Raw genomic sequence first — 56,071 nt, 5'->3', positions numbered from 1 at the left:
CTTCGCCGAAGCGACGCAGGTGCCGATCCTCGCCAACATCACCGAATTCGGCGCGACGCCGCTGTTCACCACCGACGAGCTGCGCAGCGCCCGGGTGGATATGGCGCTGTATCCGCTGTCGGCCTTCCGGGCGATGAATCGGGCGGCGGAGCGGGTGTACCGCGCCCTGCGCGAAGAGGGCACGCAGAAAAGCGTCATCGACACCATGCAGACCCGCAACGAGCTGTATGAAAGCATCAACTACTATTTGTTCGAAGAGAAACTCGACGCTCTGTTCGCTCGCCAACGCGACGAATAAGCGCCATTCACGCAGAAGCCAAATGAGGACAGTATGAGCCAAGCGATCCCCCCGCAAAGCCCGACTGGCGTTAAGCCGAAAAAATCCGTGGCGTTATCCGGCGTGCCCGCCGGGAATACCGCGCTGTGTTCCGTAGGACGCAGCGGCAACGATCTGCACTATCGCGGTTACGACATTCTCGATCTCGCGCGCCACTGCGAGTTTGAAGAGGTCGCCCATCTGCTGATCCACGGCAAGTTGCCCAACCGCGACGAGCTGCAGGCCTATAAACACCGTCTCAAAGCGCTGCGCGGCCTGCCCGCCAGCGTGCGCACGGTGCTGGAGGCGCTGCCGGCGGCGTCTCACCCGATGGACGTGATGCGCACCGGCGTTTCGGCCCTCGGCTGCACCCTGCCCGAAAAAGAGCAGCACGGCGCAGCCGGCGCGCGCGACATCGCCGATCGGCTGCTGGCGTCGTTGGGATCGATGCTGCTCTATTGGTATCACTACAGCCACAACGGCGAGCGCATTCAGCCGGAGACCGACGACGATTCCATCGGCGGCCACTTCCTGCACCTGCTGCACGGCGCAGCGCCTTCCGCCAGCTGGGAACAGGCAATGCATGCGTCACTGATCCTGTACGCCGAGCATGAGTTCAACGCCTCGACCTTCGCCGGCCGGGTGATCGCCGGCACCGGATCCGACGTCTATTCGGCGATCGTCGGCGCCATTGGCGCGCTGCGCGGGCCGAAGCACGGCGGCGCCAACGAGGTATCGCTGGAGATCCAACAGCGCTATGAAACGCCGGACGAAGCGGAAGCCGACATTCGCCGCCGCATCGACAACAAAGAGGTGGTGATCGGCTTCGGGCACCCGGTGTACACCGTCTCCGATCCGCGCCATCAGGTGATCAAAGAGATCGCGCTGCGCCTGTCGCAGGAAGCGGGCGCGATGAAGCTGTATGACATCGCCGACCGGCTGGAAAGCGTGATGCGCGACACCAAAAACATGTTCCCCAACCTTGACTGGTTCTCGGCGGTGTCTTACCACCAGCTGGGGGTGCCTACCGAAATGTTCACACCGCTGTTTGTCATGGCGCGGGTGAGCGGCTGGTCGGCGCACATCATCGAGCAACGGCAGGACAACAAAATCATTCGCCCGTCCGCCAACTATACCGGGCCGGAAGCGCGGGCGTTCGTACCGCTGGATCAGCGCTGAGCGCCGATCGTTATCGTGTCGTTTTCACTATGGAGCCTTTGGGGATCATGATGCTTGAGTCTGCCAACACCGGCCGTCCGCCGTTCGATCGCGAAATGGTCGATATCGTCGATTATGTGATGAAAGAGGCCGTCGATACCCCGGCGGCGTACCGCACCGCCCACTATTGCCTGCTCGATACCCTCGGCTGCGGGCTGGAGGCGCTGAGCTACCCGGCCTGCAAGAAACTGATGGGGCCGGTGGTGCCGGGCGCCGAGGTGCTGAACGGCAGCCGGGTGCCGGGCACCCGCTTCCAGCTGGATCCGGTGCAGGCGGCGTTCAATATCGGCGCCATGATCCGCTGGCTCGATTTCAACGACACCTGGCTGGCGGCGGAGTGGGGCCACCCGTCGGACAACCTGGGCGGGATCCTGGCGGTGGCCGATTGGCTCTCGCGTCAGGCGGTGGCGGCGGGCAAAGCGCCGCTGACCATGCGGCAGGTGCTGATCGCCATGATTAAGGCGCACGAGATCCAGGGCTGCCTGGCGCTGGAAAACGCCTTCAACCGGGTGGGGTTGGATCACGTGCTGCTGGTTAAGGTGGCGTCCACCGCGGTGGTGGCGCAGCTGCTCGGCCTGAGCCGCGAGGCGATCCTGAACGCGGTGTCGCTGGCGTGGGTGGACGGGCAGTCGCTGCGCACTTATCGCCATGCGCCGAACGCCGGCACCCGCAAATCCTGGGCGGCGGGGGATGCGACCGCGCGCGCAGTGCGGCTGGCGCTGATGGCCGCCACCGGCGAGATGGGCTATCCCTCGGCGCTCACGGCGCCGACCTGGGGGTTCTACGACGTCTCGTTCAACGGCAAACCTTTCCGCTTCCAGCGGCCGTACGGCGCGTATGTGATGGAGAATGTGCTGTTTAAAATTTCGTTCCCGGCGGAGTTCCATGCCCAGACCGCCGTGGAGGCGGCCATGACGCTGCACCGCCAGATGCAGGCCGCCGGCAAAACCGCCGCCGATATCGCCAGGGTGAGCATCCGCACCCACGAGGCCTGCCTGCGCATTATCGACAAGCAAGGGCCGCTGGATAACCCGGCGGATCGCGATCACTGCATTCAGTATATGGTGGCGATCCCGCTGCTGTTCGGCCGGCTGACGGCGGCCGATTACGAGGATCGGGTGGCCGAGGATCCGCGCATCGACGCATTGCGCGGCAAGATCCACTGCCATGAAGATCCCGCCTTCACGCGCGATTATCACGATCCGGAAAAACGCTCGATCGCCAATGCGCTGACGGTGGAGTTCGCCGACGGCAGCCGTCTGGATGAGGTGGCGGTGGAGTATCCTATCGGCCATGCGCGGCGGCGCGAAGAGGGCATCCCGCTGCTGATCGAGAAGTTCAAAACCAACCTAGCGCGCCAGTTCCCGGCCCTGCAGCAGCAGCGCATTCTCGAGGTGTCGCTGGATCGGCAGCGGCTGGCGCAGATGCCGGTCAACGAGTACCTCGATTTGTGGGTGATCTGACGCGAGCGGCGCTGACAAGCCACGTCGGCGTCGCTATGATGGAGGCTCCATCCCCGTCCGTCTTCTTATCAGGTGATTCATGATTGATGCCGCAACGCTGTTGTTGTTTTCCGGCGCCTGCGTGGCGCTGGCGCTGACCCCCGGCCCGGATATGCTGCTGATCGCTTCGCGCAGCGTCAGCCAGGGGCGGCGCGCCGGTTTCGCTTCGCTGGCGGGCATTCAGCTCGGCACTTACTGCCACGCGCTGGCGGCGGCGCTGGGGTTGTCGCAACTGTTCGTCGCGGTGCCGCTGGCTTACGATGCGGTGAGAATGTTGGGCGCGGCCTATCTGCTCTATCTGGCGTGGAAAACGCTGCGATCCGGCAGCAGTCTGCAGGCTTCCGCCGGGTTGCAGGCGGTGCCGACCGCGCGCATTTTCCGTCAGGGATTGTTCACCAACATCCTCAACCCGAAGATGGCGCTGTTCGTGCTGGCGCTGTTTCCGCAGTTTATCGATCCGCGCGCCGGCTCGGTGGTAGTGCAGATGCTGGCGCTGGCGACGGTGCTGAATCTGGTCGGCTTGCTGATTAACGGCGGGGTGATCCTGGCGGTCAGCGGCATGAAAAGCCGTTTCGCCGGCCGTCGCTTCAGCGCCCGCTGGCCGAACTACCTGCTGAGCGGCGTGTTCGCCGGGCTGGCCTGCAAACTCATTTTCGACAGCCGTCGTTAATCCTCGCGCAGCAGCGCTTCAAACGCCGCGCTGGCCGGTTCGTCCGGCAGCGCGCTGTACATCACCAGCCGCAGATGGTTCTCTTCGTCGACGATGAAAGAGGCGTGGTCAAAGGTGACCGGGCCGATCTCCGGGAGGGTGAAGCTGCGCCGCCCCTGGCAACGTCCGTGAATATCATGCTGCCGCCAGAGCTGGCGGAACTGCGGCGATACCTGCTCCAGCGCCTGTACCCGTTGGCGCATCACCTCATCCTCCGGCGCACGGGCGTAGTCGCGGCGGAAGCTGGCCAGGATTTGCGGCGCCTGCGCCCGCCACTCCAGCAGGCGCGCATTGAGCTGCGGATCGGCAAACAGCATCCACAACATGTTGCGCTCTTGCGCCGGGCGCTCGCCGATGGCGAACAGCCGCTGCGCCGCCGGATTCCAGGCGATGATGTCCCAACTGAGGTTCATGACGTAGGCCGGCCGCAGCGTCAGGTCGTCCAGCAGGCGCCGCACCAACGGCGAAACCTGGCACCACTGATGGCCGACCGGCACCGGCGGGCGCTGATGCGCCAATAAAAACAGGTGGTAGCGGCCGGCGGCATCGAGCTGCAGCACCCGCGCCAGATTTTCCAAAAACGTCACCGACGCATTGATTTCCCTGCCTTGCTCCAGCCAGGTGTACCAGGTGAGGCCGACGCCGGCCAGCGCCGCCACCTCCTCGCGCCGCAAGCCCGGCGTGCGGCGGCGGCTGCCGCTGCCGCTCGGCAAGCCGACTGCCTCCGGCGACAGTTGTTCTCGCTTTTGCCGCAGAAAATCCCCCAGTTCGTGGCGGGTGCGTTCGAGGGTGCGTGGGGGCATGTCGGCCGTCCTGTTGCTGTCAGTAATAGTATAAATGGCTATATAGTAACAGTTTAAACGCTATTCCATACTGCGACCATCATAATCTCTGGAGGTGGTATGGAACATTCATTATCTGTTGAACGGCGGGGATTGCCCGGCCTGCCGGTGCTGCTGTTGGGCGGTTTCGTCACGGTGTTCGATCTGTTTGTGGTCAACGTGGCGGCGCCGGTGATCCAGCAACAGTTCGCCGCCGATTTCGCCGGTATCGGTTTGATCGTCGCCGGTTATGAACTGGCGTTTGGGGTGCTGTTGATCGCCGGTGGGCGTCTGGGCGATCGCTTCGGGCGTCGGCGTCTGTTCAGCCTCGGCATGCTGGGATTCACGCTGAGTTCCCTGTTGTGCGGACTGGCGGGATCGCTCAGCCTGCTGATCGCCGCGCGTATCCTGCAGGGGGCGGCGGCGGCGCTGTTGTTCCCGCAAATTTACGCCTTGATGCGGGTGCTGTACGCGCCGCAACAGCGGCGGCGCGCTTTCGCCTGGCTGGGCATGACACTGGGGTTGGCGGCAATCTTCGGCCAGATCCTCGGCGGATTTATCATTGAGGCCAACCTGTTCGGCAGCGGCTGGCGCATGATCTTTTTGATCAATTTGCCTATCGGCGCGCTGGCGCTGTGGGCGGCGCGGCGCATTCCCGAATCGCGGGTGGCGCAGGCGCAGCGGCTGGACGGCGTCGGCCTGTGGCTGGCGGCGGCCGGCCTGTCGCTGTTGCTGCTGCCGTTGCTGGAAGGCCCGGCGCGCGGTTGGCCGTGGTGGATCGCGCCGATGTTGGCATTGGCGCTGCTGACGCTGTGGGGCTTCCTGCGTTGGGAACGCCGCCTGGCGCAGCGCGGTGATGATGCGGTGCTCGATCCGGCGCTGTTCCGCCAGGCGGGCTTCGCGCCGGGTATGGCGGTGGTGCTGGCGATTTATGCCACCGCTTCCTCGTTTTTCTTGTGCTTCGCGCTGCTGCTGCAGGCGGGGGCGGGGCTGACGCCTTTTCAGGCGGGCAGCCTGTTCGCCCCGGCCAGCGCGGCCTTTATGCTGGCCTCGATGCTGGCGCCCCGGCTGACGTTGCGTTGGGGCAACGGCGTGCTGAGCGTGGGCGTGGCGATTTACGCCGCCGGGTTGGCGCTATTGATGGCGCAGGCGCTGTGGGGCGGGGCGCTGGCGCATCCGCTGCGGCTGCTGCCGGGGTTGGTGGTGTTGGGATTCGGCCAGGCGTTGAGCATGACGCCGCTGCTGAATCTGGTGCTCGGTTTGGCGCCGGAGCGGCAGGCGGGCATGGCGGCGGGTCTGGTGGCCACCGTGCAGCAGGTGGGGGGCGCGCTGGGCATCGTGGTCAGCGGCGTCGGTTTTGTGCCGCTGTTGGCGAGCGGCGGCGCGGCGGAACGCTATGCGCAGGCCTTTGCCGGCGCGATGCTCTGTAATTTGGTGGCGATGGGCGTCGCCCTGATCTTGTTAAACCGGATCACTCGAAATACTCAGAAAGCGGATCTTAAGTAGGCCGCCGGCGGGTGCTTTACTGTCGACATCATGAGAGAGCGATAAGGAGCCACACTGATGTTTCAACCCGCCGCATTTCGCGAAGACGATCTGGATGCCCAACTGGCGTTGGTGCGCGCCCACCCGCTGGGGCTGTTGGTCAGCCACGGCGAGCAGGGATTGACGGCCGATCCGCTGCCGTTTCTGGCCGATGTCGAACAGGGGCAGATCCGGCTGCGGGCGCACCTGTCGCGCGCCAACGAGCACTGGCGACGGTTGCAACAGGCGGCGGAATGTCTGGTGATTTTTCAGGGCCAGGGGGGCTATGTGTCGCCCGGCTGGTACCCGAGCAAGCGCCAGACCGGCAAGGTGGTGCCGACCTGGAATTACAGCGTGGTGCAACTGCATGGCGTGCCGACGGTGACGGACGACCCGGCCTGGCTGCGCCGCCAACTGATCGATCTCACTGCGCAGCAGGAAGGGCGGCGTCCTGAACCCTGGCGGATCGAGGATGCGCCGGCCAACTACATCGCCGCACAGCTTAAAGGCATCGTCGGTATTGAGATCGCCGTCACCCGGCGCGAAGGCAAATGGAAAATGAGCCAAAACCGCAGCGCCGAGGATGCCGGCGGGGTGATCGCCGGGCTGCGCGATGGCGATGAAGCGCAGCAGCGACTGGCGGCGGAGGTTGAGCGGCGGCGCGGATAGGGTATGCTAACCGAAGAGTGGGCTGAGGGAACCTTCGGATGGATTACACCAAAATTATCAAAGAAATAGGCCGCGGCAAAAACCATGCGCGCGATCTGGATCGACAGACCGCCTTTGAGCTGTATCAGGCGATGCTGGCCGGGGAGGTCCCCGAGCTGGAGTTGGGCGGCATTCTGATCGCGCTGCGTATCAAGGGCGAAGCCGAAGAAGAGATGCTGGGTTTTTACCAGGCGATGCAACAGCAGGTCTTGCCGTTGCAGGCGCCGCAGGGGAGGCCATTGCCGGTGGTGCTGCCGAGCTACAACGGCGCGCGCAAGCAGGCCAACCTGACGCCGCTGCTGGCGCTGCTGCTGGCGAAAGTGGGCCTGCCGGTGGTGGTGCATGGCGTACTGGACGACAGCACCCGCGTGACCAGCGCCGAGATTTTCCGCGCGCTTGGGCTGCCATGGTCGGAACAGACCGCTCACGCCCAACAGCGTCTCGATAACGGCGAGGCGGTATTCATGCCGGTTTCCACGCTGTCGGTGCCGCTGGCGCGGCAGCTCGGGCTGCGTTGGCGCATGGGGGTGCGTAACAGCGCCCATACGTTGGCCAAGCTGGCGACGCCGTTCGGCGAACAGGATGCGCTGCGCCTCGCCAGTGTCTCACACCCGGAGTATGTCGGCCGGGTGGCGTCGTTTTTCCGTCAGATCGGCGCCCGCGGGCTGTTGATGCACGGCACGGAAGGCGAAGCTTACGCCAACCCGCTGCGCTGCCCGCAAATTCACCACATCGTCGGCGGCGAACAGCGCATCTTGCTGGAGCGCACCTTGCCGGATGAAACGCCGCTCTTGCCGGCGGCGAAAGACGCGGAAACCACCGCGCGCTGGACCGAGCGCTGCCTGGCGGGCGAGGTGGCGATCCCGCAGGCCATCCAGCGGCAGGTCGCCTGTTGCCTGGTGGCCGCCGGCGAGAGCGAGACGCTGGAGCAGGGGCTGAAACGCCTGCATCAGGCCTAAGCGCGACTATACTGGGATATTTCCTCATCGGCTGAGAAGGACGGTTATGCAACAGGCTCTCGATTACTTCAATCAATTGAACCAGGATTACCTCGACGTACACCGCGCCAAAGAAGAGCTGTTCTGGCAAAACTACATGGGCACCGGCGGTGAAGACGTCTCGGCGCGCTTTTCCGCCGCGGAAAGCGCCTATAAGCGCTTTATCGCCGAACCGCGCCGGCTGGCGGAGATCCGCACTCTGCTGGCCGGATTGGAAGCGTTGCCGCAGGAGGCGCAGCGCGATGCGCTGATCCACGGCCTGCAAGGTTGGCTGCGCTTTTTCGACTGCAACGCCATTGAAGACCCGCAGGCGCAGGCGCTGTTGGATCAGATCATCCACGCCGAATCCGATCTCTACTCGCGCCGCAAGGGCTATCAGGTCACCCATCTGAACGCCGACGGCCAGCGCGTGGCGGCTTCGCTCGGCGAGCTGTTGACCAATCAGGCGACCAACCCGAACGAAGACTATCGCCGTAGCTCGCAGCAGGCGCTGCGCGATCTGGAGCAATGGCTGCTGCATAACGGCCTGCCGGAGCTGATCGGCCTGCGCAACCGCTTTGCGCGCCAGATGGGCTATCGCAACTATTTCGACTACAAGGTGAACAAAACCGAGCGCATGACGCCGGAGCAGCTGTTCGCCATTCTGGATCGTTTCGAGCGGGAAACCCGCGAGGCCAACGCGCGCAGCCTGCAGCAGCTGGCGGCCGAGAAGGGCAGCCAGGCGCTGGAGCCATGGAACGTCCGCTTCGCCAGCGCCGGCGACGTCACCCGCCAACTGGATCCTTACTTCCCGTTTTCCCGTTCGTTGGAACGCTGGGTCGACAGCTTCAAACGCCTGCACATCGGTTTTGGCGGCGCGGAGATGAATCTCGATCTGCTGGTGCGCAAAGGCAAGTATGAGAACGGCTTCATGCACGGCCCGGTGCCGCCGTTTGTACGCCAGGGGGAATGGGTGCCCGCGCGCATCAACTTCACCAGCCTGGCGCAGCCGGGGCAGGTGGGCAGCGGCGCTTACGGGCTCAACACCCTGTTCCACGAGGGCGGCCATGCGGCGCACTTCGCCAACATTCGCCAGAATGCGCCGTGCTTCTCGCAGGAGTTCCCGCCGACTTCGATGGCCTATGCCGAAACCCAGTCGATGTTCTGCGACAGCCTGCTGGACGACGCCGATTGGCTGAAACGCTATGCGAAAAACGCCGCCGGCGAAGCGGTGCCCGATGCGCTGATCGAAGCCGGCATCGCGGCGCGCCAGCCGATGCGCGCGTTCAACGAACGCCATATCCTGCTGGTGCCGTACTTCGAGTGGGCGCTGTATCAGTGGGATGACGAGCAGCGCACGCCGGAAGCCATCACCGCGCTGGCGCGTGAGGTTGAGCAGAAGATCCTCGGCATCAGCGGCAGCCCGCGCCCGACGTTGGCGATCCCGCACCTGCTGTCGCTGGAGTCCGCCTGTTCCTATCAGGGTTATTTGCTGGCGATGATGGCGGTGGAGCAAACCCGTCACTTCTTCCTGCAGCGCGACGGTTATCTGACGGACAACCCGGCCATTGGCCCGGATCTGGCGCAACACTACTGGTTGCCGGGCAACAGCGTCAGCCACGACGACACGCTGCGCAGCCTGACCGGCGAAGGGTTTAATCCGGACTATCTGGCGCAGGCCTGCAACCAGACGGTGGCGCAGGCGTGGCATGAGGCGCAGCAGACGATGGCCGCCGCCGCTGCACGCCCGCAGCCGCCGGCGGATTTCGATTTGCAGGCGCATATTCGGGTGGTGGATGGCGAGACGGTATTGGCAGACAACGCCGACGGTGACGAACGGATGTGCCGCGACTTCGCTGCGGCGATAGAGGCGCGTTTGGTTTAAGGCTGACAGTAAAATCCACGCGGAAGCGTGGATTTTATTTAATGGTTAAAACCAGGCGTGATTTTATTCGAAATACACGTCGGGATTATCGGCCAAAGACACGAAGCTCTTGGTGTTTCTATCCAGCGTGCGAATTTCGCCGCTTTCGATATCGTACACCCAGCCGTGCAGGCGCAGCCCGCTGTTGCGCAGACCCACCGCCACAGAAGGATGGGTTTTGATATTATTTAGCTGAGCAATAACGTTCTCTTCCACCATAGCGTTAACTTTGTCTGTTTCGCTATTCCAGGTTTTCTTCTCGACCACTGCTTTGGCCGCATCCGCATAGTGCAGCCAGTGAGCTACCGCAGGCATGGGGTCGAGGCACTGGCAGGACGCGATAGCCTTCATGGCGCCACAGTTTGAGTGGCCACAAATCACGATATCAGTAACACCCAATGCCACCACCGCGTACTCGATGGTGGCAGAAACCCCGCCCGGCTCCGGGCCAAAGGAAGGAACGATGTTGCCGGCGTTGCGGATAACGAACAGTTGCCCAGGTTCTTGCTGCGTCACCAGCTCGGGCACCAGACGGCTGTCAGAACAGGAGATGAAAAGCGCTTTAGGATTTTGGCTGGAGGCAAGGCTGCGAAACAGTTCCTTACGCTGTGGGAAAATCTCTTTCTGGAAACTGAGGAAACCTTCAATGATATGTTGCATACAACGCTCTCTGCATCTGTAGTCTGCGTAACATGATAATCATCCTCTCCTGTTAGTCCAGCCATGGGCAGGTAAAAAAATGTGTGTGCAAGCCCCCCGCAATCCCCATTGAATACAGGGTTTCTGCCTGTTTGCGACAGAATTTTCCGGTTCGTTTACTCGTGGGGGGATGATAATGCGGGGCGGCAAGAAATTCGCTGTTGTGCCCATTCAGCGCTGACGTACGCGAACATAAAAAAGCCCGCCGGGGTGATATCCGGCGGGCTTTTTGACGTCTGGGGCGGCGATTATTTGTAGATAACCGCGGTGGCGTGCATCAGGTTATTGCCGCTGGTGGAGGTGATGGTGAAAGCCCTGGCGCCTGCGGCATCGGCTTTGGCGGCCAACTGAGACTTCAGGCTGCTCAGGTCGGTTGCGCCGCTGGCGACGATCACGCCGGCTTTTTCGAATTGGGCGGCATCCTGGGCGCTGACGTGTTCAGCGGCGAAAGTGGTGAAAGAAGCGGTGGCCAGGGCGATAGCGGCAGCAAAAGTTTTGATGGTTTTCATGTGGGTCATTCCTGTCAAAGTGAATTAGGGAGAAAGGGGTTTGCCTTTCGATGGGAGGATTATTGCGCAGTGACAGGCAGGATGAAATCGGAGAGTGTTGACAGTTTTATTCAGATTTTTTGATGGTTAATTCCCCCGTTCATCTTCTGCATAAACAGGGGGAGACGATCAGCGCGTCGGGCGCGCCAGATCGAAACGGTGCTGTTCGGAAATGCCATAGTAGGCGGTTGGGCCGCCGGCGCGCAGGATAGGTTCGGCAGCGGCGGTCTGGTAGACGCCGTGTTCGTCCAGCAGCGCCGGATCGAGGTGCACCGCCACCACTTCGCCCAATATCAGCCAGGTCTCCACCTGTTCGCCGGCGGCGGTTTGCAGCTGAATGCACTGGGTCAGGCGGCATTCGAAGTTCACCGGGCTTTCGGCCACGCGCTCGGCTTTGACCCGGCGTCCGGGCAGCGGCGTGACGCCGGCGAAGGCGAATTCATCTTCGCCGCGCGGCAGGTTGATGGCACTGTGGTTCATCGCTTCCGCCAGCGGGCGTGTCGCCAGGTTCCAAACGAACTCGCCGGTTTCCACGATATTCGCCACGCTGTCTTTCCAGCCGGTGCTGGCGAAACCGATGATCGGCGGGCGATAGTTGAAGCAGTTAAAAAAGCTGTAGGGTGCCAGATTACGCAAGCCGGCGGCGCTGCGGGAAGAGATCCAGCCGATGGGGCGCGGGCCGACGATGGCGTTCAGCGGATCGTGCGGCAGGCCGTGGCCGGCGGCGGGTTCATAATAATAACGAGATTCACGGTTCATGGGGGATCCTGCGGCAATCGATGAAGCTTTCATTGTGCCGGGTTTCCCGCCGCTGCGCCATTGCGGGCCGGATGTGTTATCTTACGCGCCGGAAATCCCTTCAAGAGAGCCCGTCACGGTGGAAAAAAAGAAAACCTTCCCGCAGCAGAAAAGCGGCCTGCATCCGCGCAACCGTCATCGTTCGCGCTACGACTTCCCGGCGCTGATCGCCAGCTGCCCGGCGCTGGCGCCGTTCGTAAAACCGAACGCCTGGGGCGATGTCTCGGTGGACTTCGCCGATCCGGCGGCGGTGAAAATGCTCAACCGTGCGTTGCTGCAACACTTTTACGGCATCGAACACTGGGATATTCCGGCTGATTATCTGTGCCCGCCGATCCCCGGCCGCGCCGACTATCTGCATCACCTGGCGGATCTGCTGGCGACCAGCAACGGCGGCGAGATCCCGCGCGGCAAGGGCGTGGCGATCCTCGACGTCGGCGTCGGCGCCAACTGCATTTACCCGATCGTCGGCCTGCGCGAATACGGTTGGCGTTTCACCGGCTCCGAAATCGATCCGGTGTCGCTCAACTCGGCCAAGATGATCGTCGAGATGAACCCGACGCTGCGCAACAGCGTGCGCCTGCGGCTGCAAAAACAGCCTGAGCTGATTTTTAGCGGCATTATCGGCGCGGCCGAGAAATTCGACGCCACCCTGTGCAACCCGCCGTTCCACGCGTCCGAGCAGGAAGCGCGCGCCAGCACCCGCCGCAAGCTGCATAAACTGGGCAAAGGGGAAGTGGCCGACAAGCCGGTGCAAAACTTCGGCGGCAAGAACAACGAGCTGTGGTGCGAAGGCGGTGAAGAAGCCTTTGTGCGCAAGATGGTGGCAGAGAGCGTCGGCAAGGCCAACAACTGCCTGTGGTTCACCTCGCTCATCTCGAAAAACACCACGTTGCCGGCCATCTACCATGCGTTGAAAGTGGCGGGGGCGGCCGAGGTGCGCACCATCGAGATGGCGCAAGGGCAGAAGATCAGCCGCTTCGTCGCCTGGACCTTCCACGACGCCGAGCAACAGGCCGCCTGGGCAGCCGAACGCTGGCGCTAGGTCTTCAGGTGCTTCGGTATGGGAGCAAAGTCCCATACCGAGGATCGGTTTTCCCCGTTTTATTGACTTATCGCATCAGCATTTCTTAACTGTAGTCATACCTATAAAAACCCCTCCAGGCAGTGTGCAATGTCTCTCTTCGCGATGTAGGAGACAGGCCGCGGCGCAGCCATGCCGCGAACTTAGTCCATTACACTGACGGGATTTATTATGATTCCTTTAGCTACGCAACAAGAGGTCGGCGCCTTAATCATCGGCATTTTCGGGCGTTTGCCGACGGCGGCGGAAATCGATTACTACGACAGCGCATTTGATATCGGCAGCCAGCCGCCCGCCTATATGGCCAGCATTTTAATGAGCCAACCCGATGCCGGTTGGATGAGCGGCCAAAGCGAATACGACATTCTCAGCCAGGTTTATTTCTCCGTTTACAATACCGCTCCCGATCCGGATTACATCAATGCCTTACTGCAACAGGGGCATTTCAACAGCGCTGTCGCCAGCGTCGTCATCGACCTCTTCAACTATCTGGGGGACGATCCGGTGATGCTGGCGCAGCGTGATGCGCTCGATCAGCGCATTGCTGAAGGTTTGTACCCCGGCACGGCCGCCGATGCCGCCGGCGGAAGCGGCGACGCGCAGGCGATGTTTTATCTGCTGCGAGCGCCCTGGCAGACCGATGAAATTGCGCATGACGGCAAGCTGCTCAATCAGGGGGGCGATCTGGCTGCGTTGGCGCAGAGCAAGATTGCCACCCTGCCGCTTAACGATCTTTCCGATCATGACTTCATTTTGCATCTGTTCGCACAGGGATTCGAACGGCCGCCGACGGCGCCTGAACTGGCCGCTTACCAGCAACGGCTGGCGGAAGGCGCGACGCGCGGCGATCTGCTGGTGGATATGATCGCGCAGTTGCGCGGGGTGGTGGCGCCGGAAGATGCGGCGGCTCAACAGCATTTCAATGCGGCGGGCCAGGAATATTCACCGGGCGAACTGCCGGCGACCGAGTATCTGGAGCAGATAGCGGCGCTGTTCCGTGCATTGCCCGAGCGGGCGGTGGACAGCGTCTCGCTGGACAATTGGAGCAAAACGCTGGCCTCCGGCACCTTGAGCTATACCGAATTGGTCTCGGCCCTTCTGGCGACGCCGGAATTTCAGGCGCAGATCGGTGGTTTGCAGGGGGACGACTTTATTCAGCACGTCTATCAGGCGGTGCATGGCCGGGCGGCGGATGAACAGCAGTTGGAACACTATCGGGCGTTGGGCGGCGACAAGGCACTGGTCACGCAGGCGGTGATCGCCGATCTGATCAATGCGCCGCCGGCAGGTGACGTTCAGTATGAACAGTGGATGTTCGCGCGTGATGTCGGCGCCAGCCTGGCGTATAAAACGACTGCTTCTCTCGCCACCAGCGAGGGCGGCGGCAACGCGTCGGGTACGGTGAATACGCATGCTCACCATACGCTGAGCAATGCGGAAACCGCCGTGCTGTTCAGGGTGTTCCTGGATGCTGACGCGGACGTTACGGTTGACCTGAGCTATGCCTCGCAGCTTTCTTACCTGATCGTCAATGGCGACGCTGCGGCGGATATCCGGCTGCATAATAACCCTGCGGCTCGGTATGGGGTGGAGATGACGGTAAACAATGCCAATGTGACAGTGCATGGCACCCATGGCGACGATCGGGTGCAGCTCACTTCGCAGGCCGATCTCGCCGCCGCCCAAGGGCACTTTTCTCTGAACAACGGCAATGACAGCCTGCTGTGGGGAGGCAATGCCGATGGCGGCGCCAATCATGTGGGGTGGATATTCAGCGCCGATGGCGGTGACGGGCACGATATTTTGTCCGCCAACCTGATCGTCAAAATGACCTCGACGCTCGATCTTTTTGGCGTGCGCATCAGTACGGTGAGCAGCAATGCCGCCAATTTCAGTCATTTCGAACAGATAGATATGGCGGGTTACATCGGCCAGGCGGAAGCTACGCTGACGCAAATCGGTTGGAACGGTTACAGCACGAAAGCGCTGGCGACGAGCGCTCATGTGTTTGACTACGGGGTGCTGAGCGGCAACGCCACCGTAGAGGGAACGGACGGAGGGACGGTCGTGCAGAGCCGGGCGGCGCAGGCGCTTGGCCGTGAGGGATTGTTGCTGTCCGGGCGGGCGGATAACGTCAAGGTGATCAACGCCAATGCCGATGCGGCGCGCCTTGAAATCAGCGGCATCGGTGATCATGCGGACAGCCAGCTGGAGATAGCCTTCCTTGAGAATGCCACCGATCGTTTCGACCTGTTGTTCTCCGGGCGCGGTAATGCCGGCTCATTGGCGCTTGACTCGCATGGCGATGAAAATCCATTGACATTGGTTGCCATTAACACCGGCGGCTGGGGAAATGGCGCCTTGACGCTGACGGGGCAAAATGATCAGGTGCAAGACATTACGTTGTCCGGCGGCGCGAATTTCAACCTGACGCTAACGGAGGGGTACACTCAGGTCCGCCAGGTTGACGCTTCGGCCTTTGCCGGTAATGGGTTCACCCTGACGTCCTCTCATGGCGGCAGCGGTGACGGCACGATCATTCAAATGTTGGGCTTGCTGCCGTTAAGTGGTGGCGCGCAGGCCAAATTGGCGCCGCTGCTGGAAGATCTTGGGCTACAGGGCGAACAGCTGTTGGTCAAAGGCGGAGGAGGCAGCGATCAATTTAACGTGCAGGGAGACACGACGATCGTCGCCGGCGCAGGGAAAAGCCACGTTACGCTGCAGAGCAGCACGGCGGCGTCAGGCGTGACGTTAAAAGACTTTTCGCTGACGCAGGGCAGCATCGACGATGTGCTTTCAGGTCTGCGGATCGCTCAGGGGGCCGGCGGCGGGAAGCTGGCGGATTATGGCGTCAGCGATGCGCAAGGCGTGGAGGCGAGAATCGGCGCCCTGACGGCCGAACAGGGCAGCAGCGCCAGCCAGCTGTTGGCCGCGTTGCTCGATCTCGGTCAGCCTGGAGCATTGAGCGCCAAGGTCGGGGTCAGCAGCGTTCTCGGCGAGCAAAACAGCAGCTACCTCATTGTCGATAACAATGATGACCACCGTCTGGATGCCGCGGACAGCGTCATCCTGCTCTTGGGGCAGGACCATCAAAGTTTGCTCAATGAACTGCGCTATGTGCCGGAAATCATGCTCAACGGCACGGTGGTTGAGCCGGAGCCGCTGGTCGCGTAAGAGGCGATGTGTTAGCTCAACGGCGCCGGTTATCCTGCCGGCGCCGACAAAAATCCGCATTTTACCTTTCAATTTTCATCACTTACGTTATTCTCATTACGCATTTAATAATAAAAATCTTAGGTTATTGGTTTATTTAAATTCGAATAATTACTTTACTGAATAAATAAATTTAATCCGGTTAAGAGCAATAACCAGAAGGTTCGGCGCTGCCCGTACCTTCCGCGATGGCACGTCTGCGTGTGGGCGCGGCATGTGGCCAGACAAAATAAGAAAAGCGCCATCATCTGCCACAAGGACTACACCTTATGCTGTTACGATTCAGTCAGTTAACTACCCACAAAGGCGCCGAGCTGGGCGCGATAGAACACGCCGTTCCCATGATCGTATTCTCGCCCGACGGCACGGTCTTGCGCGCCAACGATCTCTTCCTCAACACGCTGGGATTTCAACGCGATGACGTGATTGGCCGGCATCACCGTATTTTCTGCGATCCGAACTATGTCGCCAGCCCGTTGTACCGCAAGCATTGGGAGACGCTGAATAAGGGGCAACCCATCACGGACACCCTAAAACGCATCGCGAAAAACGGCGAGACGGTATGGCTGCAGGGCACCTATGCGCCGGTGCTGAATAAACAGGGTAAGGTGGTGGAAATCGTCAAGATCGCCAGCGAAGTGACCGAGCGAGTGACCCAGGCGCAGGAACACCGCAGCCTGCTGGCGGCGCTGAATCGATCGATGGCGATGATTGCTTTCACGCCGCAGGGCACCATTGTCAGCGCCAACGACAATATGCTGGCGCTGATGGGCTATCGGCTGGATGAGGCGTGCGGGCAGTCGCATGCGGTGCTGTGCCCGCCGGCGTTCGCCGCTTCCGACGACTATCGGCGGCACTGGCAGCGTCTGGCGCGCGGCGAGTTCATCACCGGGCGTTTTGAACGCATCAACCGGCGCGGCGAACGGGTATGGCTGGAGGCCAGTTACAACCCGATCCTCGACAATGATGGCCAGGTGGTGAAAGTGGTGAAAATTGCTCAGGACATCACCCGATTGATGCAACAGCAGCAACACGAAGAAGAGATGGTGCGCAACGCGCATTATCTGTCGCTGGATACCGACCGGCAGGCGGCGCAGGGCGCGGTCATCGTGCAGCAGGCGGTGAAGGGCATGCAGCAGGTCGAAGCGGCGGCGCGCGAAACCTCGGACGTGGTCACCGAGCTCGGCAAGTGTTCGCAGCAGATCGGCACCATTGTCGAAGCCATTCGTAAAATCGCCTCCCAAACCAACCTGCTGGCGATTAACGCCTCCATCGAAGCTGCCCACGCCGGTGAGCACGGGCGCGGTTTTGCGGTGGTGGCCAACGAGGTGCGCACGCTGGCGGAACAGTCGCGCAAGGCGGCGACCGAGATCGAACGCATGACCAAGTCTATCCAGCAAGGCGTGGCGGCGGCGATCGCCGGCATGGCGACCTGCGTGGAACAGGCCGGCGGCGGTGTGGCATTGACCCATGACGCCGGAGAAGTGATTAACCAGGTCAATATCGGCATGCATGACGTCGTGAAGCTGATGCAGGCCTTTACCTCGGTGAAGCAGGGCGATGCGCTGCACTGAGTCTGCCGGACGCCGCCTCTGAAAACGGGGCGGCGTTTGCCTCCCCCCACCGATTCCTGCGCCGTTGAGCCGCGGTTCAATTTTACCGGTCTATGCTAGACTTGATGTGAACGAACGTTCGTTCATTAATTAATATCAATTTATGGCGCCAGGCGCCCCCTTCACCGTTTCGGGAACTGACGATGGGAAACCGAGAAAAGATTGTCGAGGCCGCGCTGCATAGCTTTACCCATCAGGGATTTCACCAGACCAGCATGCGGGATATCGCACAGGCGGCGGGCGTCAGCGTGGGCAACCTCTATAACCATTTTTCCGGCAAGGAGGCGCTGATCGTCGAGATCGCGCTGCTGGAAAACGGCGTATTCGCCGAGTTCGCCGCCGGATTATTGGCCGACAGAAAGCGGCCGAAACAGGCGCTGTCGATTTTTTTCACCGCCTATCATGCCTTTGTCGCCGAACCGGCCAATGTTCAGCTGTCGGCGGAGATCGTGGCGGAGGTGGCGCGCAACCCGGCGTTGGCCGAGCCGTTCAGCGCCAACCAGCGGCAGTTGATTGAGGCGCTGGCGACGGTGATCGCCGAGGCTCAGCAAACCGGTGAAATCGCGGCGGCGATAGCGCCGTTACCGCTCGCGCAGCTGGTGCTGGACGTGATCGAAAGCCAGGCCTGGCGGCAGGCGATCTTTGCGTCGCCTGCGCCGGAGGAGACCACGCCGGTGCGGCTGTTGGAACAACTGCTCTACCGGCATCCCTAGTCGAGGTGGATATGCTGCACATTGAGCCGTATCGCGACGCTGACCGCCTGCAAACGGCGGCGTTGATCTACGCCGCGTTCTGCGACAAGTTCCAGCGCGCGCGCCGTTTGAGCGCCCGCCGGCAGTGGCGTCTGTTTTATCGGCTGTGGTGTTGGCAGCAAAGCGGCAGCCGGGAGCGCAGCTTCGTGGTGAAACAGGATGAACAGGTGGTGGCGGCTTTTGCCCTCAATGTGGCCGCGGCAGAGGGCGACGGCGGGCTGCGCCCGCGCGCCTTGCCGATTTGGCGGCTGTGTCGCCGCTATGGCTGGCTGAACGTTTGGCGCATGTATCTGCAAATGGCGGTATTGCAGCATACTCCGGCGGCCGATGAGCTGTATCTCTCTTACCTGGCGGTGGCGGAGAGTCAGCGCGGTAAAGGGGTGGGCAGGCGGCTGCTGCAGTGGATGAACGACTATGCCGCCGAACAGGGCGCAGGCCGGCGTCTGAGTCTGCACGTCAGCCGGCGCAATGTCGATGCGCAGCGCCTGTACCGGCGCTGCGGTTTTCTGGTACGGCGCGAAGAGCACTACGCCTTGCTGGGGGGGCTGTTCGGCCAGGCCGATTGGGTATTGATGGAGAAACGCAACGGGGAGGCGATGTGCGCAAAATAGGGCTGTGCCTCGTGGCGCTGGTTTTGGCGGCGCTTGGCTGGGTGATTTACGTCAACGACTTTCGCTTTGTCACCGAACCGGTCACGGTGACCGCCGGCGGCAACCGGCTGAGCGGCACGCTGGTGCTGCCGGAACATGCGCCGGTTAAGCCTGGCGTGGTGGTGTTCATACACGGCGATGGGCCGGCCAACGCCAGCCGCGACGAAGGCTATTACGGCATTTGGGAGGCGATAGCGCAGCAGGGCTATGCGGTTTTATCCTTCGACAAGCCGGGCGTAGGCGGCTCCAGCGGCAACTGGCTGCATCAGACCATGGCGGATCGCGCGCGGGAAACCGCTGATATCATCGACTGGGCCAGACGGGACGGGCGCTTCGATGCGCGCTGCGTGGGGCTGTGGGGCGCCAGCCAGGCGGGATGGGTGATGCCGGAGGTGGCGCGTTTACGCCCTGACATTGCTTTCACTCTTGCACTCTCGCCGGCGATCAATTGGCTGCGGCAAGGGCGCTATAACACCCGGGCGGCGATGGCGGCGGCAGGGGACGATGAAGCGCAGATCCTGGCGCGCGAGGCGCATTGGCGCCATATCCAGACCCTGCTCGAGCAACCGGACGGCTACGCGCAGTACCGTCGCGAGTCCGGCGCCGCCGCATTGAGCGCCGACCGCTGGCGTTTTATCCGCGCCAACATGGCCAGCGACGCGACGGCGGGATTGCGGCATTTCGCCACGCCGGTGCACCTGATCCTGGGCGGGCGCGACGTCAACGTGGACGCGGACGAAACCGAGCGCGTGTATCGGCAAACGATCCCGGCCTCGCTGCTGACGGTGACGCGCATCGACGAAGCAGACCACGTGATGATCAAACCGCTGTTCGCCCGCCATCCGTGGCTGATCAACGTGGTGGGCCTGTTTGCCCCGCGCTCGGTGCAATACGACGCCTACCGGCGGGACGTGGCGGCCTTCCTGGCCGCCCATCCTTGCGGCCAGGGGCGTTAGCCTCAGCTCGCGGCAGGCGGCGGCTCTTCATGCGGCTGCGGCGCGCGGGAGATCTGCATCGCCTGCTGCGGCATGCCGATGCCGGCCCGATCGAAATGGATTTTCACCAGCCGATCGAGGGCGTATTGCACCACCCACTGTTTCAGCGCCTGTGTGCGCACCGTCACGCGGGTGGTGAACGAGCGGTCTCCCAGCGCCACCACGCCGTTGAAGACCGGCTCGCCAATCAGGAAATGCTTCACCTGTTCATCCTGCTTCAGCGCCGCGACGGCCTGATGCAGCACCTCATTGACCCGATCGATGTCCTCGTCGCGGCTGACGGTGTAGTTGGCGCGGTATACCCCGAACTCACGCGCATAGTTGGCCAGCGTGGTGATCGAGGAGTATGGCACTATGTGGTAGACGCCGTAGTCGTCGCGCAGGCCGATCGAGCGGATGGTCATGCGCTCCACGGTGCCGGTGATGCCGCTGACGGTCACGTACTCGCCGGTGTTCATGCCGTTTTCGAACTGGATGAACACGCCGGTAATCACGTCTTTCACCAGCGTCTGGGCGCCGAAGCTGATGGCCAGCCCCAGCGCGCCGGCGCCCGCCAGCAGCGGCGCGATGTTCAATCCCACCTGCGACAGCACGATCATCACGGTAATGGTGCTGATAACGATAGCCAGCACGTTGCGAAACAGCGTCAGCAGCGTGCGTTCGCGCGCGCTCGGCCGCACGCCGTTGCTCAGCTCCAGCGCCAGACGGTGCTCGATGATGCTGGCCATCAGCGTCCAGCTGAACACGGCAATCAACAGGATCAGCAGGATATGCACCAGCCCGCCGAGCGTCCGCTGGCCATTTTCGCTGCCCGCCCATTGATACAGGTTGATCAGATGCCAGGCATCGAGCAGAAACAGCGTCACCGCCAGCACCACCATCACCCGCAGTATCTTCAACCCGTTGGGGATGTAGGAGTTGATGCGCCGCTCGAGCATCGGGTAGCGCAGATTGACGTCGGTCGGCAGTGAAATGCGGCGGAAAATCCAGCGGGTCAGCATGCCGGACAGCAGCGCGCCGACGCCGACCACCAACAGGCTTTTCACCGTGGCGCTCATCATAAAGCGCAGGCTGTTGCCGATGTCGAACTGGGACAGCACGAACAACACCAGAAAATAGGCGATCGCCAACAGATGCCAGATATGCCCCAGCCCGCGCAGGATCACGCTGAAAAACGCCATCGACCGCTCGGCCAGCTGGTTGATCTGTTGCTGTATCGGCTTGCGGTTGTGCAGGATCAGCCAAATGGCGTACAGCGTCAGCGCCAGCATCACCACCAGGTTGACGGTGGCGGCGGCCGGGTAGCTTATCTGTACCGCCACCACCGGCACCACCACCATCAGGCCGTAGCCGATCAGGCCGCTGAGCCAGGCGAGGCGGGTGTTCCAGTAGTGCGCGCTCCGGTCGCTGAAGGGGAAGGGGCGCAGATAGTCGAAGCGGGGGGCGAAAATCAGCCGCAGCACCGCCTTGAAAAATTCAATCACCGCGAAGGCGCTGAGAAACAGGGTCTGCAGCCGCAGAATGGTGGCGCTGTCGGCGTGGACGTGGCGGGCGAACAGATTGCCCGCCGCCAGCGCCAGCAGCAGCACCAGCAGATCGATGGCGAAAGCGCCGAGAATGGCGGCGGGGCGTTTATACCACGGGCCGCGCTGTAGCCGCGCATTGTGTCCCCAACTGCCCATGCGTTTGTACAGCGGCGCGATCAACCGCCGGATCAGGTGGAACAGCGCAAAGGTGACCGCCACCGTCAGCAGAAAGTAGCCCAGCGCGCGGAAAAAGCCGGCGGGATTGAAAACGCGCTTCGGGCCGGAATCGATCAGCTTTTGCAGCGCGCCGAGCTTCTGGTTAAAGGTGCCGATGCCTTCCTGCGCCAGCGAGTTCAGGCTGTCGCTCAGCGTAGCGGGCGTCGATTCCTCCGGCGTTGCCGGCGCGGCGGCGGGGGCGTCGCCGGCGGTCTGTTTCAGGTGGTTGATGAGTTCCGCGCGCGCTTTGTCGTCTTGCAGCAGATTGGCCAGCGCGGCGTAGGCGGCTTTCTGCTGCTCGCTCTTGTCGGCGGGCGCGGGCGGCGCATTTTGCGCCAGCGCCGGTGGTGCGAAGACGTTCAGGGTCAGCAACAGCAGCAGGAAAAGCAGGTGTTCTCGCAGATGAGAACCTCGTCGGGAGTCTGCGTTTGGCGGCATGGTTCCTCTCTTTGGCGTTCTTTGATCGGCGGATGTAAAAGCAATACGATGAAAAACAATGAATATAGTAGGAAAGGTGGCGCGACGGGGCGTGGGAGAGCGTGCGGAATGAAAGCGGCGGGCGCGTGGTGCGCCCGCCGTTAAACCGCCAGGATCAGGACACGTGCTGCAGGAACTCCTGCAGACGCGGGCTTGGCGGATGATTGATCAGATCGTGCGGGTTGCCGTCTTCGGCAATCCGGCCCTTGTCGATAAAGATCAGGCGCGACGCCACTTTTTCGGCAAAGCCGACTTCATGGGTAACGATGACCATCGTCATGCCTTCCTCGGCCAGATCCTGCATCACCTTCAGCACTTCATGGCGCAGCTCCGGATCGAGCGCGGAGGTCGGCTCGTCGAACAGCATCATTTTCGGCTTCACCGCCAGCGCGCGCGCGATCGCCACGCGCTGCTGCTGGCCGCCCGACAGTTCGGACGGGTAATGGTGGGCGCGCTCCGCCAGGCCGACCTTGGCCAGCAGTTCGCGCGCCAGCTTTTCCGCATCGGACTTCTTCGCGCCGCGTACGCGGATCGGGCCGAAGGCGACGTTTTCCAGCGCCGTCAGGTGCGGGAACAGATAGAACTGCTGGAACACCATGCCGGCTTCCTGGCGGATCAGCCGATCGTCCACTTTCGGATCGTTGGCTTTCAGGCCGTCGACGATCAGATCGCCGCTGGTGACTTCTTCCAGCTTGTTGATGCAGCGCAGCAGGGTGGATTTGCCGGAGCCGGACGGCCCGATGATCACCACCACTTCGCCTTTGTCGATCTTCAAATCGATGTTGTGCAGCACCTGGGTTTGGCCAAAATGCTTGGAGACGTTTTTAAATTCAATCACAGGATTTTCATCCTTCTTTCCAGACGACGCAGCACGAAGCTCAGCACCAGGGTAATAATCAGATAGATAACCGCCACGGCGCTCCAGATTTCCAGCGCGCGGAAGTTACCGGCAATAATTTCCTGACCCTGACGGGTCAGCTCCGCCACGCCGATTACGATGAACAGCGAGGTGTCTTTGATGCTGATGATCCACTGGTTGCCCAGCGGCGGCAGCATGCGGCGCAGCGCCAGCGGCATAATGACGTAGCGGATGGTTTCGCGGCGCGACAGGCCGAGCGCCAGGCCGGCCTCGCGGAAACCGTTATGGATAGACAGCACCGCGCCGCGGGTGATTTCCGCGATGTAGGCGCCGGAGTTGATCATGATGGTCACCACCGCCGCGGTGAAAGGATCGATGCGCAAATCGGTGAACGCCATCGGCAAGGCGAAGTAGATGAACATCACCTGCACCACGATCGGCGTGCCGCGGATCACTTCGATAAACACCAACGCGATGTGGTTGGCGATCCAACCGCCGTAGGTGCGGGCAAAGCCGGCGACGAGGCCGATGATCAGGCCGCCAATCAGACCGAGGACCGAAATCCACAGGGTCATTTTGGCGCCCTCTAACAAGATAGGAATGGCGGGCCAGATGGCGCTCCAGTCGAACTGCATGATATTTCTCCCGGTGATCCCAAACGTGGGTATCAGATACAACAAAGCGCAGGGGGTTAAGCGCCCCCTGTGCTTAAGTTAATCGCTTGCCAAATTCACAGCTTACTTAGGTTCGGTGCCGAACCACTTCTTGTAAATCTCGTTATAGGTGCCGTTCTCGCGCAGCGTTTTCAGCGCGCCGTTCACCTTCTCGCGCAGCTCGTCGCTGCCTTTAGGGAAGGCGATGCCATACTGCTGCGCTTCCAGCGAATCGCCGACGGTTTTGAACTTGCCGGCGCCGGCCGTCTTAATGAAGTATAGGATGTTTGGCGTGTCGTGCAGCACCGCGTCGGCGCGCTTGGTGCCCAGTTCCATGTAGGCGTTGTCGATGTTAGGGAACTGACGCAGATCCTTGGTTTTGATGTGCTGCTTGGCATAATCCACCGAGCCGGTGCCGCTCTTCACCGCCACCACTTTGCCGTTCAGATCGTCGATGCTTTTCACGCTGTTGTTGTCGGCGTTGACCATCACCAGCAGGCCGCTCTTGTAGTAGCCGTCGGAGAAATCGATGGCTTTCTTGCGCTCATCGGTGATGGTGATGCCGGCCAGCGCCAGATCGACGTTTTTGGTCTGCAGCGCCGGAATGATGCCGCCGAAGTCCATCGGTTTCAGGGTGTAGTCCAACTTCAGCTCTTTGGCGACCGCGGCCCACAGGTCGATGTCGAAGCCGACGTATTTGTCGCCTTGCTTGAACTCAAAAGGAACGAAAGCGGTGTCGGTGGCGACCACCAGTTTGTCTGCTGCGTGGGAACTTACGGCAAAGGCCAGAGAGAGTGCGGCCAGGGAGACTTTAAAAATCGACTTCATGAGAGGAATTCCTGTACAGGTTGCGGATTACCCATTTTTTATATTGCAGTTGGTGCCATGAAAAAATCGTGCCATGTTTTCAACTAATATAAAAACAAAGAGTTACTGCGTGATGTTGTGCCATGACGGCGAATTGTTATGGTTATGCACCACAATGAGGCACCGAAATGGTGCGTAAGAATTATCTTGGTGCACGGGGCTATCATTAACCAAATTTTGGCTGTGAAACAACCGTTCTTTAACGTTTTTGCTTCAATATTGATAACTAACTCTAACTTTCATGATCCATTGACGGTGCAAGGGTGACTGCGAGAGGGGCAAAAGGGGAGCAGATAATGCTAACGCAACTGGCTGTCTTTGCTGCCGCGTCGGTTGTACAGGCTGGTGGCCGCGTGTTTTTTGTCTTGTTCGGCCTGGCAGGCGACGCAAAAACGCACGCCCTTCAGCGCCTTGCGGCGCGCCTCGGGGATCGGTTCTCCGCATTCCTGGCAATAGCGTTCGCTCTCGCCGTGCCCGAGCGCTTCACGCGCGCGCTGCACCGCATCGTCGATGGTGGAATCAATCTGATCTTGTACGGCGCCGTCCGCCGCCCAGCCGCTGGCCATCATCACCTCCTGACAAGGAAATCCTACCGTTTAATATGGGCCGTTTTTTGTACAATGCAACGGTTGCGCAAAAGAAAACAGGCCGGGCAAAGCCCAGCCTGCGCTGCCCGGAACGACGGGCGATCTGCAACGCTTTCGCGTTATTCGATATTGGATTCGATGAACCACAGGAACTTGTCCAGATCGCGCGAGGCGGCGGTGAACATATCGGCGGTGTCTTCGTCTTCCACTTCGGTAATGGCTTTGCGGATGTCATTCGCGACCGCGCCGTAGCGATCGGCCAGCGCTTTCAGGTGCTCTTGCACGCTGTGGATATTGGTCGGGTAGCTTTTCAGCGGCGTGCGATCGTTGACCACCTGTACGGTGCCCAGCGCCACGCCGCCCAGTTGCACCACGCGTTCGGCGAAGGTGTCCTGATGCTCGATGATGGCGGTACGGAAGCCGTCCAGCATTTCGTGGACCGCGATGAAGTTCGCGCCGCGCATGTTCCAGTGCGCCTGTTTGGTGATCAACGAAAGATCGATGAATTGCACGACCTGATGGTTCAGCGCCTTGATGGCGGCCAGTTTAACTTTTTCGTCCAGATCGTTACGGGTATACAGCAGATCAGAAGATTTCGTTTTCACCAGTTTAGCGGTACTCATATCAGATATCCTCTTGATTAGTCGTTGTCCTATTTCGTTACGGGATTAATTATAGCAGGGATGTTTATTTTTGCCGCACGAAAATGGCTATTGCACAAATAGGAGGGGCCTAATGGCAATATTTTTATTTGGTTTTTGTCTATTGTGTAATTTTATGAATTTTATTGTTATTTTGTTTTTTATTATTATTTTTGTCAGTGACAATTTATCCCCGTTATCTTATTTTATGCGGACGCGCAGGTTTGGTTAAATATCCACTTTGTTATCGTGGTGTTAATGCCAAGCCTATTCAGATTGATAGGCGTAATTGATACGGCTAAAGTATGGAAATTATCCCAGTCTTTATTGGCGAGTGATGAAAATTAACGTCGTCGGCACCAGCGGCAGCGGTAAAAGCACCCTGGCGCGTCAACTGGCGGAACGTCTTGACGTTCCCTATATCGAGATGGACAGACTCTATTGGCGGCCCGAGTGGCAGGGGACGCCCGATGGCGCGTTTCTGGCGCGGCTTGAGCAGACGCTGGCCGAAGCGGGAGGAGGCTGGGTGCTGGACGGCAACTACAGCCGCACGCAACCGATCAAGTGGCGCGAAGTCGATTATATCCTGTGGCTGGACTACGGTTTCTGCCGCACGCTGTGGCAGGCCGTGCGCCGCGCGTACCGCCGCGCGGCCAGCAAAAGCGAGCTGTGGCCGGGCACCGGCAATCGGGAAAGTTTCCGCCGTTCCTTCTTTAGCCGCGAGTCGATCGTGCTGTGGACGATCCGCACTTACTCGAAGAACCGGCGAAAATACCTGGCGGAGATGGCCCGTACCGATATAGGGGGCCGTTTCAAGCGCTTGCGCTCTCCCCGCCAGGCCGCCGATTTTCTACGGACGCTGCCGCAGGCTCACAGCAGCAGGCGGTGATGGATCCTCACCACCGCTTTCTTGATGTGCTGCGGCCGCTGCCACAGGCAGCCGGTCTTATGCGGTTCCATCTGGAAAAAGATCGCGAACATGCCGTGCGTCATGTGCAGCGTTTGCGGGTGGCGTTTGATGTCCAGCAGCAGCAGATCGCTATTTTCTGCATGCGGATGTTCGCGATGCCAGTCGCCCGCCAGGCCGTATTCGATGCGTTCTTCGCCGCTGATCAGCAGATGCAGCGCGATGTACTCCTGATGCATTTCGGCGCGCTTTTCCGCCGTAGGTACGGTGGTCAGCGTCATCACGTCCATAAAGATGTTGTCGCCGTCGATCGGGTGATGGCCCAGCGCCAGTTCGGGCAGGTCGCATCGGCGCAACTCGGTCAGGGTTGAAACCAGCGCCGGCGCGAGTCCGCGGCCGAAGCGTGGGTTGAAAAGGCTGTTGTGAATCACTGTTATTCTCCATGTGAGCGAAAGTCCAAAGAACCTGCGATACAGGCTAAGGGGAAGTATGCCGATTTGTCACGAGGAAAACAGTTAACCCGCCTGCATTCCGGCGTTGCGGACGGCAGGCGAGTCAGGCGATCAGGAAAGGCTTTCGAGGCGCGGTTTGGGGCGAATGGTCAGGGCGGAACCCATGGAGGCGGCGATAATCGCCGCCAGCGCCAACCATTGCACGCCGCTTAGGTGTTCGCCGAGGAACAGCATGCCGGACAGCGCCGCCATCGCCGGCTCCAGGCTCATTAAGGTGCCGAAAGTGCGCGCCGGAATTTTGGGCAGCGCGATGATCTCCAGCGAATAAGGCAGCGCGGTGGAGAGGATCGCCACCGCCAGCGCGACCGGCAGAATATCGAGGTTGAACAGCACGCTGCCGGTTTGCCAGGCGCCGATCGGGCAGAACACCAGCGCAGCGATCAACGAACCGAGCGCCACCGTGCCGGGGCCGTGATCGCCGCCGGCTTTTTGGCCGAAAATGATATAGACCGCCCAGCAGGCGCCAGCGCCGAGTGCACAGGCGGCGCCGAACGGATCGATCCCGCCTACGCCGTGGCCGAGCGGCAACAGGAACCACAACCCGGCGATCGCCAGCGCCACCCAGAGAAAGTCGATCGGCCGCCGCGACGAGAACATGGCCACCGCCAACGGGCCGGTAAACTCCAGCGCCACGGCGATGCCGAGCGGCACGGTGCGCAGCGACAGGTAGAACAGGTAGTTCATCGCGCCGAGCGACAGGCCGTAAATCAGCAGCGGCAAGCGGCTGCCGGCGACGATGCGCATACGCCACGGGCGGAAGATAATGAACAGAATCAGGGTGCCGATGAAAAGACGCAGCGTCGTAATGCCTTCCGCGCCCACGATCGGGAACAGGCTTTTGGCCAACGAGGCACCGCTTTGGATAGACACCATGGCGATGATTAACAGACAGATGGGCAGCAGCGCGGAGGGCGCTCTGCCGGAAGTAGATAACGACATCCTTAACGGGCCTTTTTTGCGCCGTTCCTCAGCCTTGAGAAAACGGTCGAAACGGGGATGCGAGCAGTGTAAATGAAATGGCGAAAATCTGTCTGAGAAAAGCGCGCATCGCGGTGAAATCCGCCGATCCTCGGATGAGATGTGGCGAATTTGGTCAAAAAGTGCGCTTTTTCTTAAGAATTATCTGGATATTAAATTGGTGATTTTTGTCACAGAAAGCCGTAGAATACGGCCGAAAATAGAGCGAAAAGAAGCAGATACACTGTTCTTGAAATCTTCTGTTACACGATATAAAGCATTAGACACTCATTTCAAGGCAGAGTTTCACGCTAATTTTTGTTATATTTTCAAAGCATGAACAAATGGATGTACTTAATAATAAAACGCGTTTGAGGTGGTTATGAAAAAAATTGCATGTCTTTCCGCAGTAGCAGCTTGCGTATTAGCAGTTAGCGCAGGTACCGCATTCGCTGGTCAGAGCACCGTATCCGCTGGCTATGCGCAGGGTGATCTCCAAGGCGTTGCTAACAAGGCCAACGGTTTCAACCTGAAATACCGTTACGAGTTCGACAACAACCCACTGGGTGTGATCGGCTCCTTCACCCACCTGGAAAAAAATCGTTCTGAAAGCGGTTTCTACAAGAAATCTCAGTACGATTCCATCACCGCAGGTCCAGCTTACCGCTTCAACGACTGGGCGAGCATCTACGGTGTGATCGGTGTTGGCTACGGCAAAAACATCGACAACGCCCAGGCTGGCGGTAACAAAGGTGGCAACAGCGACTACGGCTTCACCTACGGTGCAGGTCTGCAGTTCAACCCAATCGAAAACGTTGCCCTGGACGTTGGCTACGAGCAGAGCCGCATCCGCAGCGTGGACGTTGGCAGCTGGAACGTTGGCGTAGGCTACCGCTTCTAAGATTTCTTCATGCCTGCGGGCGTGAATGCGCGGCACAGGTTGCCGCGCGGATAAAAAATCCGCCTTCGGGCGGATTTTTTTTATCTGTCATTAGCCGCTGCGCCCCGTAGGCTGCGTCGAAAAGCGCGCGCTGCGGGCATCGCGCTCATAGCCTTGCGGCTCGGTCAGTAAACCGTACAGCTCGGGGCGGCGTCCGTAAATCCAGCGGCGTCCGGTACTGAGCGGGATCAGCGTCAGATCGAGATCGGCACTGACCAGCCGGTCTTCCGCCGCCCAGGTCTCCGCTACGATGCGGCCGTAGGGATCGAGGATCATCGCATTGCCGGTGCGTACCTCATCGTCATCGCGGCCCACGCCGTTGCTGAATAACAAAAACAGCCCGTTGTCATGAGCGCGCGAGGGCAGCCAGCGCATCAGCCAGCCGCGGCCGTGTTCGCCGCGAAAGGCGGCCTCTATCGCCTGCGGATCTTCCGCTCGCCGCTGCCACAGCGCCTGTGGGATCGGCTTCATGCCGTGCGGGCTGCGCGAATGGGTGCCGCCGGTCTGGTGCGGGGCCATCAACACCTCCGCGCCCAGCAGCGCCGTCGCGCGCACATTCTCCACCAGATTGTTGTCCCAACAGATCAATACGCCCACGCGCACGCCCCAGGGAGTGTCGAACACCGTATAGCGATCGCCGCTGGCGATAGCCGGGTGTTCGAAGGCGTGCAGTTTACGGTGCACATGCAGCGCGCCGTCCGGCAGGCATACGGCGTAGGCGTTGTAGCAACGGCCGTCGTCGCCCAGTTCGATCAGCCCGACGCCGATCGCCATATTGTAACGCTCAGCCAGCGGGCGAATGCGCGCCAGCGAAGGGCTGGACGCGATCGGTTCCGCCAGCGCCCGCACTTCGGCGGCGGACAGATGGCGCACGTGCCAATAGCCGGTGATACACATTTCCGGGAAGGCCAGCAGCTGTACCTGCTGCTCGGCCGCCTGAGCGATAAAGCGCTCGATAGTCGACAGGTTGTAATTCTTATCGTTGGCGCGATGCTGGAATTGCACCGTGGCGGCGCGTAATGAGATGGTCATGGTGTCTCTCCGATTAGGGTCTGCGTTGATTACAGCAGGTGGTTTGATTACTGTATAATCAATTAAATTCCCTATTTGATAACCTAATGGAATGGATATAAAACAACTGCGCGCCCTGGTGGCGCTGGCTGAACAGGGCAACTATCGGCAGGCGGCGAGCTGGCTATGCATCAGCCAACCGGCGCTGAGCAAGCAAATTCAGGCGCTGGAAACCCAGCTCGGCGTTCGATTGTTTGAGCGTGGCCGACAGGGGGCGGAGCTCACCGCCGGCGGGCAGCGGCTCTACCCGGAAGCGCAGGCGCTGGTGGAGCAGTACCAGCAGTTTCAGCGGCGCGCGCGGCGGGTGGCGCTCGGGGAAGCGGGGCGGCTGGCGCTGGGATTTGGCCTTTCCAGCTTTCATCTGGCGCCGCAGCTGGTGGCGGCCTTTCGCCAACGGTTTCCCGAAGTGGCGATCGGACTGGAGGACTTGCCGTCGGAACGCCAGTATCAGCTGTTGCTGCAGGGAGAGTTGCAGGCGGGGTTCGTGCGCTTGCCGGTCAATACGCCGCTGTGCGGCGTGGCATTGCTGAGCGATCGGTTGGTGCTGGCCGCGCCAGGCGCGCTGGCGCTGCGCGCCGACGATCTGATGGCGCGTTTCAATCAGCTGCCGCTGTTGCAGCTGACTCCCAAACGCGGGCGCGGGCTGAGCGATCAGTCGCTGCGGTTTATCGCCGCCCACCGGTTGACGCCGAACGTGGTGCAGCAGGCCGGCGATATCCAGACGTTGCTGGCGCTGGTTGCCGCCGGCGTCGGTGTCGCGCTGCTGCCGCACAGCATCACGCATATCGCGCCGGCCGGCATCGACATTTTACCGCTGAGCGGCGAGGAAACGGAGTGGCAGGTCGGTATCGCCTGGGATCCGCAGCGCGCCGATGCGCTGCGGGACAACTTCATCCAGACGGCGTTGGCGGCGCAACGCGCTTAGGCATTCAAAGCGGGCAATGCATCACGACGATCGGGCTCTGGTGATACTCGCTGCGGTGGCTTTCGCTAAAGCCGACTTTTTTCGCCAGCGCCAGCGAAGCCTGGTTCTCCGGTGAGATGATGCAGACGGTTTGCTTGCCGGGCAGGTGCGTTTTACCCCAGGCCAGCGCCGCCCGCAGCGCCTCGGTGGCGTAGCCTTTGCCGTGCGCCGAGCTCACCAGCGTCCAGCCCATTTCCGGCGCGTCGAGCGCCGGGGTGATGTCGCGCAGGAAGTTGGAGAAGCCGATGCTGCCGAGATACTCGCCGCTCTGTTTGTCACGCACCGCCCAATACCCGTATCCCAACAGCGCCCAGTGGCCGACGTAGCGCATCAGGCGCCCCCAGGAGTCTTCCCGGTCGCGCGGCGTGCCGCCGATATAGCGCACCACCAGCGGATCGGCCCACAGCGCGGCCAGCGAGTCGAAGTCGTCCAGCGTGTGCGCGTCCAGCCGCAGGCGTTCGGTGATAAGCGTTGGCGCGGTGTTGATTACGGTCATGTTGCTGCTCCTGCACAGGGTGAAAGGCGATGAAAAACAACGGCGTTCAGTATGCCAGAGAAATCACACCGCCAGCCACAACAGCCAGGTGAACAGAAAGCCGCTCAGGCCGAGCAGGGTGGTCAGCACCGTCCAGGTCTTCAGGCCATCGGCCACCGACAGCCCCAGATAGCGCGTGACGATCCAAAAACCGGAGTCGTTGACGTGGGAAAGCCCCAGCCCGCCAAAACAGGTCGCCAGCGTCACCAGCACCAGCTGCAGCTGATTCAACCCGCTGACCGCTTCCGACAACAGGCCGCCGGTGGTCAGGATCGCCACGGTGGCGGAACCCTGCGAAGCGCGCAGCGCCAGCGAAATGATAAACGCGGCGGGCACCAGCGGCAGGCCGATGGCCGTCAGCACTTCCGCCAGCGCCTTGCCGACGCCGGATTCCACCAGCACCTTGCCGAACACGCCGCCCGCGCCGGTCACCAGGATCACCACCGCGGCGGTCGGCAGCGCGGCGCCCATTACGTCACCGGTGTGTTGCAGGCTCCAGCCGCGGCGCAGCGCCAGGAAGTAGAAGGCCAGCAGCAGGGCTATCATCAGCGCCACCGCCGGCGACCCCAGCAGCGACAGCGCATCGCGCAGCGCCGAGCCTGCCGGCAACAGCGTGGCGGAGACGGTGCCGAGCATGATGATGGCGATCGGGATGACGATCAGCGCCGCCACCAGGCCAGCGCCGGGCGGGTTGATGCGATCGCTGAGCGGCGCTCGCCCTTCCGGCCGAGGCTCCGGCGCCGCCAGCTGCAGCTGTTCCAGCACCTCTATCGATAACGGATAGGTTTTGCGGTTGAGGTAGTTGGCGGCGAAATAGCCGATCGCGCCGACCGGAATACAGATCGCGAGGCCGATGATGGTCAGCCAACCGATGTCGGCGTTGAGCAGGCCGGCGGCGGCGACCGGGCCGGGGTGCGGCGGCAGCGCGACATGTACCGTCAACATCACGCCGGCCATCGGCAGGCCGAACTTCAGCGGCGACACTTTGGCGACCTTGGCGAAGCCGTAAATAATCGGCGCCAGAATGATAAAGCCGACGTCGAAGAAGACCGGAATGCCGAGGATAAATGCGGCGAGGGTCAGCGCGGCGACGGTATGTTTCGGCCCCAGCCCCTGGCTGAAGCGTTGCGCCAGCGACTCGGCGCCGCCCGAGTGTTCGATCATGCGCCCAAGCATCGCCCCCAGACCGATGATGATGGTTACCGAGCCGAGCACGCCGCCCATCCCGGCGGTCATCACTTTCATCACTTCACCGGTCGGAATGCCGCTGGCCAACGCCACCAGCAGACTGACCACCAACAGCGCGACAAAGGGTTGCACCTTCGCCTTAATCACCATCAATAACAGCAGCACCACGCCGAGTACGGCAATCAGCAACAGCAGAGAGGTAGACATGAAAAAAGCCTTTCGTTGGGTAAGCGTTGGGCACCGCGATCGCCGCGTGGCGATACGGGTGCGTTTCATTGTTATAAAATCGTTTTCCTGGTGTCGGCGTGCGACGTTAGCGGTAAGGCTTCAGCCAGCCGAGCCCGGCGGCGGTGTCGCCGCGCGGCCGGTATTCGCAACCTATCCAGCCCTGATAGCCGAGCGCATCCAGCCTGTCGAACAGCCATGGGTAATTCAGTTCGCCCTCGTCCGGTTCGTGACGATCCGGCACTGAGGCTATCTGGATATGCGCGTAGCGCCCGGCCAGCGTCTCCAGCAGCCCGCTGATATTGCCGTCCACTAACTGCGCGTGGAAAAAGTCGAACTGAATGAACACGTTCGGTCTCTCGATCGCCGTCACCACCTCCGCCGCCTGATGTTGACTGGCGAACAGGTAGTCGGGCTTGACCGGTGGGCTGAGCGCTTCGATCAGCACCTTGACGCCGTGCGGGGCGAAGGCGTCGGCGGCATAGCGCGCATTGGCGATAAAGGTGTCGAGATAACGTTGCCGATCCGCGCCCGCGGGCACCACGCCGGCCATCAGGTGCACGCAGGGACAGGAAAGGGCGATGGCGTAGGCCAGCGCGCGATCGATATCAGCGCGCGCATCTTGCTCGCGGCCCGGCAGCGCCGCCAACCCCCATTCGCCGGCGGCGACATCGCCGGGCGCGGTATTGAACAGCACCTGTTGCAGGCCGTGCTCGCGCAGCTTTTCGGCCAACAGCTCAGCGGGATGCTCGTAAGGGAACAGGAATTCCACCGCGCTGAAGCCTTGTTCGGCAGCGGCAGCGAAGCGCTCGAGGAACGGCACTTCGTTAAACATCATCGATAAATTGGCGGCAAATTTAGGCATGGGTCAGCTCCGTAATTCGGCAATTTCATCATCGGTCAAATAGCGGATCGGACGATCGCCGAGGGTGAAGATCAGCCGCGCCGCATCTTCCATCTCTTCGGTATTGTCCGCCGCCGCTCGCAGGTCTTTACCGGTCACCACCGGCCCGTGGTTGGCCAGTAAAAAGGCGCGGTGGGCCGGCGCCAGGCGCGCCAGATCCTGCGCCAGCCTTTCGTCGCCAGGGCGATAGTAGGGCACCACCGGCACCTTGCCGACGCGCATCACCACATAGGGGGTGAACGGTTTGATGGCGTTGTCGACGTCCAGCCCTTGCAGGCAAGAGAGCGCCGTGAGGTAGGTGCAATGCAGGTGCACCACCGCTTTGCATTCCGGATTGTTCAGATACAGCGCTCGGTGAAAGCTGATCTCTTTCGACGGCTTGTCGCCGGACAGCCAGTCGCCGTTCAGGCTCACTTTAGACAGGCGATCGGCCTGCAGCTCGCCCAGGCAAGAGCCGGTCGGCGTCGCCAGCAGCGCGCCGTCCGGCAGCAACAGCGAGAGGTTGCCGGCGGAACCAGTGGCGTAACCGCGTTGAAAAAACGAGGCGCCGAGACGCACCATCTCTTCGCGCGCTTGCTGTTCGGTCGTCATGCTCATACTGGAAACTCCGTTTGCGCGCGCGAGAAGAAGGCTTCATCGCCAAAATTGCCTGATTTCAGCGCCAGGGAAATCGCCCGATCGCTGGCGCGCACCCAGGGAACGCCGGGAGAAATGCTGGGGCCAATATGGAAGCCGCGAATGCCTAGCGCCTGCGTGACCACGCCGGAGGTTTCGCCGCCGGCGACGATAAAGCGGCTGAATCCCAACCGGTGCAGTTGCACCACCAATTCGGCGAACAGCGCTTCCACCGCCTCGCTGGCGGCGCCACCGTGCTGCCGTTGCGTTTGCTGTAGCGCTTCCGGCGGCGCAGTGGCGTAGATCAGCGGGGCAAGCGCCTCCCCGGCGTGATGCTGCGCCCAGTGCGCCAACTCGGCGGCGTAGGCGGCGCGTGCCTGTGGTTCGAGGCAACGGCCGATATCGATGGCCTGCGCCGAAGCGCGCTCGCGGTAGTGCGCCACCTGCCGGTTAGTCATCACAGAACACGAGCCCGACAGCACTGCTGCCTTTTCCCCCTGCGGCGCGCCGGCTGCCTCAGCCGCACGAGCGCCGCTTTGCGCCCATTGCCGCGCCAGACCGATCGCCAGGCCCGAACCGCCGGTCACCAGCTTCATCGTTTTCAACGCTTCACCCTGAATGAGCAGATGCCGCTCGTTGAGCGTATCCAGCACCGCGTAGCGCACGCCTTCCTGCGCCAATTGGCGCAGCTTCTCGCTGACCGCCTCGGCGCCGCGATCCATTTCCGCCGCCGTCACCAGCCCGCAGCGCCCGGCGGCCTGGGATTCCATCAGGCGCAGCAGGTTGCTGTCGGTCATCGGCGTGACCGGGTGATGACGCATGCCGGATTCAGACAGCAGCTGTTCCCCGACGAACAGGTGGCCCTGATAGACCGTGCGGCCGTTTACCGGCAACGCCGGTGAGACAACCGTGAAATTTTCCCCCAGCGCGGTGAGCAGGGCGTCGGTCACCGGGCCGATATTGCCCTGTGCGGTGCTGTCGAAAGTGGAGCAGTATTTGAAGTAGAACTGGCGGCAGCCCTGTTTTTGCAACCAGGCCAACGCCTGCAACGACAGTTCGACCGCCTGTTCTGCCGGGCAGGAACGCGATTTCAGGCTGATGACCGCCGCCTGTGCGTTTACCTGCGTTTCGTCCTGCGGCACGCCGTTCAGCTGCACCGTCGGCAGGCCGTTTTGCACCAGAAAACTGGCGATGTCGGTCGCGCCGGTAAAGTCATCCGCGATTACGCCAAGCAGCATCAGAGCGCCTCCTTTTTTTGCGGCAGATCGATGCCGGCAAAGATTTTGATTACCGCACTGTCGTCTTCTTTACCGTAACCGGCGTTGCTGGCGGCGGTAAACATGGTGAAAGCGGTGGAGGCCAGCGGCAGCGGGAAGTGCAGCGCCCTGGCGGTATCCGCCACCAGCCCCAGATCCTTGACGAAGATATCCACCGCCGATTTGGGCGTATAGTCGCCGTCGACCACGTGGCGCATGCGATTTTCGAACATCCAGGAGTTGCCGGCGGCGTGGGTGACCACGTCGTACATCACGTCCAGCGGGATGCCGGCGCGGGCGGCCAACGCCATGGCTTCCGCTCCGGCGGCGATGTGCACGCCGGCCAACAGCTGGTGGATGATTTTTACCGTCGCACCCAGACCGATGGTCTCGCCGATGCGATAAACCTTGCCGGCGATGGCGTCCAGCACGGGTTGCAGACGCTCGAAGGTGGCGTCGGCGCCGGCGGCCATCACCGTCATCTGGCCTTCCTCCGCCTTGGCCGCTCCGCCGGAAACCGGAGCGTCCAGCATCGGTAGCCCGTAGTCCAGCAGCCGTTGCTCGATCTGTTTGGCGTCATCGGCGGAAATGGTCGAAGAGACCATCACCGCCGTGCCTGGCTTGAGCTTTGGCGCCAGGCCTTGTTCGCCGAACAGGATCTGTTTCACTTGGACGGCGTTCACCACCAGCAGCAGCACGGCGTCCAACTTGGCCGCGAAGTCGCACGCGCTGGTAGACGCTTGTTGCGCGCCGGCCTGTTGCAGCGTCGCCAGCGCCTGCGGATTCAGGTCCGCCCCGTAGGTGGTCAATCCGGCGCGAAGGCACGAACGCGCCGCGCCCATGCCCATCGCGCCCAGTCCGATGATGCAGACGGCATAATTCCCTGGGTGTGTCATACTGCACTCCTGTTAATTTTAGTGATAATTTGTTTTGTTGTGTTAAATGTAAGCGCTTGGCGACGGTTTATCCGCGATCGATATCACAATAATTAACAATGTGTGAAACGGATTTTTCGTCTGATTTCTGGCCTGAATCAACATTACTATTATGTTTTTAAATAAGTTTATGTTTACCTGGCCTAACTGCGTGCGCCGTCACGCCGCGAAAATTTAGGGCTATCGGCGAACGAAAATTGACGTAAAATCACAATTATTATCACCGCAGCAACGAGAGGGAACCGTGATACCTGTAGAACGCCATCAACAAATTCTTGCGCTGGTATCCGAACGCGGCGTCGTCAGCATTGCCGAGCTGACCGAACGGCTGGGGGTGTCGCACATGACGATCCGCCGTGATTTGCAAAAACTGGAGGAACAGGGCGCGGTGCAGTCGGTCTCGGGCGGCGTACAGGCGCCCGAGCGGGTGGCGAGCGAACCTTCGCACCAGGCCAAAGAGGGGATGTTCAGCCGGCAGAAAATCGCCATTGGCCGGCTGGCGGCGCGACAAATTCCCGCCAACAGCTGTATCTATCTGGATGCCGGCACCACCACGCTGGCGCTGGCGAAACAGATCGGTGAACGTGACGATTTGACGGTAGTGACCAACGACTTTGTCATCGCCGGCTTCCTGATCGAACACAGCCAGTGCCGAATCATCCACACCGGCGGCACCGTGTGCCGGGAAAACCGCTCCTGCGTCGGCGAAGCGGCGGCGCAGGCGCTGCGCGGTCTGTTTATCGATCTGGCGTTCATCTCCGCCTCTTCGTGGAGCATGCGCGGCCTGTCGACGCCGAACGAAGACAAGGTGATGGTGAAGAAGGCCATCGTCGAGGCCAGCCGCCGCCGCATTCTGCTCAGCGATACGTCCAAATACGGCAAGGTCGCGACTTACCTGGCGCTGCCGATCGCCGCCTTTGACGCCGTCATTACCGACGAGGGGTTGCCCGCCGCCGCGCGGGAGGCCATTGAGCACGCGGGGATTGCATTGCTGACGGCGGGAGAAGAGGAATAAGAACGAAGCGGGATCAGGATGAAAGTTCGGTATCGATGCCACGTGCGGGCGGTTCACTGGCTTCAACGCCGCCGCGTTCACGCCATTCGCGGCGCCTTTGTTCCCACCACTCTTCGTGGAAAGCTTGCATCTCTTTCAGGCGCTGTTCCTTAACGTGCTGCTGGTAAGTGTGGGATGCTATGGGGGTTACGCGGGATTTCGATGACATAGAGGCCGTCCTTTATAAACTCTATTTTGTATAAATAATGCCCTTTGTGGGCGTATTTTTTCAACAATAAATCATAAATTTTAGCTAATGCTGGCCTTAACGGTGCGCTTAAGATGAGCCTGGCATGATACTGATAGGCAAACTTGAGAAGGGTTTCCCCGATGCCAACTACGAATAAGCGTTCGCGTTGGAAAAGGGTATAACGCATTGCGGTATAGGTATCGAAAGCTGAGCGCCGATGCCTGTTTGCGTCGCTCAACGCCTTAACATCATAAAACTCCAGAGAGAAAGCATTATTGAGGAGAGCAGTGTCCACATACACTGGGGCAAACCAATGGTGCATGTTTTGCCCAATTTTCTTGAAATCCAAATGATAGATGGCCGTTTTACCATCATCTTTACTTACTGCAATCTGATACCTGTATGTGTCTGCTACCCCTGTGTGTGACTCCCTCACATCAATCTCCATGATAAAATCCTTTTTACTATTATTTTTCCTATAGTTATCCCCTTTGTGACAAACAGATTATTAACCGCGACGGAGAGGCTCCTCCAGCCGCCGATGAGGCTTATGCGCAGCGCCGCGCAAAACTAAATGCCGCTGAACCAGTTGTAGCCCTGATCTTCCCAGTAGCCGCCCGGATTGACGTCGCTGACGAAGATCGCGGCGATATGTTTGGCGTTTTTGAACCCCAACTTGGTTGGCACGCGCAGCCGCAGCGGGTAGCCATAGTCCGCCGGCAGCGCCTTGCCGCCGAAGTCCAGCGCCAGGATGGTCTGCGGGTGCAGCGCGGTGGCCATGTCGAGGCTGGAGTAGTAACGATCGGCGCATTTGAAGCCGACGTAACCGGCATTCAGATCCGCGCCGACGTGCTGCAGAAAGGTGCGCAGCGGCACACCGCCCCATTGGCCAATGGCGCTCCACCCCTCAATGCAGATCAGGCGCGTGATTTGGCTTTGCTGCGGCAGCCGCTGCAGCTGTTCCAGCGTCCAGGGCGCTTTTTTCTCCACTTTCCCCGCGACCTCAAGCCGATAGCCGGCGAGATCGATCTCGGGGACGTTATATTCCGGGTAAAACGCGTTGAAGGGGAAAGGGTGGGTGATCTGATCCGGCCGGTAAGTTTGCGCCAGCCGTTGGCCGCTGAACAGCCAGGCCTGCACCCGGTCGTTCCAGCGCGACATGGCCCACAGCACTTTATCCACCCGATCGCCGTCTTGCAGGTTGCAACCGGTAAGCATGGCGATGCCGCCCAGCGTCAGGCCGGAACGCAGCATCAGGCGGCGCTGCAGATTGACCAACTGCTTTTTTTGGTCCGGTTCCAGTTTTGGCGCGGTTGCCCGCGGTTTTTTCTCATTCATGTTTGCCACCCGTTATCATCGCCCACAGCGTTTTGGGCACGACGATCACCATGAAGACGTGGATCGCCACGAACAGGCCGATGCCGGCCATGGCGAAGAAATGCACGTAGCGCGCGAAATCGAAGCCGCCAAACAGGGCGACCAATCCCTGCAGCTGAACCGGCTTCCAAATCGCCAGGCCGGACAGCACCAGCAATAGGCCCAGCGCCAGTACGCCGAGGTACATCAGTTTCTGAATGGCGTTATAGTGGCCATGCCGGTGGCGCAGGCGCAGCGTCAACGCCAGCCAGATATCCTGCCGCAGCGCGCCGATGCGAAGCGGCAACAGATCGCGGCGAAAATGACCGCTGAACAGGCTCCACAGCAGATAGCAGACGGCGTTGAGCGCCAATAGCCACATCACCGCCAAATGCCAACCAATCGCGCCGCCCAGCCAACCGCCCAGCGTCATCTGCGGCGGAAAGCGGAAATCGAACAGCGGCGAGGCGTTGTAGATTTCCCAACCGCTCATGAACATGCACACCATGGCGAACAGGTTGATCCAATGAGTGATGCGAACCGGCCAGCGATGCACTGGCGGCGACGCGTTGGTCTTCATGGCATTCCTCCGGTTACATCGGCGGCACGGTGCCGTCTTTGCCGGCGGAAATGCGGGTGGCGACGCGCTCGCCCTTTTCGTTGGCGGCGGAGAACAGCACGATGTGCACGCCCGGTTTCAGCAGGCTCAGATCGCCCGGATCCAGCGTCACGATCGGCACGTCTTCCGGCACGACGACGGTTTTCTGCTGGTTGCCGTAGGTGACGGTCAGGGTGCGGCCGTTGGATTTCACCAGTTTGCCGACGGTGCCGTTGGTCATGGTGTCCACTTTGCCGTCGGCGGATTCCCAGGCCGAGTGCCCTTCGCCGGTGCCGCGCAGGCTGGCGGCGAACACATGCACCTCCAACGCCTTGAGCGTGCCGTCCGGCTGCGGCACGGCGGCGGTGCCGATAAAGCTGTCCGGTTTGATGTCGTCCAGCGTGGCTTTGGAAACGCTGAGCACTTTGGTCTGATCGTTCAGCTTGACGCTGAGGGTCTCGCCCTTGCGATCGGTCAGCTGCAGATTGCCGTCGGCAACCTGGCTGATGGTGCCGCGCAGCGGCGCAATCACCTTGCCCGGCGGTTGGGCGGCGGCGGCCAAGCCGCTGGACAGCAGCAAGGTGGATAACAGTAAACCGGCTATACGATGACGGGTAATCATAACGTTCTCCTGAAATGAGTTTGCCGGTTAAGCATGGTTGAGCCATTGGGTCAGCGCCATGGCCGTTTGATGACATTAATGTCATCAAGTTTGTCCGCCGAAGCTGCTAGTATTTTTGCAGACGTAACGAGGTGGCGAGCATGCGAATACTGGTAGTTGAAGACGATATCGGCACAGGGGATTACCTGAAGAAAGGGCTGGGGGAAGCGGGCTACGGCGTCGATTTGGCGCGCACCGGCACCGACGGGCTGTTTCGCGCGTTGGAGCAGGACTACGATGCGATCGTGCTCGACGTGATGCTGCCGGGGCTGGACGGCTGGCAGATCATCGAGGTATTGCGCAAGAAAAGCGACGTGCCGATCCTGTTTCTCACCGCCCGCGACGGCGTACAGGATCGCATCCACGGTCTGGAGCTGGGCGCGGACGACTATCTTATCAAACCGTTTTCCTTTACCGAGCTGGTGCTGCGTTTGCGCACCTTGCTGCGCCGCGGGCCGGCGCGCGAAGCCGATCATTACGCCATCGCCGATCTGCAGTTGGACGTGCTGCGCCGCCGGGCGGTGCGCCAGGATCAGGTGATCCCGTTGACCAATAAAGAATTCATGCTGCTGCATCTGCTGGTGCGGCGCGAAGGTGAAGTGCTGTCGCGCACGCAGATCGCCTCCCAGGTGTGGGACATGAATTTCGACAGCGACACTAATGTGGTTGATGTGGCGATCAAACGCCTGCGCGCCAAAATCGACCGGCCGTTCGACGTCAAGCTGATCCACAGCGTGCGCGGCATCGGCTATGTTTGCGAGCCGCGCTCGTGAACGCCCGCGCTTCACGTCGGCCGGTGTCGCTGACGCTGCGCACCGCCATGCTGTTCGCGCTGGTGGCCGCCTGCGTGGTGAGCGGGGCGGGCTGGTATCTGTTCGGCGCCATGCGTCAGGAAATGACGCTCCGCAGCGATCTGCAGGTGACCGGGCGCGTAGAGTATTTCCGCCATTTACTGGGGCAGCGCTTTCCTTTGGCGCGCCTGACGGCTAATAACGGCCTGTTCGAAAATATGCTGGGCAATGAACAGGATGTGTTGATTTTCCAAATTCCGGGGCAAAAACCGCTCATCAATGTGAATCCGGCCAGGGTGGCCCTGCCGCCGATCGCGCCGACGCTGCCCGAACAGGCGCAGACGCTGGCCGCCGTGCGCGGCGGGGAAACGGCGCAGGGGGTGCCGCTGCGCGCGGCGTCGGCAATGGTGCGCCTGGAAGACGGCAGTTTGCTGCAGATTTCCGCCGCGCACGTGATGGTCAACGAACAGAAAATGCTGGCGCGCTACCTGTGGCGCATTGTCGCGGCGGTCGTTGTGGCTTTCCTGCTGATTGCGCTGCTGGGCTATGGGGTCATGCGCCGCGGATTGCGGCCGCTATGGCGCATGGCGGCGCAGGCGTCGGAGATCGCGCCCAATACATTGTCGACGCGCCTCAGTGAACAGGGGGCGCCGAAGGAGTTACAGCAATTGACCCGGGCGTTTAATGCGATGCTCGATCGGTTGAATGAAGGCTATCAGCGGCTGACGCAGTTTTCCGCCGATCTGGCCCATGAGATCCGCACGCCGGTGGGCGCGTTGATGGGCCAGTGTCAGGTGGCGCTGTATCAACCCCGCAGCGTGGAGGAGTACGAAACCCTATTGTCGAACAATATGGATGAGCTGGAGCGTATTTCGCGCATGGTGGAAAACATCCTGTTTCTGGCGCGCGCCGGTGAGGCGCAGTCCGCGCTGAACTACAGTCGTCTGGATGTGGCGGTCGAGCTGCGGCGGGTGGCGGATTACTTCGAAGGGCTGGCGGAAGAACGCGGTATCGCGCTGAACTGCGAAGGGGAAGGCGAGCTGAAGGCGGACGCGATGTTGTTCCAGCGGGCGCTGAGCAATCTGGTGGCCAACGCGGTGCGCTATGCCGATGAAAACAGCCTGATCGTATTGCGGGCTGAACGGCGCGCCGATGCCTGGTGGGTGCAGGTCATCAATCAGGGGCCGCCGATCGCGGCGGCACAGCTGGAAAAACTGTTCGATCGTTTCTACCGCGCCGATCCCGCGCGCAGCGCCGGCAGCCATGCCAGCGGCCTCGGGCTGTCTATCGTACGCGCCATTATGACGCTGCACGGCGGTGAGGTGCGCGCCGAATGTACCGGGCGCGCGTCTGCCGCCAGCCTCATTTTCAGCCTGCGGTTCCCGTTAGCGCAATAACCGTTAAGCCGGATTAACGCGGCGGAATGGCAAAGCGGAAGCAGGCGCCGCTTTGCGGTTGTTCGATCAGCTGAATGTCGCTGTCGTGCAGCTGCAGAATGCGCCGCACGATCATTAACCCCAGCCCGCCCGCAGGGCGCCGGGCGCCGCTCAGGACAGACGGCCGCACGAACAGATCGGCGCGCAGCGTCTGCGGAATGCCGGGGCCGCTGTCGCTGACCTGCACCATCACCCGATCTTCCTGCCGCCACAGCCGCACGCCGATGTCGCCGCCGGGCGGCGTATGGCGAATGGCGTTGTCCAGCAGGTTGGTCAGCACCCGCTCAATCATGCTGAGATCGGCGAACACCGGCGGCACGCCGGGGGCGATGTCAGCATGCAGCCGCTGATTACGCGCCTCCGCCGCCAGCTCGAACTTTTGGAACACGTCCTGCAGCAGCTCGCTGAGGGAGAAGGGCTCTTTCTGCGGTTTCACCACGCCGTACTCCAGCCGCGCCAGCTCGAACAGCTCCTGCGCCAGCTTGCCCACTTTGCGGCTCTGCGCCAGGGCGATCTCCAGATAGCGCCGCCGATCGGCGTCGCTCAGGGTGGCGGCCTTGACCGACAGCGTTTCCAGATAGCCGTGCAGCGAGGTGAGCGGGGTGCGCAGATCGTGCGAGACGTTGGCGATGAATTCGCGCCGCAGCCGATCCTGCTGCGCCAGCGTTTGCCACTGTTCGGCGAGGCGCTGCGCCATGCGTTGAAAGGCCTGTTGCAGCTGGCTGACCTCGTCGCGCCCGGCCGGCGCCGCCGGCCGCGCCGCGTAGGCCTGCACCGCCTCGATGCCGCCGCTGTCCAGCGCATTGACCTGACGGGTCAGGCGCCGGATGGGGCGAGTGACCCAGTAGAACGCGAAACCGCCGGCCAGCAGGCTGAACAGCACCATCACCCCGGAGGTCCACAGCGCCATCCTGGCCGCCGAGTTGAACTGGGCGTTGCTGGCCAGCGCCGTGTACTCTTCACCGAGCAAGACCACATACAGATAGCCCTCGACCCGGCCGTCGACCTTCAGTGGCGCAACGCTGAACACCTTGCGCCCGTCCGCGCTGCGCGGATCGTCGCCATACACCGGCATCTGCGCGCCATCGAGCAGCGCCTGCAGCGGCGCCAGCGCGACCCGCTGCCGCTTCAGATGCCCGGCCGGCGCGGCGTTGCCGATGATTGCGCCCTGTTTGTCGAGCAGGTAAACCTCAACGCTGGGATTCACCGCCATCAGTTGGTCGAACAGGGTATGCACCGCCTGCGGCTCCGGCCCGTTCACCCCCAGCAGCGGATTGCTCTCGGCGATATGCTGCGCCAGGTTGCCGGACAGGCGCTGGATCACCGCCTGGCTGTACTGGGTATTGCTGCGCACCTGCATCCAGCCGGAAAAGGCGCAGCCGATGACGATCAGCAGCGCGAAGATAATCGTGAGGCGTTGCGCTAACGTAAGGTTTTTCATGGCTCACTCTTGCGGCGCGGCCGCGAATTTATAGCCCATGCCCCACACCGTGAGGATGCGCTCGGGTTCCGCCGGATTGCGCTCAATCTTGATGCGCAGCCGGTTGATATGGGTGTTGACGGTGTGCTCATACCCTTCGTGCTGATAGCCCCAGACCTGATTCAACAGGCTGAGGCGCGAGAATACCTGGCCCGGGTGGCGGGCGAAAAAGTACAGCAGGTCGAATTCGCGCGGCGTCAGCTCGATCGGCTGTTGGTGCAGGCGCACCTCGCGGGCGATAGGATCGATGGTCAGATCGTTGAAGCTGAGCGCGCCGGCGTCCAGACGCAGGTTGCGGCTCATCGCCTCCTGGCGGCGAAACAGCGCCTTGACCCGCGCCACCAGCTCCAGCATGGAAAAAGGTTTGGCCAGATAGTCGTCAGCGCCCAGCTCCAGCCCCAGCACGCGGTGCACCTCGCTGGAGCGCGCGCTGGTGATGATGATCGGCGTGTAGCGCGTCATGGTGCGCGCCCGGCGGCAAATCTCCAATCCGTCGACGCCCGGCAACATCAGATCGAGGATGAGGGCGTCCCAGCCGCCCTGTTCCAGCATCGCCATGCCCTGATTGCCGTCGGCGGCGTGGCTGATGGCGTAACCCTCGTCACGCAGATGCAGCTGCAGCAGATCGGCGATGTCGCCGTCGTCCTCGACGATCAAAATTCGTTTTGGCTTGTCCATTCTCATTACCGCTGATTGCCCGATTCTCTCTGAAGTCTACACAACCGCCACCGGCGGAGTTATCACATTTTATTTAACTTTGCGTGAGGTCTTGGGGAACAAATCCGGGGAATACTGGGCTCATCGCATCGTTAGCTGGCAGGAATCGCTATGAGCTTCACCCTCACCCCGGAACAACGACAGACCGTACATCCTCTCTGGCTGCGGTTGACGCATTGGCTGAATGCGCTGGCGATGCTGATCATGGTCACCAGCGGCTGGCGCATCTATAACGCCTCGCCGCTGTTCAACTTCGGTTTTCTCAACGAGCTGACGCTTGGCGGCTGGCTGGGCGGCGCGCTGCAGTGGCACTTCGCCGGCATGTGGCTGTTTGGCGTCAACGGGTTGTGTTACCTGCTGCTGAACCTCGCCAGCGGGCGCTTCAAACGCAAATATTGGCCGCTCAGCCCGAGGCAGTTTCTCGCCGATGTCGGCGCGGCGCTGCGCGGCAGGCTGCAGCACGCCGACCTGCGCCACTACAACATGGTGCAGCGCGTGGCCTATCTGTCGGTGATGCTCCTCGGCGTGATAAGCGCGCTGTCCGGACTGGTGCTGTGGAAATCGGTGCAGTTTCCGCTGCTGCGCACGCTGCTCGGCGGCTATGAGGCGGCGCGATATATCCACTTTTTCGCCATGTCGGCGCTGGTGGCCTTCGTCGCGATCCATCTGGTGATGGTGGCGCTGGTGCCCCGCACGCTGCTGGCCATGCTGCGCGGACGTTAAGGAGTTCACGATGAAAAAGGATAAACCGATCATGACGATCGTTGAAGGGCAGGCGATCGTCAAAGAAGCGCAGCGCTTGTTGACCGCGTCGTCCCGCCGCCGCTTTCTGCGCAACGGCCTGACGCTGGGCGGCATCACCATGCTCACCGGCTGCGATCTCAGCGGCAACGCCAACGTTGAACAGGCGCTGAGCCGCATTTCGCGCCTCAACGATCGGGTGCAGGGCTGGCTGTTCAACGGCGATCGCCTGGCGCCGGTCTACCCGGAATCGATGATCACCCGGCCATTCCCGTTCAACGCCTTTTACGCCGAGGAGGACGCGCCCGACATCAACGGCGACGACTATCGGCTGGAGGTGGCGGGGCTGGTGCAGGACAAGCGCGCCTGGAGCCTGCCGCAGCTGCATCGGATGGCGCAGGTCAGCCAGGTGACGCGTCATATTTGCGTCGAGGGTTGGAGCGCCATCGGCAAGTGGGGCGGCGTGCCGTTCGCCACCTTTCTTAAGGTAATCGGCGCGGATCTGAGCGCCCGCTACGTCAGCTTCAAATGCGCCGACGACTACTACACCAGCATCGATATGGCCACCGCGCTGCATCCGCAGACGATTATCGCGCTGACCTACGACGGCCAGATCTTGCCGCGCAAGTACGGCTACCCGATGAAGCTGCGCATGCCGACCAAGCTGGGCTACAAGAATCCGAAACACATTCAGGTGATCGAGGTCACCAACCGCTTCCCGGGCGGTTACTGGGAAGACCAGGGCTACAACTGGTTTGGCGGCAGCTGAGGCGGCCGCCGGCCATTCTCCGGCACTCCGGTGCCTTTGACATGACGGAAGGAAATACCATGAAAAAGTTATTCGCAATGATGATGTGCAGCGCGCTGATGCTGGGCGTGGCCGGCGCCAACGCCGCGGACGGCATGAGTAAAGACGCGATGAAAAAGGACGGCATGAGCCAGATGTCGCACGACGGCATGGCGAAAGATGGGATGAAGAAAGAGTGCATGGGCAAGGACTGCATGAAGAAAGACAAAATGGGCAAAGACGCCATGAAAAAGGATGGCATGGCGAAAGACAGTATGGCCAAAGACGGCATGAAGAAAGACGAGATGAAAAAGGATGCGATGGGGCACTAAGCCGCCTCACCCCGCGGCCGCAAGCGGCAAACCGCGGCGGCTGCGGGCAGCATAAGGAGAGAGGATGATGTTGGCGACATGGCTGCGGCGCTTTCAGCGCTCGAACGGGGACGTTATCTTTATGCGCGCGGCGTTGGTGGTGATCTTCGCCGCCTTCGGCTACGCCAAATGGTTTGATTACGAGGCGCAGGGGCTGGTGCCGCTGATCGGCAACAGCCCGCTGCTGAGCTGGATGCATCAGGCGTTCGGCATTCGCGGTGCCAGTTATGCATTAGGCGTCGCTGAATGGAGCTTCGGTTTGCTGCTGCTGGCGGGATTCTGGTCGCGGCGGTTGGGGTTGCTGGGGGCGATCGGATCGACGGTGACCTACCTGACCACGCTGACGCTGATCTTTTCCACGCCGGGCGCCTGGGAGCCCTCCGCCGGCGGTTTTCCCGCCATGGCCGGGGCCACCAGCTTTTTAATCAAGGATCTGGTGTTGCTGGCCGGCTCCCTGGTGCTGCTGAAAGCCGACTTGCCGGCCGAGCAGGCATAAAAAAGGGCGTAGCCTGGCTACGCCCTCTGGTTATTGATTGACCGTCACATATCCGGGAAGGTCAGGGTGCCCCCCGGCGCTTCGCGATGAATGTGCAGGAAGTTCAGGTGCTTCTCGTACTGGTCGAGGATATCGCCAATCACCTGTTCCTTGCTGTAGTCCATCAGGTCATTGCCCTGGGTGCCTTCCATCAGGAAGGTTTCCAGCCGGTAGTAGTGCGACTTGCCGGAGCGGGCGCGGTAGGTGAAGCCCGGCACCGAGTAGCGCATCGGCCAGATCTGATAGATGAAGTTCTGTTCCTCGCCCAGGTGCACCAGCAGCTCCAGGTGGTTCAGGCGTTCGTCTTCGGTCGGCGGCACTTCGCTGAACTCCACTTTCGCGCCGCGCAACTCCAGCTCGCGCGCCACGTCCTGCATCGCCGGGCGGCAAACCTTATCCAACATTTTCTGCGTGTACTGCGTGCCCGGGTAGTTCATCACCCGCGACAGGCGCTGTTTCCAGTTGAGCACGTCGTGGCTGGAGACTGGCACCGGCGCCAGGGTGCTGAGCGCGCTGGCCTTGCGGTAGTCCTCCACCCGCAGCGATTTGTACAGCCCGGCCATCACGAAGAAGATCACGAAGCTGAACGGCAGACCCATGATCACCGTGGTTTTCTGCAGCGCCGGCACACCGTCGGTCATCAGCATGCCGATGGTCAGCAGGCCGATGGCCACCGACCAGAAAATCCGCAGCCAGTTCGGCGCATCATTATTGATGTCGGCCAGGCGCGAGGTGAAGTTACCCAGCACCAGCGAGCCGGAGTCCGCCGAGGTGACGTAGAACAGCAGGCCGGTGATGGTGGCGACCGAGGCGCTGAAGGTGAAGCCGGGGTATTGCGCCAGCAGGCTGTAGAAGCCGCGCTCCGGGAACTGCATCACTTCCTGAGCAAACTCGGCGTTGCCGTGGATGATCTGGTACAGCGCGCTGTTGCCGAAGATAGACAGCCACAGCAGAGTGAACACGAACGGTATGATCAGCGTGCCGACCACGAACTGGCGAATGGTGCGCCCGCGCGAGATGCGCGCCAGGAACAGGCCGACGAACGGCGACCACGCCACCCACCAGGCCCAGAAGAACAGCGTCCAATTGTTCATCCACTCCACCGGCCGATCGAAGGCGAAGCTGTTGAGCGTCATGCCCATAAAGCGATTGACGTAATCGCCGACGTTGAGCACCAGCGCGTTGAGCAGGAACTCGGTGTCGCCGAAGAACAGCACGAACAGGATCAGGCCCAGCGCCAGCAGCACGTTCAGCTCGGACAGGATGCGGATGCCCTTGTTAACGCCCGAAGTCACCGAGATGGTGGCCATGATCACCGACAGCAGGATCAGCGAGCCCTGCACCGTCAGGTTTTCCGGGATCTCGAACAACACCTTGAGGCCGTAGTTGAGCTGCACCACGCCGATGCCCAGCGTGGTGGCGATGCCGAAGATGGTGCCTAGCACCGCGGCGATGTCCACGCTGTGGCCGATCGGGCCGTTGATGCGCTTACCGAAGATTGGGTACAGCGCCGAGCGGATGGTCAGCGGCAGATTGTAGCGATAGCTGAAGTAGCCGAGGGCGATGCCCATCAGCGCATACATCGACCAGCCGGTCAGGCCGTAGTGGAACAGCGTCCAGACCATGGCCTGGCGCGCGGCCTCCAGCGTTTGCGCGTCGCCTTCCGGCGGCATCATGTACTGGGTCACCGGCTCGGCGACCGAAAAGAACATCAGGTCGATGCCGATGCCGGCGGCGAACAGCATCGCCGCCCAGCTCATCAGGCTGAACTCCGGCTTGGACTGCTCCGGCCCGAGCTTGATGGAACCGAAGCGCGAGGCGGCGATAAACACCACGAACACGATGTACAGCGTCGCCGCCAGCAGGTAGTACCAACCGAAGGTGGTCGACACCCAATTCAGCGTGCGGGTGATCCACTGCCCGGAGAAGTCGGTGAAAAAGATGGTCATCAGCGAGAAGGCCAGGATCAGCCCCGCCGAGGTGAAGAAAACCACAGGGTTGAGGCGGTCCTGCTGCGGTTTGGAGGAGGTTTCGCGTGTTGTCATCGTCATCCTCTGAACTGAGTAAAATCGTGCCGCTCCGCATTTCGGGGCGCGTTGGCGCCGCCGAAAAACGGGCGAATGAAGGCGGCGACCATCCCCATCGGAATGGCCTGAGTAACGCCGCTTTCGCCTGTTGCCGAAGCACCGGAGCGCTTCGCGGTGGGAACCGCTTACAGCCACTGATTTTGGTCAGATTCGTTAATTACCTCACAAAAATCAGCCAGTTCCACAACCAGATAGTACAAATTTTTAACCAGGCGGCAATAAAATATATGCAATTTTTATTGAACGTTCAATCAAAAAAAAGTTTAATAGTCCGCATGATGACCTGAATCACGGGCGAAACGGCAGTGAAATTTGCCCGCTGAGATAAGGCCGAAGTCGGTTTTGTGAGAGTCGAAATATGCCAAAGGTAGGAATGCAGCCAATCAGAAGGCAGCAGTTGATTGATGCCACGCTCGCCGCGGTAAACGAAGTGGGAATGCATGACGCCACCATCGCGCAGATCGCGCGGCGGGCCGGCGTTTCCAACGGCATCATCAGCCATTATTTCAAGGACAAGAACGGCCTGCTGGAAGCCACGATGCGCTATCTGATCAGCCACCTGGGCGAGGCGGTGAAGCTGCGGTTGCAGGCGCTGACCGATAACAGCCCGGCGGCGCGGCTGCAGGCGATCGTCGCCGGCAACTTCGACGACAGCCAGATCAACAGCGCGGCGATGAAGACCTGGCTGGCCTTTTGGGCCAGCAGCCTGCACCAGCCGCAGCTCAACCGACTGCAACAGGTGAACGGCCGCCGGCTTTATTCCAACCTGTGCGCCGAGTTTCGCCGCGTCATGCCGCAGCCGCAGGCGCGGTTGGCGGCCAAGGGGCTGGCGGCGCTGATCGATGGGCTGTGGCTGCGCAGCGCGCTGCGCGGCTCCGCGTTCAATCAGGCGCAGGCGCTGGCGCTCACGACCGAATACATCACGTTCCAACTCCGGGGGCAAACGCTGCCCGGAGGATAACTCAAGGAGATCCTATGTCCCGTTTTGGCTTGCAGAAGCTCTATATTCATGGCGCCTATGTAGACAGCACCGCTGGAAAAACCTTCAACGCCATTAATCCGGCGAACGGCGAAGTTCTGGCTGAAGTCCAGTCCACCGGCGCTGAAGACGTCGATCGTGCGGTGGCCAGCGCGGCCAGCGGGCAGAAGGTGTGGGCGGCGATGACGGCGATGGCGCGTTCGCGCATCCTGCGTCGCGCGGTGGATATTCTGCGCGAGCGCAACGATGAGCTGGCGGCGCTGGAAACGCTGGATACCGGTAAAGCGATGTCGGAAACCACCGCGGTGGACATCGTCACCGGCGCCGACGTGCTGGAGTACTACGCCGGCCTGATCCCGGCCATTGAAGGCGAGCAGATCCCGCTGCGCGATACCTCGTTCGTCTACACCCGCCGCGAACCGCTGGGCGTGGTGGCCGGCATCGGCGCCTGGAACTACCCGATTCAGATTGCGCTGTGGAAGTCCGCGCCGGCGCTGGCGGCGGGCAATGCGATGATTTTCAAACCGAGTGAAGTCACGTCGCTGACGGCGCTGAAGCTGGCGGAAATCTACACCGAAGCCGGCCTGCCGGACGGCGTGTTCAACGTGGTGACCGGCAGCGGGGCGGAAGTGGGGCAATATCTGACCGACCATCCGGGCATTGCCAAAGTCTCTTTCACCGGCGGGGTGAAAACCGGCAAGAAGGTGATGGCCAACGCGTCGGGTTCGACGCTGAAGGAAGTCACCATGGAGCTGGGCGGCAAGTCGCCGCTGATTATCTTCGACGACGCCGATCTGGATCGCGCCGCCGATATCGCCATGATGGCCAACTTCTACAGTTCCGGCCAGGTGTGCACCAACGGCACCCGCGTCTTTGTGCCGGCGGCGCTGCAGGCGCAGTTTGAGGCGAAAATTCTCGAGCGCGTGAAGCGCATTCGCCTCGGCGATCCGACCGATCCGCAAACCAACTTCGGGCCGCTGGTCAGCTTTGCGCACATGGAATCGGTGCTGCGCTTTATCGAGAGCGGCAAAAACAGCGGCGCGCGCCTGCTGTGCGGCGGCGAACGCGTCACCCACGGTGAATTCGGCAAGGGCGCTTACGTGGCGCCGACGGTATTCAGCGACTGCCGCGACGACATGGAAATCGTGCGCGAAGAGATCTTCGGGCCGGTGATGAGCATTCTCAGCTACCAGAGTGAAGAGGAAGTGGTGCGCCGTGCCAACGACACCACCTTCGGCCTGGCCGCGGGCGTGGTGACCCACGATCTGGCCCGCGCGCACCGCGTGATCCACCAGCTGGAAGCCGGCATTTGCTGGATCAACACCTGGGGCGAGTCGGCGGCGGAAATGCCGGTCGGCGGTTACAAGCAGTCCGGCGTCGGCCGCGAAAACGGCCTGACCACGCTGGAGCACTACACCCAGATCAAATCGGTGCAGGTTGAGCTGGGCGAATACGCCTCGGTATTTTAACTATCCCCGTCGTCTTTCGAGCCGCAGCCGGGTTGGCTGCGGCCGACACTCCCCGAGAGCCAAATACACCGCCTGTTGCGGATCCGCGTTTCGCGTTTTCGTCTCATGCAGGCCAATAAAGTAAGGAGATAATGAATGGAATTTGACTACATCATTATCGGTGCCGGTTCCGCCGGCAACGTGTTAGCCACCCGATTGACTGAAGACGCCGACGTCAGCGTCCTGCTGCTGGAAGCCGGCGGCCCGGATTACCGGATGGATTTCCGTACCCAGATGCCGGCCGCGCTGGCGTTTCCGCTGCAGGGCCGCCGCTATAACTGGGCGTATGAAACCGATCCTGAGCCGCACATGAACAACCGCCGGATGGAATGCGGCCGCGGCAAAGGTCTGGGCGGTTCGTCCCTGATCAACGGCATGTGTTACATTCGCGGCAACGCGATGGATTTCGACAACTGGGCCAAGGCGCCGGGTCTGGAAGACTGGACCTATCTGGACTGTCTGCCGTATTTCCGCAAGGCGGAAACGCGCGATATCGGCCCGAACGATTACCACGGCGGTGATGGCCCGGTGAGCGTCACCACGCCGAAGGCCGGTAACAACGAACTGTTCCACGCCATGGTGGAAGCCGGCGTGCAGGCGGGCTATCCGCGCACCGACGATCTGAACGGTTACCAGCAGGAAGGCTTCGGCCCGATGGATCGCACCGTGACGCCGAAGGGGCGCCGCGCCAGCACCGCCCGCGGTTATCTGGATCAGGCGCGTTCCCGGCCGAACCTGAAGATCGTCACCCATGCGCTGACCGACCATATCGTGTTCGACGGCAAGCGCGCAGTGGGCGTCAACTATCTGCAGGGCGACAGCAATCAGCTGACCCATGCCAAAGCGCGCCGCGAAGTGCTGCTGTGCGCCGGCGCCATCGCCTCGCCGCAAATTCTGCAGCGTTCGGGCGTCGGCCCGGCGGCGCTGCTGAAAAGTCTGGACATCAACGTGGTGCACGATCTGCCGGGGGTAGGGGAAAACCTGCAGGACCACCTGGAGATGTACCTGCAGTACGCCTGCAAGAAACCGGTGTCGCTGTACCCGGCGTTGCAATGGTTCAATCAGCCGAAGATCGGCGCGGAATGGCTGTTCAACGGCACCGGCGTCGGCGCCAGCAACCAGTTCGAGGCCGGTGGTTTCATCCGCAGCCGCGCAGAGTTTGCCTGGCCGAACATTCAGTATCACTTCCTGCCGGTGGCGATTAACTATAACGGCAGCAACGCGGTGAAAGAGCACGGCTTCCAGGCCCACGTCGGCTCGATGCGTTCGCCGAGCCGCGGCCGGGTGCAGGTGAAGTCGAAGGATCCGCGCCAGCACCCGAGCATTCTGTTCAACTACATGTCGACCGAACAGGATTGGCAGGAGTTCCGCGACGCTATCCGCATCACGCGCGAAATCATGGCGCAGCCGGCCCTGGACGAATACCGCGGCCGCGAGATCAGCCCAGGGCCGGAGGTGCAGACCGACGAGCAGCTGGACGCCTTCGTGCGTGAGCACGCCGAAACCGCCTTCCACCCGTCCTGCTCGTGCAAGATGGGCGAAGACGAGATGGCGGTGGTCGACGGCCAGGGCCGGGTGCACGGCATGGAAGGATTGCGGGTGGTGGATGCGTCAATCATGCCGCTGATCATTACCGGCAACCTGAACGCCACCACCATCATGATCGCCGAAAAGATCGCCGACCGCATTCGCCAGCGCGCGCCGCTGCCGCGCAGCACCGCCGACTACTACGTCGCCGGCGATGCGCCGGTGCGCAAGCAGTAACCGACACGCCCTCTCGCCGTTGAGGGGGAGGGCCGCCGTAGCAAGCAACCCCTCTCCATATGCTCTTCCCCAAGACGAGGGGGCAACTCTCTTTTATCCCTTATCCCATCATGCCGCCGGCAGCGAGATCGCCTGATCGAAACTGGTGGGCGTCGCCATGCGCCACATGCGGGCGTAGAACTCGCTTTTGATCTCCGGCTGCAGCAGCGCGCCCGGCTCCAGATAGTAATAGATATCGGCGTACACCTTGATCTCGGTCGGCGTGATGCGGCGCAGCATATGGTGCGAGGTCAGCTGCTCCGGGCGGCTGACGCCGGCCGCCGCCAGCATGTCTGCCAGCGCTTTCACCGTATTCTGATGGAAGTGGTAGACGCGTTCCGCCTTGTTCGGTACCACCAGCGCCTTTTGCCGCAGCGGATCTTGCGTCGCTACGCCGGTCGGGCAGTGGTTGGTGTGGCAGCTTTGCGACTGGATGCAGCCGACGGCGAACATAAAGCCGCGCGCCGAATTCACCCAGTCGGCGCCGAGCACCAGCACGCTGGCGATGTCAAAGGCGCTGATGATCTTGCCGCTGGCGCCAATCTTGATTTGGTCGCGCAGGCCGCAGCCCACCAGCGTGTTATGCACGAACAGCAGCCCTTCGCGCAGCGGCATGCCCATATAGTTGGAGAGTTCGAGCGGCGCGGCGCCGGTGCCGCCCTCCTTGCCGTCCACCACGATGAAGTCCGGCAGAATGCGGGTGTGCAGCATCGCCTTGACGATGGCGACGAACTCCCACGGGTGGCCGATGCACAGCTTGAAACCGACCGGTTTGCCGCCTGACAGCTCGCGCAGCTGTTGGATGAACTGCATCATTTCCAGCGGGGTGGTGAAGGCGCTGTGCGAGGCCGGCGAGATGCAATCCACGCCTTCCGGCACGCCGCGGGTGGCGGCGATTTCCGCATCTACCTTCTTCGCCGGCAGAATGCCGCCGTGGCCCGGCTTGGCGCCCTGGCTGAGCTTGATTTCAATCATTTTCACCTGCGGGCTTTGCGCCTGTTCGGCAAAGCGGCGCGGATCGAAATGGCCGTCGGCGGTGCGACAGCCGAAATAGCCGCTGCCCAGCTCCCACACCAGGTCGCCGTTGTTTTCGCGGTGATAGCGGCTGATGCTGCCCTCACCGGTGTCGTGGTAGAAGTTACCCTTGGCCGCGCCGAGGTTGAGCGCGCGGATGGCGTTGGCGGAGAGTGCGCCGAAGCTCATGGCCGAAATGTTGAAGATCGACGCGGAGTAGGGCTGGCGGCAGTCGGCGCCGCCGATGGTGATGCGGAAACTGGTTGGGTCGGCGGCTTCCACCGGCCGCATGGAGTGGCCGATGCACTCATAGCCGGTTTGATACACGTCCAGCAGGGTGCCGAACGGTTTGTCACCCATCTCGTTTTTCGCCCGGCGATACACCAGCGTGCGCTGGGTGCGCGAAAACGGGATCTCTTCATTATCCTGCTCGAGGAAATACTGGCGCAGTTCCGGACGGATGAACTCGAAGAAGAAGCGCAGGCGGCCGATGATCGGGTAGTTGCGGCAGATGGCGTGGCGCTGCTGCGTGAGATCGTAGATACCCAGCACCATCAGGCAACCGCAGGCCAGGGCCGGCAGCCAGAACCAGGGATGGTTGTGCATCATGATCAAGAAAACCAGGGTGAGCAAGATGCTCAGCACAAAGCAGGTATAGCGGCTGAATAAGGACGACTTCATAACATCTCCTGATGTTTATTTTAATCCACACGACATGACTCACGGATAATCCGTGTGCAAATCGTAACCAACAGGAGAGGATGTTGTGTGTCTGTTGCTGCTTTGTCGCCGGTTGTTACATTAATTTAACCTGGCGGAAGGGAGGGGTTGCCGCGCGGCGTGCCGCGCAACAAGCCAAGATGTTTATTTGCCGGCGACGAAGATGGTGCTCATGCTGCGCAGCCGCAGCTTTTTCATCGCGCTGTATTTTTGCGAGAAGATGGTTTTCGGGTGCGTGCCGCGTTTTTCCGCGATATGCAGCAGGCTGTCGCCGCGCAGCAGATTGAAGATCACGTCGCTTTCCGCCGGGCTGAGCTCGCGGGTTTTCTGCACCCGGATACCGCCCGGTTCTTTGCT

The 56,071-nt window shown here is 61.4% G+C and carries 55 protein-coding genes and 1 pseudogene (1 of these 56 cut by a window edge); 28 read left to right on the top strand and 28 right to left on the bottom strand.

The features are described 5' to 3' along the window. From prpB to MMS95_RS07840, 4 genes are all read left to right on the top strand, one after another. Positions 1-298 carry the final stretch of a methylisocitrate lyase gene (gene prpB, locus MMS95_RS07855; RefSeq protein WP_016928535.1) on the top strand. It extends 593 nt beyond the left edge of the window, so 298 of the gene's 891 nt are visible here — the last part of the coding sequence; its start codon lies off the left edge, out of view; its stop codon occupies positions 296-298. A 33-nt stretch (positions 299-331) separates the two neighbouring features. Beyond that, positions 332-1,495, top strand: coding sequence for a 2-methylcitrate synthase (gene prpC / locus MMS95_RS07850; protein WP_004939298.1), 1,164 nt, complete (start codon positions 332-334; stop codon positions 1,493-1,495). 50 nt (positions 1,496-1,545) lie between these two features. Continuing rightward, the gene (locus MMS95_RS07845) at positions 1,546-2,997 is read left to right on the top strand and encodes a bifunctional 2-methylcitrate dehydratase/aconitate hydratase (RefSeq protein ID WP_031299700.1); all 1,452 of its coding nucleotides are present in this window, start codon (positions 1,546-1,548) and stop codon (positions 2,995-2,997) included. Positions 2,998-3,076: 79 nt separating this feature from the next. Then, positions 3,077-3,706 (top strand): LysE family translocator, encoded by a 630-nt coding sequence (locus tag MMS95_RS07840; protein ID WP_025302070.1) that lies wholly within the window; start codon positions 3,077-3,079, stop codon positions 3,704-3,706. Here the strand turns inward: MMS95_RS07840 and MMS95_RS07835 are convergent. Continuing rightward, a complete protein-coding gene (locus MMS95_RS07835; protein WP_033633769.1) occupies positions 3,703-4,548 on the bottom strand; it encodes a helix-turn-helix transcriptional regulator in 846 nt (281 codons plus the stop codon). The genes MMS95_RS07840 and MMS95_RS07835 overlap by 4 nt on opposite strands. A gap of 99 nt (positions 4,549-4,647) precedes the next feature. On the opposite strand from MMS95_RS07835, the gene MMS95_RS07830 reads away from it, so the two are divergent. The 4 genes from MMS95_RS07830 to MMS95_RS07815 are packed head-to-tail and all read left to right on the top strand — an operon-like array spanning position 4,648 to position 9,660. Beyond that, positions 4,648-6,072, top strand: coding sequence for an MFS transporter (locus MMS95_RS07830; RefSeq protein WP_060444220.1), 1,425 nt, complete (start codon positions 4,648-4,650; stop codon positions 6,070-6,072). A 57-nt stretch (positions 6,073-6,129) separates the two neighbouring features. After that, positions 6,130-6,759 carry an FMN-binding negative transcriptional regulator gene (locus MMS95_RS07825; protein ID WP_242141552.1) on the top strand — a complete coding sequence of 210 codons (630 nt, stop codon included), beginning with the start codon at positions 6,130-6,132 and terminating at the stop codon, positions 6,757-6,759. 38 nt (positions 6,760-6,797) lie between these two features. Continuing rightward, a complete protein-coding gene (gene ybiB / locus MMS95_RS07820; protein WP_242141551.1) occupies positions 6,798-7,757 on the top strand; it encodes a DNA-binding protein YbiB in 960 nt (319 codons plus the stop codon). A 46-nt stretch (positions 7,758-7,803) separates the two neighbouring features. After that, the gene (locus MMS95_RS07815; protein ID WP_156865339.1) at positions 7,804-9,660 is read left to right on the top strand and encodes a M3 family metallopeptidase; all 1,857 of its coding nucleotides are present in this window, start codon (positions 7,804-7,806) and stop codon (positions 9,658-9,660) included. A 63-nt stretch (positions 9,661-9,723) separates the two neighbouring features. Here MMS95_RS07815 and MMS95_RS07810 read toward each other — a convergent pair whose 3' ends face one another. The 3 genes from MMS95_RS07810 to MMS95_RS07800 all read right to left on the bottom strand — a co-directional run bounded on the left by MMS95_RS07810 (position 9,724) and on the right by MMS95_RS07800 (position 11,705). Continuing rightward, positions 9,724-10,359 carry a carbonic anhydrase gene (locus MMS95_RS07810; protein WP_004939270.1) on the bottom strand — a complete coding sequence of 212 codons (636 nt, stop codon included), beginning with the start codon at positions 10,357-10,359 and terminating at the stop codon, positions 9,724-9,726. Between the two features lie 287 nt (positions 10,360-10,646). Further along, the gene (locus MMS95_RS07805; RefSeq protein WP_060558972.1) at positions 10,647-10,907 is read right to left on the bottom strand and encodes a YdgH/BhsA/McbA-like domain containing protein; all 261 of its coding nucleotides are present in this window, start codon (positions 10,905-10,907) and stop codon (positions 10,647-10,649) included. A gap of 168 nt (positions 10,908-11,075) precedes the next feature. Next, positions 11,076-11,705 carry a flavin reductase family protein gene (locus MMS95_RS07800; RefSeq protein WP_015377149.1) on the bottom strand — a complete coding sequence of 210 codons (630 nt, stop codon included), beginning with the start codon at positions 11,703-11,705 and terminating at the stop codon, positions 11,076-11,078. Between the two features lie 118 nt (positions 11,706-11,823). Between MMS95_RS07800 and rlmF the strand changes: the two genes are divergently transcribed. The 6 genes from rlmF to MMS95_RS07770 all read left to right on the top strand — a co-directional run bounded on the left by rlmF (position 11,824) and on the right by MMS95_RS07770 (position 20,012). Then, complete coding sequence (rlmF, locus tag MMS95_RS07795) at positions 11,824-12,789, top strand: 23S rRNA (adenine(1618)-N(6))-methyltransferase RlmF (RefSeq protein WP_166444974.1); 966 nt, start codon at positions 11,824-11,826, stop codon at positions 12,787-12,789. Positions 12,790-12,999: 210 nt separating this feature from the next. After that, positions 13,000-16,002, top strand: a complete 3,003-nt coding sequence (locus MMS95_RS07790) for a DUF4214 domain-containing protein (protein WP_242141550.1) — start codon at positions 13,000-13,002, stop codon at positions 16,000-16,002. Between the two features lie 308 nt (positions 16,003-16,310). Continuing rightward, positions 16,311-17,615 (top strand): PAS domain-containing methyl-accepting chemotaxis protein, encoded by a 1,305-nt coding sequence (locus MMS95_RS07785; protein WP_242141549.1) that lies wholly within the window; start codon positions 16,311-16,313, stop codon positions 17,613-17,615. 182 nt (positions 17,616-17,797) lie between these two features. Next, positions 17,798-18,367 (top strand): TetR/AcrR family transcriptional regulator, encoded by a 570-nt coding sequence (locus MMS95_RS07780; protein WP_156865341.1) that lies wholly within the window; start codon positions 17,798-17,800, stop codon positions 18,365-18,367. An 11-nt stretch (positions 18,368-18,378) separates the two neighbouring features. Further along, positions 18,379-19,017, top strand: coding sequence for a GNAT family N-acetyltransferase (locus MMS95_RS07775; protein WP_156865343.1), 639 nt, complete (start codon positions 18,379-18,381; stop codon positions 19,015-19,017). Next, complete coding sequence (locus tag MMS95_RS07770) at positions 19,005-20,012, top strand: CocE/NonD family hydrolase (protein WP_082996943.1); 1,008 nt, start codon at positions 19,005-19,007, stop codon at positions 20,010-20,012. Before MMS95_RS07775 ends, MMS95_RS07770 begins: the two co-directional genes overlap by 13 nt. Before the next feature lie 2 nt (positions 20,013-20,014). On the opposite strand, the gene ybiO is transcribed toward MMS95_RS07770, so the two are convergent. The 6 genes from ybiO to dps all read right to left on the bottom strand — a co-directional run bounded on the left by ybiO (position 20,015) and on the right by dps (position 25,859). Continuing rightward, positions 20,015-22,231: a mechanosensitive channel protein gene (gene ybiO, locus MMS95_RS07765; RefSeq protein ID WP_156865347.1), complete on the bottom strand. Its 2,217-nt coding sequence runs from the start codon at positions 22,229-22,231 to the stop codon at positions 20,015-20,017. A gap of 154 nt (positions 22,232-22,385) precedes the next feature. Beyond that, positions 22,386-23,108: a glutamine ABC transporter ATP-binding protein GlnQ gene (glnQ, locus tag MMS95_RS07760; RefSeq protein WP_004939230.1), complete on the bottom strand. Its 723-nt coding sequence runs from the start codon at positions 23,106-23,108 to the stop codon at positions 22,386-22,388. Then, on the bottom strand, positions 23,105-23,764 hold the full coding sequence (gene glnP / locus MMS95_RS07755) for a glutamine ABC transporter permease GlnP (RefSeq protein WP_004939229.1): 660 nt from the start codon (positions 23,762-23,764) through the stop codon (positions 23,105-23,107). The genes glnQ and glnP overlap by 4 nt, the downstream gene beginning before the upstream one ends. A 102-nt stretch (positions 23,765-23,866) precedes the next feature. Continuing rightward, positions 23,867-24,610 carry a glutamine ABC transporter substrate-binding protein GlnH gene (glnH, locus tag MMS95_RS07750; protein ID WP_004939223.1) on the bottom strand — a complete coding sequence of 248 codons (744 nt, stop codon included), beginning with the start codon at positions 24,608-24,610 and terminating at the stop codon, positions 23,867-23,869. A 338-nt stretch (positions 24,611-24,948) separates the two neighbouring features. Continuing rightward, positions 24,949-25,215 (bottom strand): DksA/TraR family C4-type zinc finger protein, encoded by a 267-nt coding sequence (locus MMS95_RS07745; protein ID WP_048322540.1) that lies wholly within the window; start codon positions 25,213-25,215, stop codon positions 24,949-24,951. Positions 25,216-25,355: 140 nt separating this feature from the next. Next, on the bottom strand, positions 25,356-25,859 hold the full coding sequence (dps, locus tag MMS95_RS07740; RefSeq protein WP_004939215.1) for a DNA starvation/stationary phase protection protein Dps: 504 nt from the start codon (positions 25,857-25,859) through the stop codon (positions 25,356-25,358). A gap of 355 nt (positions 25,860-26,214) precedes the next feature. Between dps and MMS95_RS07735 the strand changes: the two genes are divergently transcribed. Then, entirely contained in the window at positions 26,215-26,766 is a 552-nt protein-coding gene (locus MMS95_RS07735; protein WP_082996940.1) for a shikimate kinase, read from the top strand. On the opposite strand, the gene nanQ is transcribed toward MMS95_RS07735, so the two are convergent. Together nanQ and rhtA are read right to left on the bottom strand one after the other, a co-directional pair. After that, positions 26,748-27,215, bottom strand: coding sequence for an N-acetylneuraminate anomerase (gene nanQ / locus MMS95_RS07730; protein ID WP_060558984.1), 468 nt, complete (start codon positions 27,213-27,215; stop codon positions 26,748-26,750). The two genes, MMS95_RS07735 and nanQ, sit on opposite strands and share 19 nt — an antisense overlap. Before the next feature lie 132 nt (positions 27,216-27,347). After that, positions 27,348-28,235 carry a threonine/homoserine exporter RhtA gene (gene rhtA / locus MMS95_RS07725; protein WP_004939202.1) on the bottom strand — a complete coding sequence of 296 codons (888 nt, stop codon included), beginning with the start codon at positions 28,233-28,235 and terminating at the stop codon, positions 27,348-27,350. 400 nt (positions 28,236-28,635) lie between these two features. On the opposite strand from rhtA, the gene ompX reads away from it, so the two are divergent. Next, the gene (gene ompX, locus MMS95_RS07720; RefSeq protein ID WP_004939201.1) at positions 28,636-29,154 is read left to right on the top strand and encodes an outer membrane protein OmpX; all 519 of its coding nucleotides are present in this window, start codon (positions 28,636-28,638) and stop codon (positions 29,152-29,154) included. Between the two features lie 90 nt (positions 29,155-29,244). On the opposite strand, the gene MMS95_RS07715 is transcribed toward ompX, so the two are convergent. Beyond that, positions 29,245-30,225 carry a nitrilase family protein gene (locus MMS95_RS07715; RefSeq protein WP_015377158.1) on the bottom strand — a complete coding sequence of 327 codons (981 nt, stop codon included), beginning with the start codon at positions 30,223-30,225 and terminating at the stop codon, positions 29,245-29,247. Positions 30,226-30,316: 91 nt separating this feature from the next. Between MMS95_RS07715 and MMS95_RS07710 the strand changes: the two genes are divergently transcribed. After that, complete coding sequence (locus tag MMS95_RS07710) at positions 30,317-31,189, top strand: LysR family transcriptional regulator (RefSeq protein ID WP_085058582.1); 873 nt, start codon at positions 30,317-30,319, stop codon at positions 31,187-31,189. Positions 31,190-31,193: 4 nt separating this feature from the next. On the opposite strand, the gene MMS95_RS07705 is transcribed toward MMS95_RS07710, so the two are convergent. The 6 genes from MMS95_RS07705 to ltnD all read right to left on the bottom strand — a co-directional run bounded on the left by MMS95_RS07705 (position 31,194) and on the right by ltnD (position 36,847). Further along, positions 31,194-31,724, bottom strand: coding sequence for a GNAT family N-acetyltransferase (locus tag MMS95_RS07705; RefSeq protein ID WP_004939196.1), 531 nt, complete (start codon positions 31,722-31,724; stop codon positions 31,194-31,196). Positions 31,725-31,787: 63 nt separating this feature from the next. Next, on the bottom strand, positions 31,788-33,158 hold the full coding sequence (locus MMS95_RS07700) for a GntP family transporter (protein WP_033633751.1): 1,371 nt from the start codon (positions 33,156-33,158) through the stop codon (positions 31,788-31,790). Positions 33,159-33,264: 106 nt separating this feature from the next. After that, entirely contained in the window at positions 33,265-34,041 is a 777-nt protein-coding gene (gene otnI / locus MMS95_RS07695) for a 2-oxo-tetronate isomerase (protein WP_004939193.1), read from the bottom strand. 3 nt (positions 34,042-34,044) lie between these two features. Next, the gene (locus tag MMS95_RS07690; RefSeq protein ID WP_015377162.1) at positions 34,045-34,677 is read right to left on the bottom strand and encodes an aldolase; all 633 of its coding nucleotides are present in this window, start codon (positions 34,675-34,677) and stop codon (positions 34,045-34,047) included. Beyond that, positions 34,674-35,933 (bottom strand): 3-oxo-tetronate kinase, encoded by a 1,260-nt coding sequence (gene otnK / locus MMS95_RS07685; RefSeq protein WP_156865353.1) that lies wholly within the window; start codon positions 35,931-35,933, stop codon positions 34,674-34,676. The genes MMS95_RS07690 and otnK overlap by 4 nt, the downstream gene beginning before the upstream one ends. Then, positions 35,933-36,847: an L-threonate dehydrogenase gene (ltnD, locus tag MMS95_RS07680; protein WP_242141548.1), complete on the bottom strand. Its 915-nt coding sequence runs from the start codon at positions 36,845-36,847 to the stop codon at positions 35,933-35,935. Before ltnD ends, otnK begins: the two co-directional genes overlap by 1 nt. A 283-nt stretch (positions 36,848-37,130) precedes the next feature. Between ltnD and ygbI the strand changes: the two genes are divergently transcribed. Continuing rightward, on the top strand, positions 37,131-37,901 hold the full coding sequence (gene ygbI, locus MMS95_RS07675) for a DNA-binding transcriptional repressor YgbI (RefSeq protein WP_049241232.1): 771 nt from the start codon (positions 37,131-37,133) through the stop codon (positions 37,899-37,901). A 149-nt stretch (positions 37,902-38,050) separates the two neighbouring features. Here ygbI and MMS95_RS07670 read toward each other — a convergent pair whose 3' ends face one another. The 4 genes from MMS95_RS07670 to MMS95_RS07655 form a co-directional block, all read right to left on the bottom strand. Then, on the bottom strand, positions 38,051-38,578 hold the full coding sequence (locus MMS95_RS07670) for a hypothetical protein (protein ID WP_021504270.1): 528 nt from the start codon (positions 38,576-38,578) through the stop codon (positions 38,051-38,053). A 122-nt stretch (positions 38,579-38,700) separates the two neighbouring features. Continuing rightward, a complete protein-coding gene (locus tag MMS95_RS07665; RefSeq protein WP_004939173.1) occupies positions 38,701-39,468 on the bottom strand; it encodes a molybdopterin-dependent oxidoreductase in 768 nt (255 codons plus the stop codon). Further along, positions 39,461-40,066 (bottom strand): cytochrome b/b6 domain-containing protein, encoded by a 606-nt coding sequence (locus MMS95_RS07660; protein WP_033633746.1) that lies wholly within the window; start codon positions 40,064-40,066, stop codon positions 39,461-39,463. The genes MMS95_RS07665 and MMS95_RS07660 overlap by 8 nt, the downstream gene beginning before the upstream one ends. Before the next feature lie 13 nt (positions 40,067-40,079). After that, positions 40,080-40,706: a hypothetical protein gene (locus MMS95_RS07655; RefSeq protein ID WP_004939163.1), complete on the bottom strand. Its 627-nt coding sequence runs from the start codon at positions 40,704-40,706 to the stop codon at positions 40,080-40,082. Positions 40,707-40,846: 140 nt separating this feature from the next. Between MMS95_RS07655 and MMS95_RS07650 the strand changes: the two genes are divergently transcribed. After that, positions 40,847-41,518 (top strand): heavy metal response regulator transcription factor, encoded by a 672-nt coding sequence (locus tag MMS95_RS07650; protein WP_021504273.1) that lies wholly within the window; start codon positions 40,847-40,849, stop codon positions 41,516-41,518. Next, positions 41,515-42,933 (top strand): heavy metal sensor histidine kinase, encoded by a 1,419-nt coding sequence (locus MMS95_RS07645; protein ID WP_021504274.1) that lies wholly within the window; start codon positions 41,515-41,517, stop codon positions 42,931-42,933. The genes MMS95_RS07650 and MMS95_RS07645 overlap by 4 nt, the downstream gene beginning before the upstream one ends. Before the next feature lie 13 nt (positions 42,934-42,946). Here the strand turns inward: MMS95_RS07645 and MMS95_RS07640 are convergent, their stop codons facing one another. Together MMS95_RS07640 and MMS95_RS07635 are read right to left on the bottom strand one after the other, a co-directional pair. Continuing rightward, positions 42,947-44,413 carry an ATP-binding protein gene (locus MMS95_RS07640; protein WP_242141547.1) on the bottom strand — a complete coding sequence of 489 codons (1,467 nt, stop codon included), beginning with the start codon at positions 44,411-44,413 and terminating at the stop codon, positions 42,947-42,949. A 3-nt stretch (positions 44,414-44,416) separates the two neighbouring features. Beyond that, positions 44,417-45,130: a response regulator transcription factor gene (locus MMS95_RS07635; RefSeq protein ID WP_021504276.1), complete on the bottom strand. Its 714-nt coding sequence runs from the start codon at positions 45,128-45,130 to the stop codon at positions 44,417-44,419. A gap of 150 nt (positions 45,131-45,280) precedes the next feature. Between MMS95_RS07635 and MMS95_RS07630 the strand changes: the two genes are divergently transcribed. From MMS95_RS07630 to MMS95_RS07615, 4 genes are all read left to right on the top strand, one after another. Further along, positions 45,281-45,892, top strand: coding sequence for a cytochrome b/b6 domain-containing protein (locus tag MMS95_RS07630; RefSeq protein ID WP_242141546.1), 612 nt, complete (start codon positions 45,281-45,283; stop codon positions 45,890-45,892). Positions 45,893-45,902: 10 nt separating this feature from the next. Further along, on the top strand, positions 45,903-46,679 hold the full coding sequence (locus tag MMS95_RS07625; protein ID WP_176326001.1) for a molybdopterin-dependent oxidoreductase: 777 nt from the start codon (positions 45,903-45,905) through the stop codon (positions 46,677-46,679). 59 nt (positions 46,680-46,738) lie between these two features. Continuing rightward, on the top strand, positions 46,739-47,029 hold the full coding sequence (locus MMS95_RS07620) for a pentapeptide MXKDX repeat protein (RefSeq protein WP_015377176.1): 291 nt from the start codon (positions 46,739-46,741) through the stop codon (positions 47,027-47,029). Between the two features lie 64 nt (positions 47,030-47,093). After that, positions 47,094-47,564, top strand: a complete 471-nt coding sequence (locus MMS95_RS07615) for a DUF417 family protein (protein ID WP_033637683.1) — start codon at positions 47,094-47,096, stop codon at positions 47,562-47,564. A gap of 44 nt (positions 47,565-47,608) precedes the next feature. On the opposite strand, the gene MMS95_RS07610 is transcribed toward MMS95_RS07615, so the two are convergent. Beyond that, a complete protein-coding gene (locus tag MMS95_RS07610) occupies positions 47,609-49,648 on the bottom strand; it encodes a choline transporter (RefSeq protein WP_004939112.1) in 2,040 nt (679 codons plus the stop codon). Between MMS95_RS07610 and MMS95_RS07605 the strand changes: the two genes are divergently transcribed. From MMS95_RS07605 to betA, 4 genes are all read left to right on the top strand, one after another. After that, positions 49,639-49,977, top strand: a complete 339-nt coding sequence (locus MMS95_RS07605) for a hypothetical protein (RefSeq protein ID WP_134954089.1) — start codon at positions 49,639-49,641, stop codon at positions 49,975-49,977. The genes MMS95_RS07610 and MMS95_RS07605 overlap by 10 nt on opposite strands. A 71-nt stretch (positions 49,978-50,048) precedes the next feature. After that, positions 50,049-50,651 (top strand): transcriptional regulator BetI, encoded by a 603-nt coding sequence (gene betI, locus MMS95_RS07600; RefSeq protein WP_033633738.1) that lies wholly within the window; start codon positions 50,049-50,051, stop codon positions 50,649-50,651. 14 nt (positions 50,652-50,665) lie between these two features. Beyond that, positions 50,666-52,138 (top strand): betaine-aldehyde dehydrogenase, encoded by a 1,473-nt coding sequence (gene betB, locus MMS95_RS07595; protein ID WP_242141545.1) that lies wholly within the window; start codon positions 50,666-50,668, stop codon positions 52,136-52,138. A gap of 135 nt (positions 52,139-52,273) precedes the next feature. After that, positions 52,274-53,941 carry a choline dehydrogenase gene (betA, locus tag MMS95_RS07590; RefSeq protein ID WP_004939099.1) on the top strand — a complete coding sequence of 556 codons (1,668 nt, stop codon included), beginning with the start codon at positions 52,274-52,276 and terminating at the stop codon, positions 53,939-53,941. A gap of 108 nt (positions 53,942-54,049) precedes the next feature. On the opposite strand, the gene MMS95_RS07585 is transcribed toward betA, so the two are convergent. Both MMS95_RS07585 and MMS95_RS07580 read right to left on the bottom strand, forming a co-directional pair. After that, positions 54,050-55,675, bottom strand: coding sequence for an FMN-binding glutamate synthase family protein (locus tag MMS95_RS07585; protein ID WP_015377182.1), 1,626 nt, complete (start codon positions 55,673-55,675; stop codon positions 54,050-54,052). A 183-nt stretch (positions 55,676-55,858) separates the two neighbouring features. Then, positions 55,859-56,071 (bottom strand): annotated as a pseudogene (locus tag MMS95_RS07580) (LuxR family transcriptional regulator); the annotation flags it as partial.

Source organism: Serratia sp. PGPR-27 (assembly GCF_022678525.1).
Classification (GTDB): domain Bacteria; phylum Pseudomonadota; class Gammaproteobacteria; order Enterobacterales; family Enterobacteriaceae; genus Serratia; species Serratia nematodiphila.
This window is presented reverse-complemented; position numbering and strand designations above follow the sequence as displayed.

Excerpts from the sequence above, each read along its gene's own strand:
- prpC (WP_004939298.1), top strand. The coding sequence starts at position 332 with ATGAGCCAAGCGATCCCCCCGCAAAGCCCGACTGGCGTTAAGCCGAAA.
- MMS95_RS07845 (WP_031299700.1), top strand. The coding sequence starts at position 1,546 with ATGCTTGAGTCTGCCAACACCGGCCGTCCGCCGTTCGATCGCGAAATG.
- MMS95_RS07840 (WP_025302070.1), top strand. The coding sequence starts at position 3,077 with ATGATTGATGCCGCAACGCTGTTGTTGTTTTCCGGCGCCTGCGTGGCG.
- MMS95_RS07835 (WP_033633769.1), bottom strand. The coding sequence starts at position 4,548 with ATGCCCCCACGCACCCTCGAACGCACCCGCCACGAACTGGGGGATTTT.
- MMS95_RS07830 (WP_060444220.1), top strand. The coding sequence starts at position 4,648 with ATGGAACATTCATTATCTGTTGAACGGCGGGGATTGCCCGGCCTGCCG.
- MMS95_RS07825 (WP_242141552.1), top strand. The coding sequence starts at position 6,130 with ATGTTTCAACCCGCCGCATTTCGCGAAGACGATCTGGATGCCCAACTG.
- ybiB (WP_242141551.1), top strand. The coding sequence starts at position 6,798 with ATGGATTACACCAAAATTATCAAAGAAATAGGCCGCGGCAAAAACCAT.
- MMS95_RS07815 (WP_156865339.1), top strand. The coding sequence starts at position 7,804 with ATGCAACAGGCTCTCGATTACTTCAATCAATTGAACCAGGATTACCTC.
- MMS95_RS07810 (WP_004939270.1), bottom strand. The coding sequence starts at position 10,359 with ATGCAACATATCATTGAAGGTTTCCTCAGTTTCCAGAAAGAGATTTTC.
- MMS95_RS07805 (WP_060558972.1), bottom strand. The coding sequence starts at position 10,907 with ATGAAAACCATCAAAACTTTTGCTGCCGCTATCGCCCTGGCCACCGCT.
- MMS95_RS07800 (WP_015377149.1), bottom strand. The coding sequence starts at position 11,705 with ATGAACCGTGAATCTCGTTATTATTATGAACCCGCCGCCGGCCACGGC.
- MMS95_RS07790 (WP_242141550.1), top strand. The coding sequence starts at position 13,000 with ATGATTCCTTTAGCTACGCAACAAGAGGTCGGCGCCTTAATCATCGGC.
- MMS95_RS07785 (WP_242141549.1), top strand. The coding sequence starts at position 16,311 with ATGCTGTTACGATTCAGTCAGTTAACTACCCACAAAGGCGCCGAGCTG.
- MMS95_RS07780 (WP_156865341.1), top strand. The coding sequence starts at position 17,798 with ATGGGAAACCGAGAAAAGATTGTCGAGGCCGCGCTGCATAGCTTTACC.
- MMS95_RS07775 (WP_156865343.1), top strand. The coding sequence starts at position 18,379 with ATGCTGCACATTGAGCCGTATCGCGACGCTGACCGCCTGCAAACGGCG.
- ybiO (WP_156865347.1), bottom strand. The coding sequence starts at position 22,231 with ATGCCGCCAAACGCAGACTCCCGACGAGGTTCTCATCTGCGAGAACAC.
- glnP (WP_004939229.1), bottom strand. The coding sequence starts at position 23,764 with ATGCAGTTCGACTGGAGCGCCATCTGGCCCGCCATTCCTATCTTGTTA.
- glnH (WP_004939223.1), bottom strand. The coding sequence starts at position 24,610 with ATGAAGTCGATTTTTAAAGTCTCCCTGGCCGCACTCTCTCTGGCCTTT.
- MMS95_RS07745 (WP_048322540.1), bottom strand. The coding sequence starts at position 25,215 with ATGGCCAGCGGCTGGGCGGCGGACGGCGCCGTACAAGATCAGATTGAT.
- dps (WP_004939215.1), bottom strand. The coding sequence starts at position 25,859 with ATGAGTACCGCTAAACTGGTGAAAACGAAATCTTCTGATCTGCTGTAT.
- MMS95_RS07735 (WP_082996940.1), top strand. The coding sequence starts at position 26,215 with ATGAAAATTAACGTCGTCGGCACCAGCGGCAGCGGTAAAAGCACCCTG.
- rhtA (WP_004939202.1), bottom strand. The coding sequence starts at position 28,235 with ATGTCGTTATCTACTTCCGGCAGAGCGCCCTCCGCGCTGCTGCCCATC.
- ompX (WP_004939201.1), top strand. The coding sequence starts at position 28,636 with ATGAAAAAAATTGCATGTCTTTCCGCAGTAGCAGCTTGCGTATTAGCA.
- MMS95_RS07715 (WP_015377158.1), bottom strand. The coding sequence starts at position 30,225 with ATGACCATCTCATTACGCGCCGCCACGGTGCAATTCCAGCATCGCGCC.
- MMS95_RS07710 (WP_085058582.1), top strand. The coding sequence starts at position 30,317 with ATGGATATAAAACAACTGCGCGCCCTGGTGGCGCTGGCTGAACAGGGC.
- MMS95_RS07705 (WP_004939196.1), bottom strand. The coding sequence starts at position 31,724 with ATGACCGTAATCAACACCGCGCCAACGCTTATCACCGAACGCCTGCGG.
- MMS95_RS07700 (WP_033633751.1), bottom strand. The coding sequence starts at position 33,158 with ATGTCTACCTCTCTGCTGTTGCTGATTGCCGTACTCGGCGTGGTGCTG.
- otnI (WP_004939193.1), bottom strand. The coding sequence starts at position 34,041 with ATGCCTAAATTTGCCGCCAATTTATCGATGATGTTTAACGAAGTGCCG.
- MMS95_RS07690 (WP_015377162.1), bottom strand. The coding sequence starts at position 34,677 with ATGAGCATGACGACCGAACAGCAAGCGCGCGAAGAGATGGTGCGTCTC.
- otnK (WP_156865353.1), bottom strand. The coding sequence starts at position 35,933 with ATGCTGCTTGGCGTAATCGCGGATGACTTTACCGGCGCGACCGACATC.
- ltnD (WP_242141548.1), bottom strand. The coding sequence starts at position 36,847 with ATGACACACCCAGGGAATTATGCCGTCTGCATCATCGGACTGGGCGCG.
- MMS95_RS07670 (WP_021504270.1), bottom strand. The coding sequence starts at position 38,578 with ATGGAGATTGATGTGAGGGAGTCACACACAGGGGTAGCAGACACATAC.
- MMS95_RS07665 (WP_004939173.1), bottom strand. The coding sequence starts at position 39,468 with ATGAATGAGAAAAAACCGCGGGCAACCGCGCCAAAACTGGAACCGGAC.
- MMS95_RS07660 (WP_033633746.1), bottom strand. The coding sequence starts at position 40,066 with ATGAAGACCAACGCGTCGCCGCCAGTGCATCGCTGGCCGGTTCGCATC.
- MMS95_RS07655 (WP_004939163.1), bottom strand. The coding sequence starts at position 40,706 with ATGATTACCCGTCATCGTATAGCCGGTTTACTGTTATCCACCTTGCTG.
- MMS95_RS07650 (WP_021504273.1), top strand. The coding sequence starts at position 40,847 with ATGCGAATACTGGTAGTTGAAGACGATATCGGCACAGGGGATTACCTG.
- MMS95_RS07640 (WP_242141547.1), bottom strand. The coding sequence starts at position 44,413 with ATGAAAAACCTTACGTTAGCGCAACGCCTCACGATTATCTTCGCGCTG.
- MMS95_RS07635 (WP_021504276.1), bottom strand. The coding sequence starts at position 45,130 with ATGGACAAGCCAAAACGAATTTTGATCGTCGAGGACGACGGCGACATC.
- MMS95_RS07630 (WP_242141546.1), top strand. The coding sequence starts at position 45,281 with ATGAGCTTCACCCTCACCCCGGAACAACGACAGACCGTACATCCTCTC.
- MMS95_RS07625 (WP_176326001.1), top strand. The coding sequence starts at position 45,903 with ATGAAAAAGGATAAACCGATCATGACGATCGTTGAAGGGCAGGCGATC.
- MMS95_RS07620 (WP_015377176.1), top strand. The coding sequence starts at position 46,739 with ATGAAAAAGTTATTCGCAATGATGATGTGCAGCGCGCTGATGCTGGGC.
- MMS95_RS07615 (WP_033637683.1), top strand. The coding sequence starts at position 47,094 with ATGATGTTGGCGACATGGCTGCGGCGCTTTCAGCGCTCGAACGGGGAC.
- MMS95_RS07610 (WP_004939112.1), bottom strand. The coding sequence starts at position 49,648 with ATGACAACACGCGAAACCTCCTCCAAACCGCAGCAGGACCGCCTCAAC.
- betI (WP_033633738.1), top strand. The coding sequence starts at position 50,049 with ATGCCAAAGGTAGGAATGCAGCCAATCAGAAGGCAGCAGTTGATTGAT.
- betB (WP_242141545.1), top strand. The coding sequence starts at position 50,666 with ATGTCCCGTTTTGGCTTGCAGAAGCTCTATATTCATGGCGCCTATGTA.
- betA (WP_004939099.1), top strand. The coding sequence starts at position 52,274 with ATGGAATTTGACTACATCATTATCGGTGCCGGTTCCGCCGGCAACGTG.
- MMS95_RS07585 (WP_015377182.1), bottom strand. The coding sequence starts at position 55,675 with ATGAAGTCGTCCTTATTCAGCCGCTATACCTGCTTTGTGCTGAGCATC.